The following is a 57,671-nucleotide window of genomic DNA, read 5'->3' as shown; positions in this document are numbered from 1 at the left end:
GTCGACATCAACCTTGATTACATCAACGACAACCTGGTGAAGTGAGAGAGTCTTTGCCACGCAGGCGCCCTGAGGAGGAAACGCCATGGGAGGAAATATTATGAAAAAGTTGAACCGGCGAGGTTTTATCGCAACCACGACGGCGATGGTTCTTCTGGCTTTGCAGCCATGGACGGCAGTCGCTAAAACACCGGAAAACCAACTGGTCGTCGGGTTTTCGATGGCTAACGTTCTGACGCTTGATCCGGCTGGCGCAGGTGGCAAAGAACGTGTCCAGATCATCACCAATCTTTATGACAATCTCATTGCTATTGACCCGGCCGACCGTACCGCACTCAAACCAGAACTTGCGGAGAGCTGGACTGTTGCGCAGGACGGAACATCCATACGTCTTAACTTACGACCCGGGGCCGCTTTCGCTTCTGGAAACCCTGTTACCAGCGAAGATGTCGTCTGGTCCTTCAAGCGCGTCCTGAAACTCAACCTTGCCCAAGCCACGAATTTCAAGATCAGGGGTTACACCGCGCAAAATGCTGACGAAAACTTCATAGCAATAGACCCGCAGACAGTTGAAATTCGCATTCCGCAAAAGACCGACCCGAAAATTATTCTCCTGACGATCGCAATGACCGGTCCAGGATCCATCCTGGATATGAAAACGGTGCTTGAAAACGAAAAGAACGGCGATCTCGGCAGCGCTTGGCTTGCAACACATGCAGCAGGGTCCGGTGCATTCGACCTGCAGGTCATGACGCCGAACGAGATGGTGGTCCTGAAGCGCAATGAGAACTACTGGGGAGCACCCGCGACTATGGACAGGGTGATAATGCGGCATCTGCCGGAATCTCAGTCTCAGAGATTGCTTCTTGGCAAAGGTGATCTGGACATCGCCTATTCACTGAGCGCTGGAGACCTCAGTGCACTGGAAAAGGACAAGGACGTCAAGATAATCAACGAGGTCGGGAACGGTCTCTATTATCTGGCCATGTCAGTAAAGGATAAGGCGCTGTCAGACCCCAAGGTCAGGCAAGCAATAATCAAGCTCATTGATTTCAAAGCGATCAATGATGCCGTTATGAAATATTACGGCGTCCTTCATGTCGACCCGATCCAGATTGGTCTGGGTGGTGAAAACAATGACACTCCGCCTGAGCGGGACGTCGAAGGCGCCAAGTTGCTCTTGAAAGAAGCAGGATATCCAGACGGACTGCAACTGTCCTTACACGCTCTGTCGGAGCCACCGTTTGACAATCTATCAGTCGCCATTCAGGGCGCGTTGTCAGATGGGGGCGTGGATGTAAAATTGATCACAGGCGGTGGAGAGACTGTTTATGGACCAATGCGCAAACGCGAATTCCAGCTGTTGGTAGGGCGAAGTGGCGGCCAGGTTTCTCATCCAGACGGTGACCTGCGCAGTATTGTCCATAATCCTGACAATAGTGACGAAGCGCAATTGTCAGGTCTGTTGAGCTGGCGGGTTTCTTACCGCGACGAAGAACTCAACAATAAGATTGATAAGGCGCTGTTCATGGCACCCGAGCAGCAAAAAGCCGAATATGCCAAAATCCAGCAAATCTATCGTGATCGAGTGCCCGCGATCCAGGCAATCTCACAGGTCACTGACTCCGTTGCCATACGCGGGGACATCACCGGACTGACCATAAGCCCTGTCTGGCAGACACGACTCTCGACTGTCGGGAAAGCAAGGTAAGGGTGACGGCGATCCCGGTGTATAATTGATATATTGGCACGGAGCGCTCAAAAACATTGACCCGGTTGGCAGGTACAAGTCCTGCAGCCGGGCAAAATCCCACCTCGTTACAACAGCTGTTTTCTTGGCTTGATATTCGACAAAGCGCATTTCTATCGATTTGTTGAAATCTTCGCAGCGCAACTCCGGTCCCGTCTGTCGGCGCGTTTCCCGATCAGTTCATATTTGCGTCGACCAGATATCCGCTTTTGCGGGTGAAAGCAGTGTTTGATTTTATCATTGAAGCGGTGCGCTCCGATGCGATGATGGGACCGTGACGGCTAAGCGTCCGCCTGGTCTCGGTGCAGGCTGCGGTAGCGCGCAGGAGACTGTCCAACAACGCGCCGGAATGTGGCGGCAAAGGCACTGTCTGAGCTGTAACCGAAGGATTGAGCGATCCGTGACAATGACTCATTGCCACGACGCAGCCTTGCTGCCGCAAGCCGCATCCGCCAGTTGGCAAGATAATCTATCGGTGAGGATCCAACAGTAGCGCGAAATCGCTCGGCGAAGGCCGAGCGTGACAGTCCTGCAAGTTCGGCCAGTGCATCTACTGTCCATCTGCGCGCCGGTTGCGAATGGATCGCCCGCATGGATGGCGCAAGGCGTGCGTCGGCAAGTCCAGCAAGCCAACCCGGATGCTGCGAGGTCTGGCGTGCCAGGTAGGCGCGCAGAACGTGGATGAATACCAACCGAAGCAGATCGTTGCAGGCTATGCGCGAGCCAGGCGCTGCACCGTTCCATTCGAGATCAAGCTGTTCGAGCAGGAAAGTGATGGGACCAGTCTCCTCGCGCTCGATCACGACGACCGGTGGAAGGGCATCAGTCAACAGGGAGCCGTCGACCGTGTCGAGACTGACACTGCCGCCAAGAAGCACGAAATCTCGACCATCTCCGACACAAACGTCCAAAGCACCACCCGCGAACACTTCGCTCGCGGGGATCGACTTCGCCTTCGGATCGCCACAGAGTGTAAAGGCCCTGCCGCTCACCACGAGACAATCTCCGGCTTTTACCCACATGGGTGCCTCACCGTCTGAGAGCAACCATGCGCCGCCCTGGCGGATAGCATTGAACTTGACATATCCGGGTGGTGGGAAGGCAACTGACCAGTTGCCACCTGCGGCAAATCGTACCGTAAACAGGGCTTGCGCATCGATCACGCTTAGCACATCGGACAAAGCATCCTGATTATATTGGACGATCACGACAAAAATCCGGCGTTTGCGAACTGGAGGCTCCGATATCTTATCCGATATAAAAATCAGCACAAACAAAAAAGGAGTGCCGATATGTCCGAGCAAAAACCGATTGGATCCCGTTTTAACGCGGCAAGCACAGCGCATGATGTGGTGGCGGAGATGGACCTGTCCGGCAAGACGGCGGTTGTCACGGGCGGTTATTCGGGTCTGGGAATCGAGACCACAAGAGCGCTTGCCGGTGCTGGTGCCACCGTCATTGTGCCGGCCCGAAACGGCGAGAAGGCGCAGCGCACGCTTGCTGGCATCGAGAGAGTGATCATCGAAACCATGGACCTCGCAGATCCGGCATCCGTCGCGGCATTCGCAAACAGAATGGTCGCGAACGACACGCCGATCTCGATCCTGGTTAACAGTGCGGGTGTCATGGCGACGCCGCTGGCCCGAGATGCGGATGGACATGAGAGCCAGTTCGCGACAAACCATCTCGGGCATTTCCGGCTAGTGGCAGGGTTATGGCCCGCACTCCTTAAGGCGAAAGGTGCTCGTGTGATTTCCGTATCTTCTAGAGGCCATCAGATTGCGCCTGTTGATTTCGACGATGTCGACTTCACAAAACGCGCCTACGATAAGTGGCAGGCTTACGGACAGGCGAAAACAGCCAATGCGCTCTTTGCTGTCGGACTCGACCGGCGCGGTGAACAACATGGTGTGCGGGCATTCTCTCTCCACCCCGGTGTCATTCTAACAGATCTTGCCCGGCATCTGAGCGAAGACGAGATTAACTCGTTCGATGTCTATGACGAGAACGGTAACCGTCGCGTTGACCCATCACGCGATCTCAAGAGCCCGGAACAAGGCGCTGCTACTAGTGTCTGGGCGGCAACCCGTCCTGAGCTTAATGGCATTGGCGGCGTTTATTGCGAGGATTGCGAGATTGCTTTGCCGCAGAGCCAAGCTGACGGGAACAAGGGCGTTGCGTCTTGGGCCATGGATGTTGAGGCGGCAGAGCGGCTTTGGACACTGTCGGAGCAACTGACGGGGCAGTTGCTAGACACGCGTAAGTGACGCGTGACCCTTGGCCCACAGTACGAAGCCCAGCTGCGCGCGTCGGACCCGACGAAATGCGCGGTAGAATTTCACTCGATGGGTCAAGATTGCGCATTATGGATTTTCACGCAGCGGCAAAGTCTTTTCGGATCAAGGCTGGTTTCGGTCGAGCGTTTTTTTGGCAGACATTAAGGATTTCAGACTAATCATCTCGACGGTTCCGGCACATGTCGTGCTTAAGGTAATTCCGGTCTCCAATATTGCGAGGTACGCCTTGTCCATAATTAACATTCCACTGCCCCTGGACAAGTCGAGCCGCGTTATGTTGATCGAGTTGCTTGACGAGGCAGAGGCATTCCTGTGTCAACTCGTTGTGTCCGGCGAGGATAGTCTGGGTGTGCGGTTATTCGCGTCCAACCTGTATGATGCTATGATCAATGCATGGCGTGGGGATCCAGCTGTCCCTGGTAGTAGCGCCCAAGAGAGATTTCGCGCCGCGCGCTTAAAGGTCGCATCTACGAGCGATGCGGCTTTAATCGCAGCCGGACTAAGTGGAATTCAGTTGCAAGCCGAGCTATTCGCGTTGATGAAACGCGCTGACGACTACAACGAGTTCGGGGGAAGACAGCATCTGGCAAAAGTCGTCCGTCATCTGGATGGATTGTTGAAATCGGCCGGGCTTGAGAATGTAATGGGTAAGGTGAGGGACTATCTATGGGCTTCGCTTTTTGACAGTAATCGTCCTAACCGACGAATGTATCACTAGCTCGTGCCATCTGCGTTGCTCTGTCATGAGTGAATGAGAACTGACAAAGCTTGATCTTGTCTTTTGTCAGTGGCTTTATGCAGGCAACCGCGTTTTAGCCAAAGCCATTTCGTTGAATGTTCTCAGTAGGTAACAGAAACCGTAGGACAAAATCCCGAAAGGCCGGTCCGCCGATTGACCCGATTCCGTCGGCCTGTTTCACTTCACCCAGATGGCCAAGGAAAGCGTCAAGGCCATTTGTTTTGAACGAGCGTGTGCACGTGCATTCGCTCCTCAGCATCAGGTGCTCGCTGTCAGCGCAGGACGTCCGCAGTCTTATATCAGTCGTGATAACAAATGTCGCAAATACGCTGAACACGTTCAGGCACGCACAATTTCCAGTCTCCGGGCATTCGGTGGATGCTGGGAATATGGCCGCGGCTCTAACGCACTAAACGCTGTACTAAAAAATGTGCCAGATGAGGCGGGAAATACCTGCTCAGTAGAGATCTCGCTTTAAGGTCTCTCGCGCTCTGTTTACGCGGCTTTTTATTGTACCGATCTTACAGCCACAAATCTCGGCTGCGGCGGCATAGCTTGTCCCTTCCGCAACGAGCATCAGGGCCTGTCGTTGTCTTACGTCCAGATCCCGGATCGCGAGCATTACCTGATCGTGTTCTAATTTCCATTCTTGTTCTGGTGTGGTTGTCATGCATTGATGAACCGATAGTGGGAGGCCCACGTGTTCCCGCTTTGCGACTTTGTAGCGACTGCAAAAGCTATTTCGTAGAATGGTAAAAAGCCAGGATTTGAGCGACGTACCGGGAGTAAAAAGATGCGCGGAACGAAGCGCCCTGAAAATTGCTTCCTGTACCAGATCTTCAGCGTCTTGATCCGTTCGCACAAACCGGCGGGCGAACACCAGAAGTGTAGTGGTGAATCCCGCGATCTGGTCCTTGAGTAAACTGATCTCGTTTTCGTTCGAAACCCGTAGCGTAGCGCCGATTATTTTAGGATTACTCATCTTGGCTTCCTCACATGGGATAGGAATGCCTTTACGTGTATCTGGTTGCCGTACGGCACCGTACGATGAGAAGTCTGGGGGGTTAGCCCAGTAAAGAGACTAGCTTCTCTGCGGGTGACTAAAAACCGCTAAACTTTTGCTTTCGTTTGCAGTTGGGGGCTGACGGCTCTCATACATGTTCATTCTGTTTCCGTCGTCCGTGGTCACTGAAAAGGTGGGTTACTTAGGATCTGCGCTTATTTCAGGCGTGTGCGAAGAAAATCAGGAACAACGTCAAACGATCAGAGTTAGGAGGCGAGTGGAGGAAGTACACATGACGAAAAAAGACAATATTGAGCAGATCCATCAGGACAGCAAACCGCAGTTTGCCCGGGGCAAAAAATCATCCAGAAACAACGGAGTGTCTAGTGCCAAGCCCCGCGTTATCACGGGGTCAGATGATGCGACTATAAATAAGGCGCCGCCTGGGGCCAAAAAGCCAAGCAAGGACTGGGATATAAATTACGATCCGTAACGCGGGTGGAAAACTTTTGGCTTGTTTACGTATAAACGCGGAATTCAATGTTCCCCAAGCCCCACAACGTCACGTCATGACCGGAAAATAACGGTACGTAAAGGACCATCAAGATACTGCGAGGCGGCAGTCGGGTGACCCTTGTACTCCCCTGCTAAATCTACGCTATTTTGAGATCCCAGAAAACCATGCGGCATAAGGTGTTTTTCTTACAAGCTGCCTATTGAAATCCGGTTCCTCGTCGTTCCACCACACAGGACCGCGCTCGCCCAGCGCCACCTTTGCAGTGTCGACGCGGCTGCGTGCAGCAGCCACACGGTCAGGATCACCCTCAGCCTGCCGAACCGCACGACGCGCTGACATTAACTGTTTGACCAAATGCCGTTTCGTCTGCTCATCGAGAAATGGATTGCTTGCTCGCCACAAACGTCCGCGCACGACAAAGTATCTTCCGTCCGGCGTGTGGGGATATTTTGATGAAGGCGACTGCTCGTTCATAACAAAGTTCGCTGCACTGGTTCCGACACCACGGTCGGCTGCAGTTCGCTTCTTCGTGTAAGCTCTGTCTGCGCACTGAAACGCACATCGACATCTCTGTCGTGGAGGAATTCAGCCAGCGTTTCGACACTGAGACGGTCCCAGCTCTTGCCTCGGTTACTACCGGTGGGCACCCGTGGCAAAAGGCCAGGTTCATTGCTCCACGCGAGCAACTGTTCGAGCGATGTGGCGTTCAACTGGTCTCGCAGGTGGTGAGCCGTGACATAGGCGTCCGGCATGGCCCGGTGCGCTGGAAGTCCAAGCTCGTGGATAAGGCCCTGAGGCATACGTTGGTAACGCAGCATCTGATTGGAAAATCGTGGAAGTTCCGGCCACATTCGGAGCGCGCATTTCCATGTGCAGATCCAGGGCAGGCCACCGGTCATGTGCGGCGTGCAATATCTCTGTTCGAAGGTCGCGCGATGCGCAGCTAAAGCATCAATGTTGCCGTCAGGACGCAGTATCGATCGCGCTATTTCTTTCCAGTAGGGCGCATCGGCAACCTCACAGTCGAGAATGTGATGAACAGCCATCGTATCAGGAGATATAGGCCTACCCGGATTAACCAACTGCGATCCCCGTTCGCTCGACACGACCCAGCCATCGGCGCTGTCGAAAACCACGTCCTGCCAGCCAATCTCGCACACGTCGCTTTGGCCGTTTCCTGCCGTCTCAAGGTCAATCACGCGAATTCGAAATGTTGACATCGCACTGTTCCTGCCGATCAGCCTGACCACTGAACCATCTTATGAAGCGTTTGGATTATTGAGGCGGCTGGCCATTGGAGGCCGACATGCCACCATCTACGGGTAAGTTCACTCCCGTCACAAATCTCGCGTCCTCGCTCGCAAGAAACGCGATGACCCCTGCCACATCCTCCGGCTTTCCTGGCCCATCTAATGCGAACCGCTCATTAAATCTGGCGAGAAGCTTTTCATCGCCCATTATATCCTCGGTCATTCCAGTGCTTGTGAGGCTTGGGCAAACCGCGTTTATCCCCACGCCGTCCTTGCCATGATCCATCGCCATTGCTCGCGTCAGGTTCGTGACACCGCCTTTGGCTGCGTTATAGGCAGCCATGCCCCAGTCACCACCTGTCCCGGAAACCGAACTGACATTCACTATCGAACCCTTTGACGATTTGAGATGTGGCATCGCCGAACGCGACGCGAAGAAGACGCCATCGAGATCAGTAGCCATCACCTTGCGCCAGTCATCAGTAGAGAGGGTCTCGACGTCGCCCTCGGCGACTACGCCTGCATTGTTCACAAGAATATCTATGCGGCCGAACTTCTCTTTGGTTCCCGCAACAAATGCGGCTACTTCAGCTTCATTCGATACGTCTGCTTCAACGATCAACACCTGATCGGGCGAATATCGCTTCGCCACCTCTTCCAGCTTTGACATGGTGCGGCCAACGAGTGTGACTTGGCCCCCCTCACTCAGAAATCTCTCTGCTGTTGCCTTGCCAATTCCGGATCCCGCTCCGGTGATGATGATAACCTTATCGTGGAAGCGCTGCATGAAATTTTCCTGACATGTGTGATGACTTCTTGTTCGATAACGATGGTCTAAATCGAATGTTCCGAACACCATCAGGCCTGCATCGTCGTGACAACTAAAATAAGCGATATGTAATCACGCAGTTGTTAGCGATGGTGACGGCTGAACAGGGGAACAAAGGCAAGTCAGACTGGTTTCGATAATTCCACTGGGCCCCTTATGATGTCATCACAACTCGCCGTATTCACCTTCGTCACTTGCATGATCTTTTCAGTCGTTTTCTTGGTGGTGGGTTCATCCAACGCAAGCGCGTTGGAGCGTCCCGGACGAGTTGCAGTCCAGGGTCAAGTTGCCCAGCCAACCGCTTTTCGAACCCATGAGCTGTTCACTGCACAGATCGCTCAAAGACCGGCCAACGCGCAGAAAAGCCGACACTTGGTTATCTTTTTCCACGGCATCAGAGGAGGGGGGACTCAGTTTACCACGATCGGAAAATCGTGGGAAAAGACCTTGGCGAATACGAGCTTCGTGTATCCCGATGCGCCTTTCGCTCACAGATCGGGTGGGAGGCAGTGGTTCGTAGTGGATGACCAAGTTATGCGTCCCGATCGCATCCAGGGAGCGCGACGTGCTTTTGACGAACTGGTATCTGAGATCGTGAGACGAGAAGGTTTCGAAGGTAACTTGCGTAACGTTGCTTTCGTGGGTGTGTCGCAAGGCGCAATCATGGCTTTGGACGCAGTCGCCAATGGGAGATGGAAAGTAGGCGCCGTCGTTAGTTTTGCCGGCATGCTGCCATTGGCGATCTCTGCCAGTAATGACGCACGCGTTCTGTTGATCCATGGTCGCGCAGACAAGACTATTCCGTCGGCTGCCTCGGTGGCTGCCGGCACGCAATTGAAGGCTGCTGGGTTTGATGTGACAGTGACATTGCTTCCAGATGTTGGTCACACGATCTCCTCATCCGGAGCGCAGAAGGCGTCTATATTTCTCCAGAACTATTTCAATCGCTAACCCGACAACAAAGCCGATGAACATCGGTTATGGCAATGAGTTGAGCTCAGTTGATCGGCCTTTCGTTCAGCGACTGAATTTGCAGGTTGACTGCTGCTCCCAACTCGATCGATCCTGAGATCATCACGTCGCAGTAGACACCGAGTGTCCTGCGATTTTTTCGGACGATATTTCGCAATATTTCTGGTTCTTCCTCAAGACCGGGCTGACCAATGAAGGTCATTCCACAACGTTTCGTGGGCTCTGAGACATTCAATGTGGTGGGACCAATACTCAACTTCGCGCCGAGCCAATCTGTCTCTGCAAAGCTTGCTTCACAATCCGTTTCTATCAAAATATTTGGCCGAAAGCGCCGCGGATCCTTAGCACTTTCTGGAGCTGTTTTTACAATCTCACAAAGCGAGGCAGTGGTCAGCAGGTGGAGGGGTGCCAGATCATATCGATTACTCACCTGTGGGAGCGAAACATTTTGGGCGGTTGGTTCACCATACTGGCCTACAGCCACGTCAAATCCGAAATGATCCCTCAGGTATGGCAGCAACCCTCGTTCATTGACGTCCATCCGACGCCCGTCGGGAAAGCAAATCTGCGTAATGTCATTATCACAGATGCGGCTGCTCAAGAACAAGGCAGGTCGCCACCGGCTGTCCTTCTCGGGCGCAGCCACTGCCCCTGAGAAAGCATCGAATAGAGCATACTGACGGTCGCCGCAAATCCCTGAGCCATTCACCTGCGCCCGACGACACCGCTCTCCGCCCAGTGAACTGACCGGGTAGCGCCAAATCTCTTTTACTATTCCGATTTTTTTCATTATCAGCCAACGCTTGACGAATTCAGCTGTTCCACAGCCTCTGTTATGCCATGCGAAGTACGGGCGGCTGATCCACCGCAATGTCCGCCAATATGGCGTTTGCTGCCGTCTTTCCCAGTTCAGCAGCACTTGTGATGCCCTGAACGAAGGGACGCTTGTGCAAGAGGAATGGGATTGCCACACAGTAAAGTCGGTTTGAAAGTGCCGTTGCTCCCCGTGGTCGGTACGCCTCGTCGATCTCGATGCCACCTGTCTTTTTAAAGTTGGCACTTTCGCCATCCATGAAACGACGTGCTGGCTCAGGCGTGTTTGCCGCCTGGATCCCGCGTTGCTTTAACAGGGTGGGGAAAGGCAGTTCACGAACAGACAAGCTGCTTTGTCCGGTCGCGTCGATGAAACTGCTGAACTGTTGTTCTCTATCGCCTGTCCGGATTCGTGCTCCGCGTTCGAGCCCCTCGGTCTCAATGTCATAGTCCGATCCGAGCTTAATAATGTCTAATCGGCCAGCGTTACGCAGTGCCAAAAGCCGACGAATAGAAAGATGTGGAACCGTCGCGTACTGATCGATAAAAATACCCTTGAATGACCGGTTAAAACGCGTGAGATCGGTTGTGTCGAGGTGTGGTATCGCTTTCTCTATAATCTCATGCGTAATGAGAATGGCGTATCGCCAAGGAATGGTGAACTGCAGCTCGAAATTGAGGTGCGCTTCCGCAAGGTTTGTCGCGGCCCATACGAATGGATCAGTGTCTGAACGCCGCCCATAGTAAGCGTCCGCGAATGTGTCTACCGACAGGTGACTGAGACCGATTTCAGCCGAATAGTCAGGATCAGCTGCCAACAACTCTCGCTGGAAAAGATCAAACACCCGATCCAGCAGGCCCTGAGAACCGATATTGACTTCGTTTTGGATGGCTTCATACGTACAAATTTGTGGTTCTATATAGGGAAGTGGGCAATAGAAGTCAGCTTCGGGCAATAAGCCCTTCCGGGACATCATTGTTGCGTGAAAGTCCTGGTGTCCTGCACTTGTTACGTACTGCAATGTTCCCCCGTCGTCACAAACGAATGAACCACAAGAGGTCGCAACTGTTAGAAGTGCATCGATGCCGCTGAGCGACGTGCCAAGAATGCCAAGTCTGCCATGGCCGATCTCTTGCAGTTCTGTAGCGGGCCACGGCGACGCAAAATATCCGGGTTTGACCTGAGTGTTTTCAGGCCAGTTGTGACCCGTGGCCATAACGACATGGTCGAACACGGCGTCAAAATCCCCGTCGAAGCTGGAGACTTTAACACGGATATCAGTTGTGCCGAGCTCGATGTCGGTAACCCTATGGCCGGGATAAACCTCAACGCGATGGCGGTTGATTTTTCCAACAGATAGGATCGCCTGAAATTGATCGTGAAAATAGTCTCCGATCACTAGGCGCGGATAAAATTCGCGATCGTTTATTGATGATCGGCTTATGCTGAATGTGCTCAGATAGTCGTCGGACTGACGGTTAAGCCAATCTACGAGCGTTTCCATCAACAGCGGTATCTCGATGCTGGGAATATTTGACAACATAACCGGATCATTTGCCCCCGGCAGGTAGGGTGTTCCCTTGCCCGCGACAAGTTCGGCATCAAACACGCTAATTATCAGCGGAACTGGAGAGGCAACCAGCGTCTTAAGTGTAAAAATGCCGGTTGGGCCTGAACCGATGATGCAAATTCTGGTATTCATGCAATTTACTCCACATCGCCCACTGCGGCGGCAGTGTGTAATGGTAACGGTCGCTATTGTGTTCCGCTAACAAGCTCTGTGTACGTTGACGGACTAAGCCATTCACTAGGTTAGACAGCACCATGTCGAAGCCCGCGGATTTCTCAAGTTAGTGCCCGTTCAGTCGCAGTAGTTACGCCGCGTGACTTTCGAGCCCTTATTGTGGTCGAAACGAAGAGGTTTCCACCCGTGTCACCCGTCACTCAGCTCTATTTTCTGATAGCCAAGGCGGATGTTTTGAGTGCCAGCTGTAGACTCGGCTCAGGGCGATCCATCCGGGGAAACTCAAGAATATTGAACGAGGTCGTTCAACCCCGCTATCCACCATCTGGATGCAGATAGGCAAATTTTTTAAATAAATTGCGTTTCCGCTACAGATTTGATTCTTATCACTATTCGCTTAAATTCCATCAAAAAGGATAATATTCCCAAATTTTGAGCCGCTTGACTCATGATTACGATTGGAACAAACAATGAACACATCAATTCTTGCGACATTATGTCGACCTGCAAACACATGTCCAAAGGGAGCTGTGAACGATGACTGTTGCCTGCCAGCATGTGATTTCAGATCTGCGCCAGCGTATCGCTTCTTTGGAAAGAAACTCGGCGCGCAACGCCGGAACCTTGCCGTTTGGCGTCGCCGACATTGACCGGGTTTTGCCGGGCGGTGGCCTTTCCTACGGCGCACTGCACGAATTTGCAGGCGGCGGGGCAGGGACGGTTGATGGTGCAGCGGCTGCGCTTTTTGCAGCCGGCATTGCGGCGCGAACCAAAGGACCGGTCGTCTGGTGCCTGACGCGGCCAGATCTGTTTTTTCCAGCTCTCGCGCAGGTGGGCCTTCATCCGGACCGGGTGATCTTTGTGGAATCCGACCGTGAAGAAGACGTGCTTGCCAACATGGAAGAGGGGTTGGCCTTTGGCGGATTGGGTGCCGTTGTCGGCGAGCTCGTACGCCTGCCAATGGTTGGCTCGCGTCGCCTCCAGCTTGCTGCAGAACGGACAGGCACCATGGCACTGGCGGTCAGGCGATGGCGACGACAGACGGAGGCCAATGATTTCGGGCAACCGACCGCTTCGACAACCAGATGGCGCGTCAGTGTAATGCCATCGGAACAACTTCCAGTACCGGGCGTGGGCAGTGCCCAGTGGTTTCTGGAATTGATGCGCGTGAAAGCGGGTGAGTGTGCTGAGTTTCTCGTGAGGGCGTGCGATGACACGGGTCGTATCGATCTACCTACCGGATCTGCCGACGGATCGCATTCGTCGCGCCGATCCCTCCATTTTGCCTGAACAGGCGATCGCAGTCATCAGCAGAAGCGGGTCCAAACGCTGGGTATCTGCCGCTGATCTGGCTGCCTGCAAGGCCGGTGTTCATGTCGGCATGCCAGCAGCTAAGGCACAGGCACTGTTTCGCGGTCTCATGCTTGTTGATGCTGACCTTGCTGCCGATGCCTCTGCCTTGGAGCGCATAGCCCTTTGGGCTCTGACCATCTATTCGCCGATCGTCGCGGTTGATGGTCGCGATGGCATTGTCATGGATACGGAAGGGGCAGATCACCTGCAGGGTGGTGAGATGCCGATGGTGACCAAGATTGCCAACCAGTTTCTGGCAAAAAAGCTGACCGCCCGCGTGGCGGTGGCCGATACCTGGGGTGCCGCCCATGCCTGCGCACGCACCATCAATCGCGATACGGTCATAGTGCCATCAGGGGAAACTGTGCGTGCGGTGGAAAAGCTCTCCATCGCCCTGTTACGTCTGCCGTCAGCTGTTATCACGGATCTGCGGACGCTCGGTTTCCAGACAATTGGTGAATTGGCCAATACACCTCGCGCACCACTGGCGTTGCGGTTCGGTCCCGAGATTGGCCGCCGGCTTGATCAGATGTTCGGTCGGGTTGCTGAACCGATTGATCCTATCCGCACAGCTGAACTGATCGAGGTCAGCAGATCCTTCGCTGAGCCGATCGGTGCGGCAGAAACCATCGACAAATATGTCGGCAGGCTGGTCATCCAACTAATTGAGGAACTGCAGAAAAAGGGGCTCGGCGTAAGACGAGCCGACCTCATCGTAGAAAAGGTCGACGGCACGCGACAGGCGATCCGTGCCGGCACTGCCAAACCTGCCCGCGATGTTGCCTGGCTGACCAAACTGTTTCGTGACCGCACGGAAAAGATCGAGCCGGGATTTGGTATCGAAAAGCTGAGCCTTATCGCCGTCATGGCCGAACCGCTGGAGGAGGCCCAGAAATCATCCGCCTTGGTCGAAGACGAGATGACGGATGTCACCCCGCTGATCGATATCTACGGCAATCGCGGCAACCGGGTTTATCGTGTAGCACCGGTTGCTTCTGACGTGCCGGAGCGCTCTGTCAAACGCATATCTGCGGCGGCTGATCCGGTCAGTACTGTCTGGGTGAGCCACTGGCTTCGGCCGGTAAGACTATTGCCGCGACCTGAACTGATCGAAGCGATTGCATTGCTGCCAGACCGTCCTCCAGTATCGATTGTCTGGCGTGGCAAACGCCGCAAGGTCAAACGGGCTGATGGGCCGGAGCGCATCTTCGGAGAGTGGTGGCAACGCAATGCGGAAATGGAAGCGGTCCGGGATTATTTCCTGATCGAGGATGAAGCTGGTGAGCGTCTTTGGGTGTTTCGCTCGGGCGACGGTGTTGATCCTCAAACCGGCTCCCATCGCTGGTTCGTGCATGGGATATTCGCATGAGCTATGCAGAGCTGCAGGTCACCACCCACTTTTCCTTCCTGCGCGGTGCGAGCTCGGCGCAGGAACTGTTCGAGACCGCAAAGCTCCTCGGCATCGAAGCGGTCGGTGTTGTGGATCGCAATTCGCTTGCCGGCATTGTCCGCGCGCTGGAAGCATCCCGATCCACCGGTGTGAGGCTGGTGGTCGGCTGTCGGCTTGACCTGCAAGACGGCATGTCGCTTTTGGTTTACCCCACAAACCGTGCCGCCTATTCGCGGCTGACGCGTCTGATTACGCTGGGCAAATCGCGTGGCGGCAAGAACAACTGCATTTTGACCTGGGATGACGTGATCACCTATTCCGCCGGCATGATTGGCATTCTGGTGCCTGATCTGCCGGATGATCGCTGTGCGGTGCAGATGAGAAAAATGGCAGAGGTCTTCGCAGATCGTGCCTATGTTTCGCTCTGTTTGCGGCGCCGGCCAAATGATCAAATGCGGTTGCACAAGCTTGTCGGCCTCGCGGCTCGTTCAGGTGTCAAAACCGTCGTTACCAATGATGTGCTGTTTCATGAACCTGGCCGTCGACAGTTGCAAGACATCGTCACTTGTATCCGCAACAATACTACCATTGATGAGATTGGCTTCGAGCGCGAGCGCCATGCAGATCGCTATATGAAACCGCCAGAGGAAATATCACGCCTGTTCCCGCGTTATCCCGAAGCGGTGGCACGCAGCATGGAAATTGTCCGGCGCTGCACCTTCTCGCTTGAGGAGCTCACCTATCAATACCCAGAGGAAGCGATCGTGCCGGGCAAGGATGCGCAGGCCTCGCTTGAACACTATGTCTGGGAGTGTGTGCCAGATCGATATCCCGAGGGCCTGCCGCCGGAGGTTCTCAAAACCATACGGCATGAGCTCAACCTCATCCGCACCATGAAATATGCCCCATACTTCCTGACGGTGTTTTCGATCGTCAGATTTGCGCGCGGGCAGGGCATTCTCTGTCAGGGGCGTGGGTCAGCCGCCAACAGTGCGGTCTGTTACGTTCTCGGCATCACCTCGATTGATCCTTCAACCAACGATCTGCTGTTCGAGCGTTTTGTGAGCCAGGAACGTGATGAGCCGCCTGACATCGATGTGGATTTCGAGCACGAGCGGCGTGAGGAAGTGATCCAGTGGATTTACAAAACTTATACCCGTGAGAAAGCGGCTCTCTGCGCAACCGTGACCAGATACCGGGCGAAGGGCGCGATCCGCGATGTCGGAAAGGCACTTGGCCTGCCCGAGGATGTTATCAAGGCGCTGTCGTCAGGCATGTGGTCCTGGTCGGAGGAGGTTTGTGATCGCAATGTACGGGAACTCAATCTCAATCCGGATGATCGCCGGCTGGTCCTGACACTGAAACTGGCGCAGGAGCTGATGGGCGCACCGCGGCATCTCGGCCAGCATCCTGGTGGTTTTGTGCTGACCCATGACCGCCTTGATGATCTGGTGCCGATTGAGCCAGCCACCATGAAGGACCGGCAGATCATCGAATGGGACAAGGATGATGTCGAGGCACTGAAGTTCATGAAAGTCGACGTGCTGGCGCTTGGCATGTTGACCTGCATGGCAAAGGCCTTCGATCTGATCCGCGAGCACAAGGACAACGACCTCGATCTTTCAAATATCACACAGGAGGACCCGGCAACCTACGCAATGATCCGCAAGGCCGACACGCTTGGCACTTTCCAGATCGAGAGCCGCGCTCAGATGGCAATGCTGCCGCGCCTGAAACCACGGACATTCTACGATCTCGTTGTGCAGGTTGCGATCGTTCGGCCCGGCCCGATCCAGGGCGACATGGTGCATCCATATTTGCGAAGGCGAGAGGGCAAGGAACCGGTTGAATATCCCACACCAGAGCTTGAAGCCGTGCTTGGCAAGACGCTGGGCGTGCCGTTGTTCCAGGAAAGTGCGATGCGGGTGGCGATGGTGTGCGCCGGGTTCACAGGCGGCGAAGCCGATCAGTTACGCAAGTCGATGGCAACCTTCAAGTTCACCGGCGGGGTGTCGCGGTTCAAGGAAAAGCTTGTGTCCGGTATGGTGGAGAACGGTTACACGCCGGAATTTGCCGAGAAGACGTTCTCCCAGCTCGAGGGCTTCGGCAGCTACGGCTTCCCGGAAAGTCATGCCGCGTCTTTTGCCCTTATTGCATATGCCTCAAACTACATCAAATGCCACTATCCGGATGCATTCTGTGCCGCCCTGTTAAATGCGCAGCCGATGGGCTTTTATGCGCCGGCCCAGATAGTTGGCGATGCGATAGCGCACGGTGTCGAGGTGCGGCCGGTCTGTATCAACCGGTCACGTTGGGATTGCACACTGGAGAAAGCAGGCAACAACGGCCGCCATGCGGTTCGGCTCGGTTTTCGGCAGGTCAAGGGGTTGGCAAGTGTCGATGCTGGGCGGATCGTTGCGGCGAGAATGAATGTGGCGTTTACATCCATCGACGACATGTGGCGCCGATCAGGCGTACCGTCGGAGGTATTGGTACAACTCGCCAAGGCTGACGCGTTCCTGCCGTCATTGAAACTCGAACGTCGTGATGCGCTCTGGGCCATCAAGGCGCTGCGCGATGAACCTCTGCCCCTATTCGCTGCGGCAGCAGAGAAACAGATGACAGCCATAGCGGAACAGCAGGAGCCTGAGGTGGCATTGCGGCAAATGACTGAGGGACACAATGTGGTGCAGGATTACAGCCACGTCGGACTGACCCTGCGGCAGCATCCGGTCAGTTTTTTGCGCAAGGACCTGTCTCATCGCAATATCATCACCTGCGCCGATGCGATGAATGCCAGGGACGGGCGCTGGGTCTACACGGCAGGACTTGTGCTTGTCCGGCAAAAACCCGGATCTGCCAAAGGTGTGATGTTCATCACTATTGAGGACGAGACCGGCCCCGCCAACCTCGTTGTCTGGCCGACACTGTTTGAAAAACGACGACGCGTTGTGCTGGGTTCTTCAATGATGGCTGTAAACGGTCGCATCCAGCGGGAAGGTGAGGTCGTGCATCTGGTGGCGCAGCAGCTGTTTGACCTGACAGCTGATCTGTCCGGATTGGCTGATCGCGATGGTGAATTCAGGCTACCAACCGGACGAGGCGATGAGTTTGCCCATGGTGGTGGACCGGACTCGCGAGACCGGCCAAAAGTCGTGCGGCCGAGAGACATGTTCGTGCCCGACCTGCATATCGATACGCTAAAGGTGAAAAGCCGGAATTTTCATTGACGTCAGCTTCAGTTTTCCCGCTCCGAGACGAATGGGACCTCCTCGGAGCTGACATCCATTGCGTCCTTTGTCCTTCCCCAAAACCACGCGGTGTCGTTCACCCTGATTGCTTAAGCTTCAAGCTTCGTTCAAGCAGCCAGGGTGATTGAGGAAAGGATCGTCGGAGGCGTTGCGCCTATCAACGTTTAGGCGTTCTTGGGCTCTGCTTCCGATGTTTTCAGATGCGGCACTGACAGGCATGCAGGCACGATCAGGACCGCGATGAGCATCATTACGATGAAGGTGGCGTGAAGGGCATGCTGCAGCGCCAGGCGGATTTCCTCACCGCCGCCAAGAGCCATACCCGTACCGTTCAGCAAGGCCCGCAATTGTTCAGGCGTGATCGCCTGCCCGTTGTTGGCATGTGCCAGAACGTAGGTCAGAACCGCGCCCAGCACCGCAGCGCCGAGCGTGCTGCCGAGATTGCGCGAAAATACGTTCGAGGCTGTCGCGCTGCCTCGGTCGGATGCACTCACGCTTTCCTGGGTCAGGATGAGAGCACTAATGTTCAGCAAACCCATGCCGAAGCCCATAATGAGCGAGCCAGTCGCCGCAAGCACGGGAGAACTGGAAGGTGTCAGCAGCACGAGCAGGCAGGTACCAACCGGGATGAACAGGCTGCCCACGATCATGATCGGGCGCAGTCCGAAGCGGGTAAACTGGCGCGAAGCGATTGTCGCACCGCAAGGCCAGCCGAACAACAGCATGGTCAATGCGAAGCCGGCGACGAGCGGCGATTGGTTAAGCACGGTCTGTACATACATGGGCAGGAAGGTAGTCAGGCCCATGATCGCCATGCTGGCGAAAAAGACTGCAAGATTGGCGAAGGCGATCGGTCGCCTAAGCCATAGGTCGGGAGCCACCATAGGCGCGTCAACCCGACGTTCCTGCCAGATGAAAGCAACCAGAGAAAACAGGAAAATGACGAAGGCCGCAACGGTGCTGTTGGAGAAGCCGGCTTCCACCTCGGTGAGCGCGATCATCAGGGCTGAAATTGAGACGGCAAAAAAAGCTGCACCAAGGACATCTATGGAGACGACGCGCGGCCGCTTTTCCTCATGCAAGAACAAAATGAAGCACAGCGCCGCCAGTAAACCCACAGGTACGTTGATCCAGAAAATCCAGGCCCATGGCAGATTATGAATGATGATACTGCCAAGAAGCGGCCCGACGACGGCGGACAGCGCCCACACACTTGCAAGATATCCCTGCACCTTGCCACGCTGGCTGCCTGGGAAAAGATCTGCAACCACGGTCATCGCGACAGGCTGGAGAGCGCCGGCGCCGATCCCTTGCAGCAAGCGAAACGCAATCATCGAAGGCATGGACCATGCAAAGCCGGCGAGAATGGAGGCCAGTAGAAACAGTGCGATGCCAAGCAGCAGTACTGGTTTACGGCCGTAAATATCCGCCAGCTTACCGAAAATTACAGTGGTAGCGGTCTGGGTTAGCAGAAAGGACGAGAAGACCCAGGAATAGAGATTGATTTGGCCGAGCTGGGCGGCGATCTGTGGCATTGCCGTGGAGACGATCGTCGCTTCGATGGCGATCATCGCCATCGTTGCCATGATCGCGACAACGACGAGCCCGCGATGCGAAGTTTTATGTGTCATAGGAAGCTTTCGAGACCTCATCGGCGTAGACGATGTAGTATGCGGCGCCGGCGGATATTGACTAGGGCATTTACGTGTCCTCGTAGCTGCCGCGTTGAGGAAATTTAGCGTTGAGCTTGTCCAGAGTGGGATCCGATTGGGAGTCGGTTGATTTCGTAGAAACTTAAAGCAACCGCAGTTGATCGCAAGAGTCTTCGAGACGTATTGTCTGAATTGCCTGACCCTTGGATCTTCTCCCGCATACGCTTCCGCGACCGTGTTCAACCTGCTGCACTAAAAGCATAAACGACAAGCGAACAGGTAAATAATAATAATATTTTCAATAATTTAAATCACAATCACGCCAGCACGATAAATCGATGAACGCACATATTTGATAATAATAGCTGCAGATCGAGCGCGATTTTTTGCAAAACAGATCCAGCCGAGCGGCCTCGCCGCTAATAGTTTTGGTAGTAGACCTCGTTTCAAGAGCGCTGCAAATCTCTCCACGTCACCAAAGTCAGGGGGATATCAGCAATGCGCGTTGTCGCCATAAAGAATGCGAAAACTGAAAGCGAAATCCGGATCGTTGAAGAGATGTATCGACTTCGCAGTCGCATTTTTCATGGTCGCCTGGCATGGGACGTGGACTGCACTGCAGGCCTCGAAATCGATCAATATGATGACTTAAATCCAACCTACATTCTCTGCCTGGCTGGTACTGGAGCGGTTGTCGGTTGCGCCCGGCTGTTGCCCGCAATGCAACGGAACATGCTCAAGGAAGTTTTCCCACAGCTTCTGGAGACCGGCCACCTGATTGCACATAACAGGATGATCGAAAGCTCTCGCTTCTGCGTCGATACAGTTGTTTCGGCAGCTCGAGAGCAGGGAGGGCTCCATTCAGCAACACTCGCGCTGTTTGCAGGGATTGTCGAGTGGAGCATCCTCCACGGTTATAGAGAGATAGTAACGGCGACGGACGTTCGTCTTGAAAGAATATTTCGTCGCACCGGATGGTCACTCACTCGGCTTGGCCCGCCAATTCAAATCAATGAGACGAAGAGTGTCGCTGGTGTGTTGCCGGCTGACTGGTCAAGCTTTGATCTACTGCGCCCAAGCAACTACTCATCGAACTTTATGACGCCGACTGAGGAGCTTTCTTGCCGATGATCAGCACTTCAAACCGATCACTACCCCGGCTTGTTAGCAAGCTGCAAAACGCTTTGGGGGACCACCTGTGCTCAGCCCTCGACGACCCCGATGTCGTCGAGATCATGCTCAACCCCAACGGAAAGCTGTTCATCGAACGGCTCGGCCATGGAATGACTGCAGCTGGCGAGATGACACGCTCCGCCGCCGAAACTGTTATCGGGAGCGTTGCCCACGTTCTGAACTCGGAGGTCGATGATGATCGGCCGATTGTCTCGGGAGAATTGCCGATCGGCGGGCACCGTTTCGAGGGACTACTACCACCAGTCGTCTCGGGCCCATCGTTCACGATCCGTCGGCGCGCTTCGCGCCTTATCCCGCTCGATGACTATGTGTCGAGCAAGGTGATGTCGGCAAAGCATGCCGAAGTCATTCGTAGCGCAATTGTTTCGAAGCTCAACATCTTGGTTGCCGGTGGCACAGGCTCGGGCAAGACAACCCTGACCAATGCGATCCTCGCGGAAATCGTATCATGCTCTCCCGACGATCGCCTCGTCATTCTGGAGGACACAGCCGAGATCCAGTGCACAGCAGACAATGCCGTCAGTCTGCATACCAGCGACGCTGTTGACATGTCGCGTCTCCTGAAGAGCACCATGCGCCTTCGTCCAGATCGCATCATCGTCGGAGAGGTCCGAGACGGCGCAGCGCTCACGATGCTGAAGGCCTGGAACACCGGGCATCCCGGAGGCGTCGCAACGATACATTCGAACAGCGCACGCTCCGCACTTCAGCGCCTCGAGCAGCTGACTGCCGAGGCCAGCCATCAGCCGATGCAAGCGGTCATCGGAGATGCAGTCGACCTGATTATCTCGATCGAGCGAACGGCCAAGGGCCGGCGCATCAGCGAAATCCTTCACGTCACCCGCTTTGCAGGCGGCCAGTACCAGACGGAGCCCTACGCAGAGGAGAGCCGCGATGCAGCATAAGAAATCCTTCCTGAGACTGGCCGTGATCGTCTTCTCTGCCACCGCCGCCGCGTCGCCCGTCTTCGCAAGTTCCGGCGGAAGTCTTCCTTGGGAAGGGCCACTCGAACAGATCCAGGAATCCATCACTGGTCCGGTCGCGGGCTACATCGCACTGGCCGCTGTGGCGATTGCCGGCGGCATGCTGATCTTCGGTGGTGAGCTCAACGATTTCGCTCGCAGGCTGATGTATGTCGTCCTGGTTGCCGGCATTCTGCTCGGCGCGACGACGATTGTCGGTCTTTTTGGTGCCACCGGCGCGTCTATCGGCCTGCCAAGGGATCAGGTCACGCAAGTTGTTTCGGACGGAGCGGTGGAGGGGGCGTCGTGAGCCTCCACCGCAATCGCATTCATCGCGCGCTGTCGCGTCCGAACCTCCTGATGGGTGCCGACCGCGAGCTGGTACTGATCACCGGGCTTGCGGCAGCCATTCTGATCTTCGTCGTGTTGACGATCTACTCGGCACTTTTTGGCGCGGCCGTCTGGATCGTCATCGTCGGCCTGCTTCGCATGATGGCGAAGTCCGATCCGCTGATGCGGCAGGTCTATATCAGGCACATTTCCTACAGACTCCACTATCGGCCAACGGCCGCGCCGTGGCGTAAATACTAGAGGTGTCCTGATGGCTGCCCTCAAACGTTTTCGCGCAACCGGTCCTTCGTTTGCTGACCTCGTTCCCTATGCTGGCTTGGTCGACAACGGCGTCCTGCTCCTGAAGGACGGAAGCTTGATGGCCGGCTGGTATTTCGCGGGTCCTGACTCTGAAAGCGCTACCGATCTCGAACGTAATGAGCTCTCTCGGCAGATCAATGCGATCCTGTCGCGTCTAGGGACGGGGTGGATGATCCAGGTTGAGGCCATCCGGGTACCGACGATCGACTACCCCACGCCGGGCCAGTGCCATTTCCCTGACCCTGTCACCCGTGCGATCGATGCCGAGCGCCGGACCCATTTCGGACGGGAGCAGGGGCATTTCGAGAGCAAACATGCGATCATTCTGACCTACCGACCGCTCGAGTCAAAGAAGGCGGCGCTCAGCAAATACATATATTCTGACGAGGAGAGCCGCAAAAAATCCTATGCGGACACGGTTCTGTTTGTGTTTCGCGACGCGATCCGGGAGATCGAACAGTATCTGGCCAACACCCTGTCGATTGCCCGCATGCAGACCCGCGAGGTCCGCGAGAGGGGAGGGGAACGGGTCGCACGCTATGACGAGCTCATGCAGTTCGTTCGATTTTGCATTACGGGAGAGAGCCATCCGGTCCGGCTGCAGGAAGTTCCCATGTATCTCGACTGGCTGGCGACGGCAGAGCTGGCGCATGGCCTGACGCCGAAGGTGGAGAACCGGTTCCTCGCGGTTGTCGCCATCGATGGCCTGCCGGCCGAGAGCTGGCCCGGCATCCTCAACAATCTCGACCTGATGCCGCTGACCTACCGCTGGTCTTCGCGTTTTATCTTCCTCGACGCGGAAGAGGCGCGCCAGAAGCTCGAACGCACGCGGAAGAAATGGCTGCAGAAGGTTCGGCCATTTTTCGATCAGCTTTTCAAGACGCAGAGCAGATCGGTTGATCAGGATGCCATGAAGATGGTCGCCGAGACCGAAGACGCCATCGCCCAGGCCTCGTCCCAGCTTGTCGCCTATGGCTACTATACGCCGGTGGTCATCCTGTTCGATGAGGACCGTGAAGCGTTGCAGGAGAAGGCGGAAGCCATCCGCCGACTCGTCCAGGCCGAGGGGTTCGGGGCTCGCGTCGAGACCCTGAACGCGACAGATGCGTTTCTCGGCAGCCTGCCGGGTAACTGGTACGCCAATATCCGCGAGCCGCTGATCAATACAAGCAATCTGGCGGACCTCGTCCCGCTGAACTCAGTGTGGTCGGGCAATCCGGTGGCGCCGTGCCCATTCTATCCGCCGAACTCACCGCCGCTGATGCAGGTTGCCTCGGGATCGACGCCGTTTCGGCTGAACCTGCATGTCGACGATGTCGGCCATACTCTGATTTTCGGGCCGACGGGATCGGGGAAATCGACCCTCCTGGCTCTGATCGCAGCTCAATTCCGTCGCTACGAGTTCGCACAGATCTTTGCCTTCGACAAAGGCAACTCACTTCTTCCCCTGACGCTTGCTGCCGGCGGCGATCACTACGAAATTGGCAACGATCAGCACGGGGAGGGGAGAGCGCTGGCATTTTGCCCGCTGTCCGATCTTTCGACAGATGGCGATCGAGCCTGGGCGACCGAATGGACCGAAATGCTCGTCGCCCTGCAGGGCGTCAACATCACGCCGGACCATCGCAATGCAATCTCACGCCAGATCGGGCTGATGGCGACGGCGCCCGGAAAATCGCTGTCCGACTTTGTTAGCGGCGTACAGATGCGTGAGATCAAGGATGCACTCCTCCATTATACTGTCGATGGGCCGATGGGTCAGCTTCTCGACGCGGAAGAAGACGGCCTGACGCTTCGGGCGTTCCAGTGCTTCGAGATTGAGCAGCTCATGAATTTGGGCGAGCGTAATCTGGTGCCCGTTCTGACCTACCTGTTCCATCGGATCGAGAAGCGGCTGGACGGCTCGCCTAGCCTGATTCTCCTCGACGAGGCCTGGCTGATGCTCGGGCATCCGGTGTTTCGCGACAAGATACGGGAGTGGCTGAAGGTTCTCCGCAAAGCCAACTGCGCCGTTGTTCTGGCGACCCAATCGATCTCCGACGCCGAGCGTTCCGGCATTATCGACGTGCTGAAAGAATCCTGCCCGACCAAGATCTGCTTGCCGAATGGCGCCGCACGCGAGCCGGGGACGCGCGAGTTCTATGAGCGGATCGGGTTTAACGACCGCCAGATCGAGATCGTCTCGAGTTCCATCCCGAAGCGCGAATATTATGTCGCCACAACAGACGGACGACGGCTCTTCGATATGTCGCTAGGGCCGGTAGCGCTGAGCTTTGTGGGCGCATCCGGAAAAGAAGATCTGAAGCGGATCCGTGCGCTGAAGGCGGAACACGGCCAGGAATGGCCTACCCATTGGCTTGAATCGAGAGGAGTTCACGATGCCACGTCGCACCTCAACGCCCAGTAACTGGATCGTCGCAACAATGACCGCGGCAATCGCGCTGTCGGCGATTGCTCCCGCACATGCGGGATCTGCAACGGGCGCTGCAACCGAATGGACACAGCTTGCCAACAATGCCCAGCTCATCGATCTTCTTAAAAGCTCCGGCTTGCAGGTCGATAACCAGCTGACCCAGATAGGGCAGCTCGCAGAACAGATTCAGAACCAGCTCAAGATCTACGAAAACATGCTGCAAAACACGGCACGGCTCCCTGACCACATCTGGGGCGAGGTCGAAAGCGATCTCAACCGTCTGCGCAGCATCGTAGACCAAGGGCAGAGCATTTCGTTTTCGATGGGCAATGCTGACGACGTCCTCCAGCAGCGCTTCAAGAGCTATGCGGACCTGAAAACTGACCTACCAAACGCTGAGACAGTCTCGAGCACCTACCAATCCTGGTCGGACACGAACCGAGACACGATCGGCAGCACGCTGAAGGCAGCGAGCCTGACAGCGGATCAGTTCGACACGGAAGAAGGTACGATGAGTTCGCTGCGATCAATGTCGGAATCGGCCGACGGTCAGATGAAGGCCCTCCAGGTCGGACACCAGATCGCAGCTCAGCAGGTTTCTCAGATGCAGAAGCTACGCGGCCTGGTTTCCCAGCACATGACTATGATGGGAACATGGTTGCAGACCGAGCAGACGGACAAGGATCTCGCGCAGGCCCGTCGAGAGAAGTTCTTTAACGCCGACGTTACCACGATCCCGAGCGGCCAGAAGATGGAGCCACGCTGGTGAAGCGAAATCTTGAGTGGGCTTTCGTACTCGGCGGCATAGCCTGCGTAATCCTCGCCACTCCCGCGTTCGCGCAGCAGGGACATGTCCTGACAGAACTCGAGAACCAGGTCTCCGCTGCCGCGAAGGAGTGGGAAACCACGATCATGGACGCGGCAAGGTCGCTGTTCTGGATCCTTGCCGGGATCGAGGTCGGCATCGCCGCCGTCTGGCTCGCCATACAGGCAGCATCAATTGAAAGCTGGTTCGCAGAACTCGTCCGTCGGATCATGTTTATAGGCTTCTTCGCATTCGTTCTCTCTCAGGGACCAACGCTTGCGCGGGACGTCGTCAACACTCTCTACCAGATCGGCGCGGGCGGCGGATCCGCCTCGCCGGCCGAGGTGTTCGATGCCGGTATCCGGGTGGCATCGCAGATGTCCGAGCAGGCCAAGTTCGGAGTGTTTGAGGACAATGCCCTTGCGATCGCGGCCGTCCTTGCGATGGGCGTAGTCGTCATCTGCTTCTCTTTGGTCGCGGCAATCTTCGTCGCGGTGATGGTAGAGATGTATGTCGGATTGCTCGCCGGCATGATCATGCTCGGGCTTGGCGGCTCGTCCTTCACCAAGGATTTTGCCGTCCGCTATCTGGTCTATGCCTTCGGCGTCGGCATGAAGCTCATGGCGCTAGTCATGATCGCGAAAATCGGCTCGGAGGTCCTCCTCGGCCTAGCGCAAGCGCCGACAGCCGAGTCTGACCAGTTCATCACCACATTGGCGATCGCAGGCATATCGGTGGTCGTATTTATTATCTCCATGTACGTGCCGACGATAATCCAAGGCGTCGTTCAAGGGGCGTCTGTCTCTGGCGGCATGGAAGCCATCCGGCATGGCGGACAGGCCGCTTCATTTGCGCTCGGCGCAACGTCGCTCGCAACGGGCGCCGTTGGAGCCGGAGCTGCGGCAGCACAATCCGCGCGAGCGGCCGGATCCTCTGTTGCCGGCGCAGCGCTTCGCGGCATGGGCGCCGGGATCGGGTCGGCTGGGAAGGCCGCCGGCTCGGCCGCCCGGGAAAAGGCGATCGGTTCGCCCGGAGCCTACGCCGCCTCGATCATGGGGCTCGCCAATGCCAAGCTCGAGCAGAGCCGCACCGGGCAGCCCGGCTCTAAGACGCCGCCAGAACGCAACGACGAATAATCATCAGGAAGGCAGAAAGCGATGGCATCAAACCGGCCCCCCGATAGCCCTTACCTTGCCGCGCGGCAGGAATGGACGGAACGATATGGATCTTATATCCAGGCTGCGCGCGCATGGCGGATCGTCGGCATTCTTGGACTATCAATGGCCGTGATCGGCTTCACCTACGCCATGTACCTCAGCACGCAGGTCAAGCTCGTGCCGTACATTGTCGAGGTCGACAAGCTCGGTACCTCGGTGACCGTCGGCTTCCCCCAGCAGATCGAATATGCAGATGCCCGCGTTGTCCGCGCGACACTCGGCAACTTCATCACCAGCTTGAAGTCCATTACGCCGGATGCGGTTGTGCAGAAGCAGTATATCGACCGAACCTATGCGCTTCTCAGGACATCCGATCCCTCGACCCAGAAAATCAACGCCTGGTTTCGTGGCAACTCGCCGTTCGAGAAGGCCAAGACGTCGACCGTCGCCATCGAGGTCAACAACATCGTCGCACTCTCCAATCAGACCTACCAGATCGACTGGACAGAATACGAACGCGACCGCAAGGGCAAAGAAACCGACACGCGCCGGTTTCGCGGCATCGCGACCGTCGCGCTGACCGCACCACAGGACGAGGCGATCATCCGCCTCAACCCGATTGGTCTTTATGTCCAGGACTTCGACTGGACCGCACAGCTTTAAGGGCAGGGGAATTCACATGCACAGAACAGGATTGATCGCGGCCGTCGGCTGCATGGCCGGACTTGTCCTTGGCGAATGCGCAATGGCGCAGAGCATGACAGCGAATGAGGTGAAGGGGACCAACATCTCGCGAAAGTGGCGCGGGACGCCCGGTCTCGTTACGACTGGGCCCGATGGAAAGGTTATCTTCCTGTTCGGCGAGACCCAGCCCTCGGTGGTGTGCTCGCCGCTTCAGGTCTGCGATATAGAGCTGCAAGGCGGCGAGATCGTCCGTGATGTGCTTGTCGGTGACACCGTCCGTTGGAAGGTCGAGCCGGCGACGTCAGGGGCGACTGGCGGGCAGGCGATCCACCTGATCGTCAAGCCATCCGAGCCCGGCCTTGTCACATCGATGGTCGTCACGACCTCGCGGCGAACCTACCATATCCAGCTTAAATCCCACCCTAGCCAATACATGGCCCGCATCGGCTTTGAATATCCAGAAGATGTCTCGACAACGCTGGCCGACATCAATGCCCGTTTGGAGACCGGCGGCATTCCGGGAACCGCCCCCGACAAGCTGAATTTCTCCTACGCGATCAGCGGTAGCGCCTCATGGCGGCCGAAGCGCGTCTATTCCGATGGTGCGAAGACCTACATTCAGTTTCCCCGGTCCATCTCAGGGCAGGACGCACCTGTGCTGTTCGTCGTCAGCGGTGGCCAGAACCGCATCGTCAATTATCGCATGAAGAACGACATGATGATCGTCGACTACGCTGTAGACAAGGGAGTATTGGTTTCCGGGGTCGGCTGGCGACAGCAGAAAATCACAATCCGGCGGGGAGGCTGACGAATGAGAAAGACCCTCGCCGCCATCACCTTCACGGCTATCCTCTCCGGTTGTCAGACTGCCGATGAAACGCTGACCATCAGTTCCACCCCGATTGCCGTCACTGGCGCCACCGCCAGCGCCATCGCCGACGACATGGCAAGCCGCCTCGCCGAACACGTTGGCCCGGCCGGCACCACGATCCTCAAGATGGATAAGGACACCTCAGAATACGCCGCCGCTCTCGAGGCCGCGGTGAAGGGATGGGGATACACCGTTGTCACCGACGGCAAGATCGGCAAGGACCAGAAGGCCGTCGAGGTTGCATGGTCGATCGACAGCTTCGACGGACAGGTCCTGGCGCGTGTTAGCACACCGGTCATCGCGCTCGGCCGTGCCTACACGACGACGTCAGCGGGTGCGACGCCCGCCAGTCCGCTTACCATCAAGCAGCCTAACTGAGGGGAGGGGAAACCATGGTTCAATCGCTCCAGCTCGGCACGGCGGGCAATTCCGACGACCAACAGAATATGCGACGCCTCAATCGCCTGCCGATCATCGTCGCGATCGTCATCATCGTTCTATTCTTCGGCGTCGTCATCGTCGGCCTGTCGTGGCGCGGTCTTTCCTTCAACCGTGGGAACGAGCTCGACACCACCTCCGCGTCGTCGGCGACCACATTCGGCGATCAACTGAAACGAGGCGTGACTGACGGGATCATAGGCGAACCGGAGCAACGCGAAGTGTTTCAGCCGACGCCCGTCGTTGTCGAACGCGAGCCTACGAGAGAGGCCGTCGTGGAGCGGCAGAACGAGGTCCGGGCTGGACGTCGATCGCAACTCGAGCCGGAAGCCGAGTGGAAGGCTCGGCTGCAGCGGGAGCAGGAGGAGCAGATCCTTCGCGAAGGGCAGCGTCAGAGGATGGCGAGACTTCAGGCACGGGCAACAGCGCTTGACTCCCCGCTCAAAGTTGATGTCTCCGAGTTACAGAAGAGCGCCTCCGAAACCAGGGCCGACGTCCGCCAACCGCTCAATGCCACGACGAACAGCACGTCTGATCTTTACAGCGCAGCGATGAAGTCCGGTTTGCTCGGACAGAACGCAGATCAAAACGGTCAGATCTCGAAGGAGGACTTTTTCAACCAGGACATCAAAGAACTTGGCTATTTGCCGAACCGGGTGGTGCCGCAGATCTCGCACAACGAGTTGAAGCGGGGATCGGTCATTCCCGCCACCATGATCACGGGTTTGAACTCCGACCTTCCGGGCAGGATTTCGGCGCAAGTCAGCCAGAACGTATATGACAGTGCCACCGGCTCCCGACTGCTCATCCCCCAGGGATCGAAGCTATTTGGCCGCTACGATTCCAAAGTATCCTTTGGCCAAGAGCGCGTGCTGGTCGTCTGGACTGATCTGGTATTCCCGAACGGCTCAACGCTTCATATAGGAGGGATGTCCGGCACGGATGCGGGGGGCTATGGCGGTTTCAGGGACAAGGTCGACCGCCATCTCTGGCGCACATTTGGCTCTGCGGCACTTGTCGCTATCATCGGCACAGGGATCGATATGTCGATGCCGGAGAGTTCGACCCTGACTACTCAGGACACGGCTTCTGATGCAGCGCGCCGGAATTTTGCCGAGAGCTTCGGAAGAGTGGCCGAGCAGACAATCTCAAAAAATCTGAACGTCCAACCAACCATCAGTATCCGCCCGGGCTACCAGTTCAACGTGCTCGTGGATCAGGACATAATCTTCCCTTCACGAAGCCGTTACTAGAATAAAAACGCCGCTTCAAATGGTTGCAATTACGGAAGTGAAGTGGTGCAATAAAACACAATCTTGCGTTGCTTATTTTATTATAGATACTGACATTCCGCGTAGACCAAGCTGCGTTGCGCGATTTTCTGGAGTTTCCGCGCCCTCAAAAAAGGGCATGCTGTCTGTGATTGCAACTTTGTTGCGCTCATACGCTCACTTATGGAGGCCGTGAATTGAACCAATGGTTTGAACGTTTGACCGACCAAGTCGCCCTGGTACACGATGAAGCCACGATGAAGGCTACCTTAGAAAAACTCAGTCGGGAACGGGGTTTTAAGGCGTACGCCTACCTCAATCTAAAAGCGGAATTGCAGTCGGCGATCTCCAATTATGACGTTGAATGGCAGCAAAGGTACTTCAACAAGTGCTACGCCTCGATTGACCCGGTTGTGCAACACGCCCGAGGGCGGCACGAGGCTTTCACTTGGTCAAATGTCACGTCTCTGAAAATGTCCAAAACGCGCCGGAAGTTTTATGGCGAGGCTGCCGAATTTGGGATCCGCTCCGGCATTACAATCCCGATTAAGATCGCATTCGGGCACACTGTCATGCTGACCCTAGCTTCTGACTGCGTAAATTTCCCCTGCGAGCCAGCAATCAATCCTGCCTTGGCAGCAGCGGCTGTTGCCCAACTTCACTCCCGTTTAGAACGACTCGGTGTTGAGCCGACACACCGGACGCCCATTCGAATGAAAGCAAACGAATTAACCTGCCTACGCTGGTCAGCCGAGGGGAAATCCATGAAGGCGATCGCGATCATTGAGAACACGAGCTATTCCAATGTTACTTTTTTTCTTCGTAACGCAAAGGCAGCTCTGGGCGCTACGACATTGCCTCAAGCAACCGCAATGGCGAAAGAACTACGTCTGATTTGATTTAGTGAATTTCACTCTTTGGTGTCGCGGGCAAGTAGCCCAGTATGTCCAGCAAAGTCGACACAACAGTTTGCTGCGCGTGAACAGCGATCATTGCCGTGATATATGCAGCGTCAGCCTGACCCCCATCATCCTCCGCGCTGGTTTCATCTGCATGGGCTTCCAGCACAACAGCTTCGTCGCGAAGGCGCCTGTGCTTTTCCATTTCCCTTACAAGATGCTGCTCGACTTGTTCCGGGGTCTGTCGGTCCATCAGACCGATGAGCGGTCGTAAAATGAGTTTTGTGTCAGTCACGGGTCCATCGGAATGGTTTGAGGCTGGGATCAATAATACCCTTTTACTCTAATATACGGCAGTTGTGGCTGCTGAAAGACAGTAAATGCATTGAGCACCTATTACATATTGATAAACGGGTGCAAATGGCGATCTTTCCGCGCATGGGTATGCGTAAACTGGTTTGCTGGAGTTGTGCCCGTTTCCGTCGGAAAAGGCGTGACTTAGAAATGGGCGGAAGCGCGTTCCGGCTACAGTCAACAGTACCTTAGTGGCCTCGAACGTGAACGCCGAAATCCTTCGAACATAACCCTTCACGGAATCGCGCAGGCGAGGAGATTGTTGAGGGGTATCCTTCGCGAACCGTACGTTTCGTCGAACTTGCCGAGATCTAGACTTCTGCTCAGCCAGCACGGGGTCGACCTCGCAAGCTTTCCGACCTTGGCGCCACCGTGAAATCGTCAACGCGGCTTTCGCTGCTAAAGGCTGACGACGGTTCGACCGGCAGCTGATATTGTGAAGTTAATCATCGACCAATGCCTGCACACGTCTCTCTTGGCCATTGCTCGGGACAATGGCCAAGACGGTTTTCATATAATTGGCTAGGCTTGTGCGGAGAAAAGGATTGGGATCTGATGGGGCGCAATGTTGCGTAGGACTACACTTTCGTCACCAACAACGCGCGTGACTTTAGGAAGCTCTACAGTAGCAAGGAAATCCACGCCGGATTGATCATATCGGACCTCAAGTCGTTCCTGCGTTGCAGCGTAACCTATTAACACCTATCGTCGAGGAGGTTGCCGGCGGTGACGAACTCCTGAATGAGGTGATTGAGATCAGCGTCGAAGGCGAGGCGGCGGTCCTCATCCGCTGTTCGCCGCCAGCCAGTTGAGAAAAAGGTGTAGATTCGCTCCACGCGCTGAGCGGGGTTCAGCCCTCTATTTCTGACTCCCCGATCCTTGGGAGATCAATCGGTATACCCGCGTTGTCGGGCTTGATCGGAGCTTCATCCGGTATGTCAGCAATTCCGTCCGTCTCAACCTCGTCAGCAGTATCACTTTCAACAACCGACCGCTGAACGACCATGCCACCCGCATTTTCGGCATGAAAAACGTTCTCGCCTTCAAACTCGCCCGTCTGCCAAGCGTGAAGCGCATCGCGGAAATGACTCCTCGCTGGTCGGATTTCCATACCAGCGCGTCACTATATGCAGGCTCTTCGCAAACATCGCCGTGCCCACACGAAGATTGTTACAAGGTTCCACTAGATCGGCTTTCAGTTCAGACGCAACCTTTACGCCTATCCCAGCCGGAAACTGTGTCAGACCTACACGAACAACAGAGGTTCCTGCATTGTCTCGGACTAACTCCACGGCCTCCTCAGCTGTACGAGGTTTGGTAACAGGTATAAGGCGACCTGCCGATTTCACCGTGATCGACAACGGATCGGTAGAGCCGACCGTTTGAATGAACTGCTCAATAATCGGTGGCTCCAATGACGGGTCGGCACATTCTCTGATGAAGGTAACTTCCAGCATACAATTCTCCCTCTCATATGTTGAACGACAAAACGAGTGGCAAGGTAAACAAGCGAGCCCAGGCAGCGGCGCTGGCGCGCTGCACCTCTGGGATAGAAGTGCCTTTGGTCCACCAACCATTGCCGACAGCGATGATGACATCAGGGCCGTGAAGAACCGACTGTAGAACGGGCCAGATAAGAAGCAGCTCGTAACAGATAAGCGGACCAATTTTCAGGCCATCGACATCGACGACTGGATTCGCGAAGAAATGCGCGCGTGCGCCATCAGATGAGTGGAGCCATGGCCGCCACATTGACACGGGGACCGGCATGCGTTCACGATAAACGATCTCACTGCTGTTCGAGGAAATATGAACAAGCACATTGTCGTAGCCGACTTCATTTATGATCGTCGCGCCAGCAATCACCTTGATTTCGGTGTCCGCTAGTTTTGATTGCCAGAAACGGGCGATTGTCGGCGTCCAGAATCCAAGCGTGCTCTCGGGAAGAACAACTGTTGTACCCGGTTGCTGATGGCGAGCGATTTCGATCAGGTCATGTTGCCGCGTTAAGCCAAAATCGCGTCCCAGAGATGCTCCCATTTCCAGATCGACACCAATCAAGGATGCAATTTGAATAGGAATCGTCCACTGAGCGGCGGACCATAGCCATAAGCCAATCATGACCACGGCCGCGGTAGGTCGATGGCGCGTTGTCATGACGCCAAGACCTGCTGCCATTGCTGCCAGCCCCCACCAACCCCAGCCTGGGAAGATAACGCCTGCGGCGGTAAGTGGGTGAGCCCATCCCGTAATGCCTAATGGTGGAACAGCAATGGCAACTGAAGCGATGAGGTAGTGTGCAGGCTTTCGCCAGCCGCGTTGGTCGGTCCAAGCCACCGTGTAAGAGATCACGAACGCCGACGACGCGATCAGCCATAAAAGAATGCCTTGCCAGATATCCTGACGATAGAAATTCGCAACGCCCAACGGCAATCCGCGCGACGCGGCAAGAAAGTAGGCAGCAGCGACAAGCCCTGCCTGCCAGCGTGTCTCGGCAAACGACCACAGAATGGGAAAAGCGACTGCGACTGGAACGAGAAAAATATGTCCACTCCAACCGATCCATCCGGTCATTACTGAAGCAACGACGAGTAGGACAACGTGCAGATGCTCAAGGCGCATAGGTCCAAACCTCGTGCGCATAACCAAGGACCCCCTCGACTGGGAGTGGACCAAAGTACCTAGAGTCGAACGAACTCGAAAACGCAGAATGCAGATAGATAGCACAGAGCGGCACAACGCCACCTTCGTAAGGTTTCATCGCACGACTTTGTCCGTCAATCTTCGCTACCCGCGAATGAGACAGCCGTTGCCCGTCTATGAACACTTCCTCACTGACCTTAACTGTCTGACCTGATACTGCGGCAACGGTCTTGATCAGCGGGGCAAAGCCACCAGCACAAAGACCACGCCGCAAATAGCCCCTGTCTCGTGCTTCGAGCATCGAGTCGGTTAGCGGCGGGCAAATGAAGACGAGATCACCGATCCGGAGTTTTCCGTCAAGCTCGACAATCCGCCAGAGGCCGAGGGGTTCACTGGGTGTAAAATTGACACGGAAACCGGCCATGCCTAATCCGACTGTTGTCGCGAATGCGATCAACGCGGGGATGCCGAACCAGAACAACGCCCAGTACCGCTTATGTGCAAGTGAGCAAACAGCAGGTACCCGTATTATCATCTTAGCACCATTCCCTGACTCTTTGTCTGCCGGAGTGTCTCTGCTTCCTTGAGTGCTGTGGCTGTCCGCTCATGGGCGGCTAGTTGCTGCGCGGTCCTCATGGTGTTCCAGGACTGGGCGACCTCTTTTTTCTGAGCGGTGTTCATGCCTAACGTCACACGCCGGTACGTCGCGCCATCGCTGTCTTTAGCTGCGAGCGGCAGGAACGTCCGATCACCGAAACGCTCCGAGACTGCTTTGGCAAAACCATCAAGCTCGGCTTTGATCATCTTGTTGGCCAGCGCATAGTCTAGACCTGCCGACAGATCGTTTCTCTCGATGGCCTCACGAACACGTTCAAGGACAGCTTTGGCATTCTCAGAAAGTGCAGGTATTGCAATCGCGACCCTGTCGCGGCGAGTGGTCTCGTTGGCAATATGACGCTGTTCCGCCTCACTACGCTGACGCAGGTAGTCACTGATGCTGGCTGCAAGTGCTGTGACATTGTTCAACGCCCGATCACGGTTGGCCTTGTCAGCTCGGCTGGCAAACCAGCCTGTCTTGCCCTTGAGTGCGCCGAACGTCTCAGGCCTACTGGCGATTTTGGCAAGCTTCTCTGTCGCTATCGCCTGATCGCGCACCATCGCATTGATGTCGATGGCTGCAAACGCTGCCTGTGGCTCGGCATAGACAAGATGGAAACGCATCGACACTTCCTCCCACAGTGTCTTCAGGCCAGTGTCGGCCGCAACCCTGTCATCAACCACCTGCTCGATCTTCCTGGGATAAAGGGTGATACCGGACACCATTGGCTTGACCTCTCTTTTCGGATTGATTGCAGTGTAGGGATGAGTGGTGTTGCTGGCGCCTTTCACGCCCATCGCAAGGTCGATCTCACGCCACATCCTTGCGCCAATGGTTGCAAGCCGATCTCCCAGATCCTGCAACCGATGTTTTTGCAGAATGGTCGATGCGTGCCGGTCTCTGGCGATCGTGCGGGCGACATTCATCAGGTTGAGGCCGCGCGTCTGCGCAAATCGCAGCGCGGCGCGATAGGAAGACGCCCGCTGATAATCGAGTGTGGTTTCCTTGGATCCGTCACGGGAAAGGCGCTGCTTCAACCGCCCCATGGCAATCTCATGCAGCGGTACAACATGCCAGCTGTTGCGCTCGGCTGTTGTACCATCTGGCAGTGTGACCGGCTGTGAACCCTTGTGCTCAAGTGCGATGTGGTCACCGATATTTGCCTTGGCATCCGTGATCGCACGGGCCAGATCAACACCCCATAGGGTGTGCTGCTGGCCATCACGCTGTTCGAGCGTCACGAAGTAGCTTTTGCGGTTGTCCGGTTGGTGCTCATAGGGTGCAGCACCATGGTCGACGAGAATGCCACCGCGTTTGCCGATGAACTCTTCCGTGCCGACGTAGAGCTCGGCTGTCTGACGGTGCCGCGTCATCGCGACATAGGTCAGATGACGGTCCAGCGTGTTTGAGGCTAGGACCTTTACACAATCAACCGTGGCACCCTGGGATTTATGGATTGTGGTCGCATAGCCATGGTCGATGTTGTTATAGAAACGCTGTTCGATAGTGACCTGGCTCCGGTTCGTACCGTCACCGATCTTTGCCACGACACGGCCCGGGCCTGCTTCCACGACCCTGGCCAGCATCCCGTTTTTGACCCCTAGGCTGCCCTCGTTTTTGAGGAAGACGATCCTGTCGCCGACATCAAAATGACGAACCCCATCCTCGGTACGGAACGCAAAACCTTCCCTGACAATGCCACGGTCGACCAATTTGGCACGGGCCAGTTCGTTCAATTCACGAACATCACGACGGCGATGGGCGAGGATCAGGGAGGATGACTGATCTTTAAACTCCTGGTTCCAGGTTTCGATCAGCGCCTCAATTGCATCCTGACGTGTCAAAGCAGTCTGGACCAGCCCGGCCTGGTCATAGGCTCGCAGTGCGGCCTCCACATTGCCACGCGCCAGATCAAGTGATGCATTGCGCATCCATTGTGTCTGCTGGCGATAGATCGTCTCAAGTTCTGCATATCCAATACGATCGGCAATGGCGCGGAATGCAGCACCTGCTTCGATCGGCTGAAGCTGATCGGGATCACCAACCAGCACGAGTTTGGCGCCAGCCTTCGTTACCGCCTCGACGAACATCGCCATCTGCCGTGACGACACCATGCCAGCCTCGTCGAGAACAAAGATCGTTTTGTCATCAAGCTGATCACGACCCTCATTCCAGCGAAGTTCCCAGGAGGAAAGCGTGCGCGAGACAATGCCGGCTTCCTTCTCCAGACCATCGGCAGCCTTGCCAGCCAGTGCGCCACCGACCACGCGGTAACCGGCTGCCTGCCATGCCTGACGAGCGGCCTTCATCATGGTTGTCTTTCCCGCACCTGCGCGCCCGACAACGGCTGCGATCCGTTCCCGCCCGGCAATATGGGCAATGGCGGTCTTCTGCTCCTGGGAGAGTCTGGTGTGTTGGGTAAAGGCAGTGTCGAGCACTGACTGACGAACGCCGTGCGATGATCGTCGTGACAGCCAGAGCGCCTGGGCTGCCATGCCCGCTTCCAACCGGATCAGCTCTTGCGTCGTGTACTTCTCGAGCGACCGCGCACCACTCTCAAAGTCGATCCTCTCGCGATCAAGCCGTAGGATCTGCGGGCTTTGCAGAATGCGTGCCATCAGGCTCTGGAAGAGGGCGGCATCATCGATATAGCGATGCAGGATTTTTGCAATGTCGTGACTATCGAAGACGCTTTTCTCGCGACTGATCAGGTCAAGCACAAGATCGGGATGACGCTCGATACGGCGGGCATTCTCCGCACGACGCTCCTGCTGCAGCTCGAGCCGCTCAAGCTCGGCTGCCTTTCCATCCCCGTTCGCTTTGCGCTCGATGGCCCTGGCGCCGACGCCCAGATGAATGGTCGGGGGGAGATCGATGCCTTGCTTTCCAAATGAGCGGCCATCAACGGTGATATCAAGACCGGCACGTGCAAGGTGACGGTTCTGGCAGGCGAACCAGCCATCGCGTAGCGCATTGAAGTGGTCGATGCCACCGGCCCAGAGGTCATAGACAATCCTGCCGGCATCATTGCGAAGCGGCTTGCCATCCGGACCTGTCACCGCAATCTTTTTTGGCCCGAACCCGTCTTCGGTCAGCGGTCGCAATGTGGTCATCAGATGGATATGCGGATTATCAGGTGCATCATGATAGACCCAGTCAGCGACCATGCCACGCGTCGTGATGTGATCTGCCACGAAGTCCCTTGTCAGTTCGATGTTCTGTTCCCGTGACAACTCGATCGGCAGGGCGATCGTTATGTCCTTGGCAAGCTGTGCGTCGGAACGCTTCTCAAAATCCTCGACCCTGTTCCAGAAGACTTCAGCCGCAGTTGAGACGGAGTGATCGGCGATCATCTCGCGCAGCCATTCAGGGGCATCGGCGGGAATGGCGAACTCCTCATGCAGGAGGTCCTGCTTGCGGGTGTAGTCGATTGTTCGGGCTTCGCGCCCATATTCCATCTTTGCACAGTGGCGATAGGCCGCCGACAACACGGCACTGCGGCCGGAGCCACGTGCAACGATGCTGACTGAGAAGTGCGGGACGGCCATAACGACAAAAGATCCTTTGCTCGAACATCATCAGAGGTGTTCGACAGGATCGGATGGCCCCGCCAGGGTCTAAAGCAACACGTCGCATAGCGACGTATAATTGCGCCCTTCGGATCCGTCCTTCGAACGGTCGGGATGGTGCGCAAAAGCGTAGGCTGCGCCTACTCGCATTTCTGTCAGTGGATCGGCGCGCCGATCTGACGGAGCATGATGGCATAAATTACGATCAATGCCGTCAAGGGACAATCGGAAATGAAGAAACCATCATCAAGGATCCGGCAGGAAATCGCCAAGCTGCAGGACCAGCTAAAGGCAGCCGAGACGAGAGAGGCCGAGCGCATTGGGCGCATTGCACTAAAGGCTGGGATTGGCGACATCGAGATTGACGAGACACACCTGCAGGAGGCCTTCGAGGAATTGGGCAGACGCTTTCGCGCGGGAAAGCCCGTTACGAGCGGACGGAAACGAGAAGGGACAGACGGTAAGGGCAGCGAGTATCCCGAAGCGGACACGCCTGGCGCGTCTGAGGGCAGCACTGGTGAGGTTTGAGCGGATGAGGAGAAACGCGATCTCGCATGCGCGCAAGAAAGACACCCGTGACAAGATCGAGCTTGGCGGCCTGATCGTCAAAGCCGGTCTGCGTTTTGAGAAACGGGCTCTGCTGCTTGGCGCTCTGATCGAGTTGCGGCAGAGATTGGCGGTCGATGAAGGTGAGCGTACTCGCCTGACGGTAGTCGGTGCAAAGGCGTTTGGTCATGAAAGCGACTAAGATGTTGCTCGCTGGACTTCCCGTCACAATGATGATCGTCACAGTGTTGTTCCTGACGGGGATCGAGGTGTGGCTTGTCGGCTTTGGCAAAACCGAAGCGGCGAGGCTTACTCTGGGGCGGATCGGTATCGCAGCACCCTATGTGGTGGCAGCAGCAACCGGCGTGATCCTCCTGTTTGCAACAGCCGGTTCATCAAGCATTCGCGCTGCCGCCTGGGGAGTGATCATCGCAAACATCGGGACCATTGTGATTGCGGCCGCGCGAGAGACCATGCGGCTTGCGAGCATCTCAACGCAGCTCTATCCAGGGACATCGGCGATAACGTATCTCGACCCGGCCACGGTGATCGGTGCGGTCGCGGCAATGATGTCCGGCTGTTTTGCCATCCGCGTCGCAATGCTTGGCAATGCTGCCTTTGCGCGGGCAACACCAAGACGGATCATCGGCAGACGTGCCCTGCACGGGGAGGCCGATTGGATGACGCTTACTCAAGCTGCAACGCTGTTGCCTGATACCGGCGGTATTGTGGTTGGCGAACAATACAGGGTCGATCTTGACAGTGTTGCGGCGGTGCCATTCCGGAACGATAACAAAGAAACCTGGGGGGCAGGGGGGAGATCACCACTGCTTTGTTTTGATGGCTCCTTCGGTTCATCTCACGGCATCGTGTTTGCCGGATCAGGCGGGTTCAAGACGAGCTCGGTAACGGTTCCAACCGCACTCAAATGGGGAGGCTCACTCGTCATCCTGGATCCATCGAACGAGGTCGCACCGATGGTGTCAAAACACCGTGAACGCGCCGGTCGGCGGATCAGGATACTCGATCCGCGCAATCCCACGACCGGATTTAACGCGCTCGATTGGGTCGGCCAGTACGGAGGAACCAGAGAGGAGGATATTGCATCGGTTGCATCATGGATCATGAGTGACAGCGCAAGAGCTACCGGTTTACGGGACGACTTTTTCCGAGCGTCCGCCCAGCAGCTTCTGACGGCAATCATCGCCGACGTTTGCTTGTCGGGCCACACACCAAGAGAGCAACAGACGCTTCGTCAGGTGCGCACAAATCTCTCAGAACCTGAGCCAAAACTTCGCCAGCGGCTGCAAGACATTCACGCGAGTTCCGGTTCGGAGTTCGTGAAGGAAAACGTCGCAGCCTTCGTCAACATGACTGCGGAAACCTTCTCCGGGGTCTATGCCAACGCCATCAAGGAAACACACTGGCTTTCCTACAAGAACTACGCGGCACTTGTGTCAGGTGCGACATTTCGCACGCACGACATTGCGGAGGGAAAGACCGATATATTCGTCAATATAGACCTGAAGACACTGGAAACCCATTCCGGTCTTGCGCGCGTTGTGATCGGATCATTGCTCAACGCCATTTACAATAGAGACGGCCACATGGATGGCCGCGCCCTGTTCCTTCTCGATGAGGTCGCCCGGCTTGGTTACATGCGCATTCTGGAGACGGCACGTGACGCAGGTCGCAAATACGGCATAGTGCTGACGATGATTTATCAATCGATAGGGCAGTTGCGCGAAACCTATGGCGGGCGTGATGCATCAAGCAAGTGGTTCGAAAGCGCCAGCTGGATCTCGTTTGCAGCGATCAATGATCCAGAAACCGCCGAGTATATTTCCAGGCGTTGCGGTATGACCACGGTGGAGATCGACCAGCTCAGTCGCAGCTTCCAATCCCGCGGATCATCTCGCACCCGCTCGAAGCAACTTGCCGCCCGGTCACTTATCCAGCCGCACGAAGTCCTGCGCATGCGTGCCGACGAACAGATAGTGTTTACCGCCGGCAACCCGCCGCTTAGATGCGGTCGCGCGATCTGGTTCAGGCGCAAGGATATGATGGCATGTGTTTCGCAAAGAGGGTTGAGCCGTGAGACCAGAGCGATCGGATTGCCTACGAAGGTGCGGAGTGATGATGAGGAGAGATCGTAACCCAAATGAGCGAGAACCAATACGGCCCTTGCTCATATTGCGCATGGATCTGTCTACCCAAGGTGGAACAACGGACTAGTGACTTCAATAAACGGGCGGATTGTTCACATAGAACTCTCTTTGGACGAATATCCACGACGACAACTATCGTTTCGCCCTGTCCACCGAGCCGGACTGGTTTGGCAAATGTCTCTAATACGGAGTTTGGACCTATCGGAACCAGCGGCACTTAAAGGTTCATCACATCGCAGTCGAAAGCGATGCGGTCAGCCCGTTTGCCCACCAGCTCTCACGAAAGCGTCGTCACGGCTGTTCATTCGTCTTGCCTGCCACAGGAGAGGCAGTTCAAAACAACTGTTGAATGGTGACATGGGATTACAACACCGAGGTAATAGTCTTAGTTGGTCTTTTACCAACTTGCGGTCCAAAGCGGTGCCGGTGACGGTGATGACTGCATTAGCTGTCATTAGCTTGATCGTTAACAATGCAGCAGCGCACACGACCAAGGTCAAACCTTCCCAGCTCATCCGAAACTGCGAGACCGGCAACCGTGCAACATGTGTCGTCGATGGTGATACGATCCGGCTGGAGGGCCAGAAGATCCGTATCGCCGACATAGATACGCCTGAGGTAAGAGGACCAAAATGTGCCTCCGAACTTTCACTCGGTATCAAGGCCACGGGACGATTGATGGAACTCATCAACGATGGTCCGTTCGAGCTTCAGGCGTGGCCCGGTAGAGATAAGGATCGATACGGTCGCAATCTTCGCGTGCTGGTTCGGGATGGCCGCAGCCTCGGTGACATCCTTTTCTCCGAAGGCCTTGCGAGAACCTGGAGTGGCACGCGTGAACCTTGGTGCTAAACTGCGACATGTGCCCGGCGGGTGATGTAGCGATAGACCCAATCTTCTTATTGTATGGAAGGCATAAACTCACGATGGGAAGGGTCACGTCCGACTGCAATGCTTTTGTCGTCACGATAAAGACCGAAAGCGACCTCAGTTTCGGTTAAGCGTAAGTATGCCGACGTGTTTTCGGTTTTCGACCAAAAGCTGACATGAGGCTCCGCCATTGACGGAGCCCCTTGATCTCGTCAGTCGCGTCCCGGACGGGACCAAATGAGCTGGAGGTCATCCTCACCTTCGACCTCGGCCAGTGTTGCGTAGATCGGAGCCGGGAAGCTAGGATCATCGAGCTTGACCGACAGGTAATCGCGGCCTTCGCCGGAGGTCTTCTGCCAAGCGGCACCTAGTTCAGCGCTACCTACGTAAACCCGGAACTGAGGGCCCTTATCGGAGGGGTTCTCGACGCGGGTGATGCGTGCCTTGACATTGACGGCCAGAGTATGGATGGAGCCGGTGAAGCCGTTCTCGGTGGAGGCGAATTTACCGATGGTTGCCATGTTCATATTCCTTCTGGTTATTCGGGCCGCGCCCATCGCGGCCTCGATGGCTGTCGCTAAGACCGGTGACGATCGGACCGCACCCAGCCGGGGCCCCATCGCGTGCGATGGGGTGGCAATTGGGCCGTAATATAATGGAGGACGGCAAGTCGCAGATTTGTTAGTGGGAGAGGAGGAGACCGGAGGTCTCTGGGGTAAGAAATCTGAGCTGCCGTTGCGGGAAGACGATCGAGGCGAGGCCGGTCTCCGGTCAGACATGCCTCATCGAGCCCGCAGACGGGCTGCCGGAAATGAAGAGCAAGGGATATGAAAACCAGCCTATCGGAATGTTAGCGGCTTGAGCAAACCGCACCTATCCTGTCACGTCTCTGTGAAGGTTCACTGTGATATGCATCAATCACTGACAGAGGTGTAACTCAGCAGTAGTGGGATCGCGAGCCATCCGCAAAGCTCTGTCCGACGGTAAGATGGCGTTGAACTGGGACGGCTCGATGCTGATAGTTCGCTGCAACTTAATGGTAAGCGGTAAGAGGATTATGCGACTGTAACCCGTCTCGACAACTGCGCCTGGAAGCGAGCCTGTGATGGGCGCATCGGGGTTTTCAACCGCCCGAACGAACGGCCTCCAGGGTTTGCCAACGACTTGATCATAGGCGGCCCGCACCCTCTGCTGCCATGCGAAGTGCGTGGGACTGGACGCCTATATCGGCCGCGAACTCGCTCTTTCCCCGTGCGGTGCTGTCATAGCCGACAGGACCGCCAAGATATTCGTCGCGCGCGCAGTTCGACGGGTTGGCCGTTGCGTCACGCGAGACGGTGACGGCGCAAGAGTGGAACAGACCGGAGTCGTGCGCCGATCCAACGGAGGCACCTACGATGCGCTGCAGATGGATCTGCATTGCCTTCGCGCCGAGGTTTTCGGCGGTTTTGACGAGTAATCGCTCATGGAGATGGCCGATGCCATCACTGTCGACAACTGGCGTGCTGAAGCTTTCTGCGATCTTGTTGGCTTGGGTGGAGGCCAACCACTTCGAGGATGGTGCCGCGGCGAGATTTCACTGGGCCCGTGTTAAAGCGGTTGCCTTGACCATCTCTGTTCCTTCCTTAGCTGCCAAAGCCGTTAAACCCATGCTGGTCTGCGCTTCGTTGCCGACGACGAGAACCGGCAAATGACGAGCGCTGCACAGGTTCGATCCGTCTGAACCGGCAGGGCAGGTTTGCGTGCTTGCGGGTTTGGAACTGTTCGGGAGTGCGGACCTGCCTTGCGCAGGCAGGCTAAGTCGGCCTCACCGCGGCCTTGAAACGATCGGCCGACCGTTCCCAACGCTGCGAACAAGAAGGGCAGTGCGGCACAGATCGCGCCCACGAGAAGGCAGACTGGTCAAGCCCCCCATGCAGTTAACACCAAAACCAGACAAGTCCAGCACGCGCTTGGCTACAGCTTGGAAACACTTGACGACGGCGGGCTATTGAGTTCATCACCTTGACCCTTTCAAGGGCTGGAAGTTTGGGCTAAAATGTCATTTAAACGTGACTATCGATCGCAGCCTAGCACCCCTCGCGCGTTGCCGACGTGGTGTCGGGACGGGTCAATGATGGGCATCTGCCGGAGGAAGCCTGTCCTGATGCGGCAGGCCCCAGCTTTTTATTTGCCTTACTATCTTTCATGTTCTGGAGAACGTCGTTCCAGTCGTCCGCAGGTGGGCGGAGCCGTTGCCAGTCGCTTCCCGTACTTTGAGCAATGAGACGCAGACGTTCCGCATAGACATCCCCCTGTGGATCGGAATCGGTCGCGGCGATAATTTGACAGCCCGGCCTCGAGGCGATTACGTTAAGTGCGGCTTCTGTTGCCGGAGACCAGCCGCCGCCTGTGCTGACGTAAAGCGTTTGATCCCGCAGACCTTCAAGTGCGGCCAAGCTCAGCGCGTCGACTGCAGCCTCCGTTACGCAGAGACGGGAAGCGCGGCTTGAGCCAATGCGAAAAAGGACCTTCGAGCCCCCTTTGGAAAAACCTCGCCACTCTGGACCACGCTCTTCCCAGCCGACGGTGCGGCATTCGTTGTCGAGATGTGCTGCCCAGATACTGCCGCACGGTCCTTCCCGAAGGACGCCCGCCTGTATGGCCGTGAGGGCGATGGCTGTTGGGATTTTGCGCACCGAGCATAGATAGTGCCATGCGCTGGAGCCCCTCGATGGCGCGCGACGACTTTGCCAGCGCTCCACGATGCCTTTGATTTGCTGCTTCGGGTGCGATGCCTTCCATTGCAGCCGTGAAGGTTCAAACCCGACCAATGACGCAATCATGTCCACGGCAGTCGGGAACGGGATCCTTTCGAGAAACATTACAAGTTCGAAGACATCACCCTTGTTGTCACTAAGCGGATCGAACCATCCTCGTCCATCATGGGTTACGATGGCGATGTTGCTGCCATGCCGGTACTTTACAGCCCGTCGCGTGCTCTGTTTATGGTCTATCTCGTATCCGGCATTCTCGAGCGCAGCTTCGCAACTGACCTTGGCGCGCAGCGCCTCTAAGTCTTCTCTTTTCATGCTATCTCCGGCCGTGTCGCGGCCGCCCCTTTTTCCTTTTCGTCAATTTGCAGAACGTTTTGCAATCAGCCGCGAAGAGCGGAGGGTAGAAGAGCGCTGCTTGCAACTGGTAAAAGTTGCAGGGCGGTGCTGCGGCGAAGTTGCCTTGAGGCCAACTGCTTGCCAGCGGCACGGATAAGTGGGTTTCATTGAGACCAGTGCGGAAAATATTCACGGCTTCTAGCAAGTCTTCGCCATCGAGTTCGTTGGACCAAGGACGCCAAATTTGAAAGGCGTGATGGGCACCATCAGATCGCGAGAAAGCTGGAAAGCATGGGACTGTGCGAGAGAAAGTTTGTGCAGGCCAGTTCCCGCTCGATCATTCCACTGTAGACTTAGGAACGGGCGAGATCACCGCCCGATGGTCTCGACTCCGAGCGCAACTGAGGCGATTATGAGGGTGGTAGTCAAACTCCTAACCCAAAGTGACAGATATTTCGATCAGCACCTCGGGAAGCATTTAAGTGCGCGAAGGTAGGTGGTTGCGCAAATTCAAGACTGTCCAAGCCCTATTTTAAGGATCCGGTTTAATGGGGAAATATGAACAATCTAAGCTTTCCCGGTCTCTCAGAAAGCTACAGTCAGCAAAAAGCTGGAACGGGCTCGAACAAGCGTTCTCCGGCATCAGGGATATCTACGAGTTTAATCATTTGACATTCCTTTCTGTACGTAATCCAGGCACTGGAAATTCTTCGCCCGTGTACTGCACTACCTATCCCGAAGAGTGGACTGCACACTATGTCGTAAACGACTACTTTTCCGTGGATCCCGTTGTTCAAGTCCACAAAACTGATCTACTGCCAGTCGACTGGTCTTCACTTGACCGGACATCCAAGCCGATAAAAAACCTGTTTCGCGAGGCGAATAGTCTGGGCGTCGGACGCCACGGCCTTACTGTCCCAGTGAGGGGGCCGTCAGGTGAGCGAAGTTTGTTTTCAGCGACATCAGACAGATCACGGCGAGAGTGGACATATCTCAAAACGCGATCCAAACCCGACCTTATCCTCATTTCGCACTATATGCATGAACGTTTTGTAGATGTACTGGAAGCGCGAAATCATGATTTTCGCCACCTCTCCAGACGCGAACGCCAATGCCTACAGATGTTGGCTCAAGGCGTTGTTCCCAAGCGGATCGCGTCGAGTTTACACCTATCAGAAAGCGCGGTACGCCTCTATATCAGCACCGCCAGAAGGAAACTGCGGGCAGCGACGGTGTATCAGGCGATCGCGCGAGCGACCTGTTGCGACATGATCGATATCTAGTATCCAAGCTTTGGCTGGGACCGGCAGGTGTCCAATAAGGCTTGGCGTTCATTAATGCATCGCCAGTACAGCTGTCATTATCGGAATTTCCGATACTCCCTCAATCGTACAGTTTAACGCTTTTATTACCGCCTCGGGTGCCGGGTGCACTTAACTGGATGATGCCCGCCTATGCCCGCGGCAAGACCCAAACGTCATCCCGCTCGTCATTTAAGGGGGCAAATTATGGTCCAACGCTAGGTTTCTGCAGTGCGAAAGTGTGAACTCTGTCGACGTCATCCACGCCAACGGCGACAGATCCTGTAGTACAGGTTCGTGACAGTGGCCGCGCTTGACATTGCATCGGCAGCCAGTTGTCGATTAGATCATGATCTCGCCACCGGTAACTGGAACCACGGCCCCCGTCATGTAACTGCCCAGCGCAGAGGCAAGCAGGACGTAAGCGCCGACCAGTTCTGCTGGTTGCCCGGCTCGACCGATAAGGGTGTTCTCACCAAATCTGGCTGCTTTTTCAGCCGACATTGTCGAGGGAATAAGCGGAGTCCAAATTGGCCCGGGCGCAACCGCATTTACACGTATGCCTTTGTCTGCAAGCATTTGGGCCAGACCCGCGGTGAAGTTAGAGATGGCGCCTTTGGTGGACGCATAGGCCAAAAGCTGCGGCGATGGCTGCCTTGACTGGATCGAGGTCGTGTTAATGATTGAACTGCCCGGCTTCATGTGAGGAGTAGCAGCCTTCGAGAGAAAGAATGGCGCGTAGATGTTGGTTCGGAAGGTTTCATCCCACTCATCACCCGTAATATCGGCGATGTCATCATAGGTTCGTTGGAAAGCGGCGTTGTTTACAAGGATGTCGATGCCACCGAGCTCGTCGACGGTGCGTTGTATAATGTCGGTGCAGTGTTCCTCGGATTTGATGTCGCCAGGAATGACAAGGACCTTCCGGCCGGCGTCCTCCACCCATTTTGCGGTGTCGCGGGCATCATCGTCCTCGTTGAGGTAGGAAATAACGATGTCGGCACCTTCCCGGGCGAAAGCGATGGCGACGGCCTTGCCAATCCCCGAGTCGGCTCCGGTAATGAGCGCGACTTTCCTTGTGAGTTTGCCATCCCCTTTATAGGAATGCTCGCCATGGTCTGGGACAGGTTGCATCAAGGCAGTTTTGCCCGGCGGCTCCTGCTGCTGGTTAGCATATGGTGGATTAGGGCGTCGTGTTTCGTCGATCATTACTTTCTCCTTTGGGCTCAACTATTCAACCCTGGAGTATGGTGTGGGTTCCATAAAGATGATGTGCTGCCAGGGAAGCGCAATCGCTGGCCCATATTTTCTTATGTAAGTGCGATGACGCAGAAGCTCACCCATGAAATTGCACGGGTCCCCAACATATGCGCCTGCGGACACAGCGTCGTTGTGTCCTGTCCTCTTTACTCTGACGCATCCTGCTCGGCCTTGAAGGCGGGGATTGTGCACGTCAACGGCAAGCCGTGAACGGTGGCCAGTATGTTTGAAATCCTTCAAGCCGAACCATCCGCAGGTGCAGCGCAGTGAAAAGCTGTGGGCTAATAAGCCGCCTGTTATCGAAATCAAATTTTTCAAATTCTGCTTTGTGGTGAAACTTGCGACCCTCTTACTTCTGGCATCTTGAATTAGCCTTGGATTTCTCTTGCAATCCTCGGCGCTGGTCGCCCACTCGAAATATCCATCTGCAGGAAGTGCAGGGCGTTACGATTTGAACGGCTCACAAAACGCGCCCGACGTATCGACGGTTTCAATACTGGCATTGAACATCGCCGCTTTCGGCGGTACTTTTTTGTGAAGAACGGCACCAGCCAACAGCGATCATAATCGACTATCAAATGACCTGTCCCGTCCTTGGACGCGGTGCTTCAAGTGAACGCGGTGTTATAACGCGGCGGTATGTCTAAGAAAGCCTTTCTATGCGATAGCAAGAGGAGGCCGCGCCAAGTCGGTTCACGGGTACAGCCACGGCAAATGGTGCCTCCTGACCTCGACTTACGCGCAATTGATATCTGTTTTGGAGATGTGACCACCATAGAATGCGAGGAGACTGCCCCCTTATTGTCCTCGTTCGTCAGGATCGAAGCCGTGGCTGGAGCATCATCACGCTACATGTTGCAGACTTCATCAGAGATATTCTTCAAATCGATAGGTTTCGGGGTTGGTCCACGTTTCGCAGTGACGGCTTCTTGAAGCTTGCGCATACCCTCTCGCAAAGGCACGGTTTCCCGTGCGCGTTGCGACTGACGAACAACCTCCGTTTTGTTATTGTCGCCGGTAGCCTTCATCACAGCCATAGCCAATTCACGTATATATTTGTTCCTGATACAGAGTTGGCCCATCTAAGCATCTCAAAAACTGGATACCGTCCTGCATACCGGGATGTTTAAAAACTTGCCAGAGCTTTCGTGCATGACGATCGCGGTGACGACTCAAGGCAAACTTGCCACATCCGAAAGGATGTTACTGAGGCCTTCAATTGAAAACATCTACCCAAGGTGCGCCAACGCATCATGCTCCCTCTTCCACGCTACTCCAGAAATTTACGGTATGTAGAGATAGGGATTTCAGAATGGAAATTTTGGATCGTTCCAATAATATCGGGGGTTTTTGTTCGTCTCGAGCACAGCGTCGCAGAGATTAGATTGATTTAAAGCAATGTGATGTGGGGGCGCTTGTGGTTTTTAAGATAAGACCAATGATATTTAAGTTGATTTATTGGAACGTTCCAATTAATGATCGCTTGCGGCTGAAGATTTTGGGAGGGTCTGATGGCAAAGTCACGTGTTACCGTCATCGATATCGCGAGGGCTGCGGGCGTTTCGAAGTCGACAGTGTCGCTTGTGCTGCAGGGCTCTTCGCTTGTTGGTGATGCCACTCGCGCCAAGGTTAGTACGGTTATGCGCGAGCTTGGTTATGTCTATAACCGTGGCGCCGCGAACCTTAGGCAGTCAGGTTCGAAATCGATGATCGTTGGCGTCGTTGTCAACGACCTGACAAACAGCTTCTTTGCTGAGCTTGCAGTCGGCGTCGATGTGGTTGTCCAATCCGCCGGGTTTGTTCAGTTTCTTTCGAATACGAGCGAAAGCCTTGATCGCCAACGCGAGGTCATCGCCTCCATGCGAGAGCATGGGATCTCAGGTCTCATTCTGTCTCCATCGCGCGGAACGGAAGCTGCAGATTTGAAGCCACTGGTTGCTGCAGGCATTCCTGTTGTGGTCGCTGTACGAAACGTGCCGGGTGCAAAGGTCTCGTCTGTCGCCTCCGACAACCGCGAAGGTATATTTGCCGCCGTAAAGCACCTTGTGTCGCTTGGTCATCGCCGGATTGCTTTTCTCGGAGGGTTTCGCGACACGGCGGTGTTCAGTGAACGTCTGGAGGGATATCGCGCTGCTGCTGTTGCCTGTGGCCTCAATCTGGATGACGAACTAATCGTCGATTCTGCGCCGTCCAGGGCAGGGGGGGCGGAAGCCATAAATCGCGCGCTTGCAATTTCAAATGGGCCGACCGGTGCTGTGTGTTTCAACGACGCCGTTGCCTTTGGTGCATGTGATGGTCTTCGCGCCAAAGGTCTGGAGCCTGGGCGCGACTTTGCCGTGGTTGGTTTCGATGATGTGATTGAGGCAAAAACCGCTGTACCAGCCCTCACGACAATATCAGTGGATCCGCAGGGCATGGGACGCAGGGCCGCGCAATTACTGTTGAAGCAGATAAGTGCCGGCAAGGCAGAAGCCGAGACGATTGTTTCATCGGTCAGACTGGTGGTGCGTGAAAGCTGCGGCGCTTCAAAGGACGCGAATGCAGGGGAGGGCCGGGTATGACAATTCGCTGGGGATTGGTCGGCGCAAGTACGATCGCAAAGGAATGGGTTATCGGTGCGATCCGCGCAGCTGATGGCGTCATCGTGTCTGTCATGAGTTCTGATGAGGATCGTGCACGCAGTTACGCAGCAGCCAACGGTATTGAGGGTTATACCACGAGCCTCGAGCAACTTTTGTCGAATGCCAATATCGACGCCGTCTATATATCAACAACAAATGAACTGCACCGCGATCAGGCCATTGCGGCGGCAGGTGCTGGGAAGCACGTCCTGTGCGAGAAGCCTCTGGCTCTTTCCGTCGAGGATGCCCGAGCGATGGCTGACGCCGCCAAAAAGGCAGGTGTTGTTTTTGCGACAAATCATCATCTGCGCAATTCTGCGACCCATAAGGCAATCCGTGACGCAATTGCAGCTGGCAAGATTGGTCGCCCGCTTTCAGCGCGCGTGTTTCACGCAGGATATCTGCCCAAACACCTGCAAGGCTGGCGTCTCGACAAGCCAACAGCCGGCGGTGGCGCCATTCTCGATCTCACCGTTCATGATGTTGATGCCTTGCGGTTCGTCCTCGGGCGCAACCCAATAGAAGTCGTGGCATTCGCGCAGTCTGCGGGGATGACGAGTTCCGGTCTCGAGGATGCGGTGATGTCAGTCGTTCGGTTCGATGACGATATCATTGCCCAGTTGCACGATGGCTTTACAACAAGCTTTGCCGAGACCGGCCTTGAAGTGCACGGGACTGAAGGTTCGCTTATCGGGCGCAATGTCATGACCCAGCGTCCCGTCGGTAGCGTTGTGCTGCGCACAGCGGCCGGAGACCAGGAACTCTCTACCGTCGGCGGCAATCTTTACGAGGGCGTGATCCGCACATTCCATGCAGCAATCAAGAACGGCTCTCCCACGGCAACTGCCGAGGACGGGATCTGGTCGTTGGCCACTGCGCTCTCCGTGAAAAAGGCGGTGGAAACGCGAATGGCTGTAAAAGTTGAAACAGGGCTTTAATCGCACATGAGCAAGCACATTACTCCGGCCGAGGCCGCAGCTCTTATACCGGACGGCGCAGTCGTTTCCGTCTCATCTTCGAGTGGCCTTGGCTGCCCCGATTTGATGTTGAAGGCAATTGGTGAACGTTTCGATGCGACCGGTCATCCGCGCGAGTTGACGACCCTGCATCCGATCGCTGCTGGCGATATGAGCGGTATCAAGGGCATCGACCACATCGCCAAGAAGGGGCTGCTGAAGAAGATTATCGGCGGATCGTATCCTTCGGGACCATCGAGTGCAGAGCCGCCACTTATCTGGCAGATGATCACAAACAACGAAATTCCTGCCTACAATATTCCGTCCGGCATCATGTTCGACATTCATCGTGAGGCCGCTGCAAAACGGCCGGGTGTCCTCACCAAAGTCGGACTCGATACCTTCGTGGATCCAAGCCGGCAGGGTTGCGCAATGAACGCGCTCGGCTCCGCAGAGCCGGTCGTGAAGCATGTTTCATTCGAGGGTGAAAACTATCTCTATTTCGCAGCCATGGCGCCACAGGTGACGATTATTCGCGCCACGACCGCTGATGAGCGTGGCAATCTCACCTACGAGCACGAAGGTGCATATCTCGGTGGTCTGGATCAGGCGCTCGCCGCGCGCAACAATGGCGGGATCGTCATTGCCCAGGTCAAACGCATAACCAAAGAAGGGTCGTTGAAACCCCATGACGTTCGTGTCCCCGGCATGCTCGTCGATTACATCATTGTCGATCCGGACCAGAAGCAGACAACGCAAACAATTTATGACCCTGCCATCTCCGGCGAAATCATGAGGCCGTTGGACACCTTCACGGTGCCTGAATTCAATATTCAGAAGGTTATTGCCCGTCGCGTCGCACAGGAATTGCAGGCAAACAGCTGTGTGAACCTTGGCTTCGGCATCTCGGCGAATGTTCCGCGTATTCTCATGGAAGAAGGTTTGCACGGCGCTGTGACCTGGGTCATCGAACAAGGCGCGGTCGGCGGCGTTCCGCTACTTGATTTTGCATTCGGCTGCGCGTCGAACGCCGATGCATATATGCCCTCGCCGTATCAGTTCACCTATTTTCAGGGCGCCGGGTTTGACGCCTCGCTTCTCTCATTCCTTGAGATCGGCAGAGATGGGTCGGTAAATGTGTCGAAGCTGTCATTTCGCCCGCACGTGACCGCAGGGGCAGGCGGCTTCGTCGACATTACGGCTCGCGCCAGAAAGATTGTTTTCTCAGGCATGTTCAATGCCGGTGCCAAACTTGCAATGACAGATGGAAAGCTGGTCATCGAAAAGGAAGGCAAGCTCAAGAAACTTGTCGAGGAGGTCGAACACGTGACGTTCTCCGGCAAACGCGCTGTCGAGCAGGGCCAGGACATCACCTATGTCACTGAACGCTGCGTCATGAAGCTGACGCCGAAAGGTATCGTACTGACCGAGATTGCTCCGGGTGTTGATCTCCAGGAGCACATTCTGAACCAGTCCGAGTTTCCATTGATCGTCTCCGAAAACCTCAAGACGATGGATGCGAACCTCTTCGCCGAGACAAATATCGGTCTTACGCTTTCAACGAAACCCGTCCGGATTCTGGAGGGCGTGTTTAATGGCTAGCGGCACTGTAAAAGTCGATGTCGAGGGGCACGTCGCGATTGTGACACTCTCACGACCTGAAAAGTTGAATGCACTTGATCTGGACATGCTGAAAGCGCTGGTCACTGCTTTCGATGAGGTTGAAGCCAATACCCATGTGCGGGTCGCGATTTTGACCGGCGAAGGCAAAGGATTTTCAGCCGGCGGCGATATCAAGGCATGGGGAGGTATGCGGCCGGAAGAATTTGGTCACGCATGGGTTCGTCACGGCCACCGGGTTTTCGAGAGATTGGCCACTTTGCGAGTTCCCCTTGTTGCTGCGCTGAATGGCCACGCCTTGGGCGGCGGTCTTGAACTCGCTGGTGTTGCCGACATTCGAATTGCGGAAGAGCAGATCAAGATCGGTTTGCCTGAAACGGGACTTGGCATGGTGCCGGGCTGGTCAGGCTCGCAGCGTCTGGTCAAGCGTTTTGGCGCACAGGTTGTGCGCCGCATGGCGCTCGGCGGCGAGATTTTCACAGCTCACGAAGCGACCAACCTTGGCCTGGTCGATGCCGTGACCTCAACAGGCAATGCTGTGAATGCGGCCATGGAATATGCGCAAAGAATTTCGGCGCGGGGCCCGGCAGCACTCGAAGTCGTGAAACTGATGATCGCTTCCGCGAACGGCGAGGATAACGGTACGGCCGTCGAGGCACTGGGCTCAATTCTTGTCGCGAAAACAGGTGATCTCAAGGAGGGCGTCTCATCCTTCTCGGAGAAGCGCCCAGCACAATTCAAAGGAGAATGGTAATGACGGTTCTGGTTACTCCCAAGGCTCTTGCCGATCACAAAACCCGCGACTTCAAAATGTTGATCGATGGGAAGTGGGAAGCCGGTGGCGCACAGCCGATTGAGCGCGTGGCACCGAGCCACGGCGTCGTTGTCAGCCGTTATCCCAAAGGCAAAAAGGCCGACGCGGAGCGCGCCATTGCAGCAGCACGCAAGGCTTTCGATCACGGCCCATGGCCACGGATGACGGCGTCGGAGCGCTCAACTGTTCTGTTGAAGGCGGCTGATTTGATCTCCGCTCGCGCCGAGGAGCTCGCTTATCTCGACGCGATTGAGGCCGGCAAGCCAATTTCGCAGGTTCGCGGAGAAATCGCAGGCTCCATCGATATCTGGCGTTATGCTGCCGCACTCGCCCGTGATCTCCACGGCGAAAGCTACAACACGCTTGGTGAAGGAACGCTTGGTGTCGTTCTTCGTGAAGCCATTGGTGTTGTTTCCATTATCACGCCGTGGAATTTCCCGTTCCTGATCGTCGGACAGAAGTTGCCATTTGCAATCGCTGCTGGTTGCACCACAGTCGTAAAGCCTTCCGAGCTGACGTCCGGATCGACGCTCTTGCTCGGCGAAATTCTCCAGGAGGCTGGCGTTCCGGATGGTGTCGTTAACATCGTCACCGGTACTGGTCCGGAGGTCGGTGCAATCATGACGACGCATCCGGATGTCGATATGGTGTCTTTCACGGGCTCGACAGGCGTTGGCAAGCTGACCATGACCAATGCTGCGCAGACCTTGAAAAAAGTTTCGCTGGAACTCGGCGGAAAAAACCCGCAGATTGTCTTTCCAGACGCGGATCTCGATGCCTTCATCGATGCGGCCGTGTTTGGAGCCTATTTCAACGCAGGTGAATGCTGCAATGCAGGCTCACGACTGATCCTTCACAAGAGCATTGCTTCGGATGTTGTAAAACGCGTCGCTGAACTCGCCAAAAACGTCAAGGTCGGTGATCCGCTTGACCCAATGACGCAGGTCGGCGCGATTATCACGCCCCAGCATCTCGAAAAGATCAATGCTTATGTCGCCGGTGCGACCAGCAATGGCGCCAACGTTGCCCATGGCGGTGAAACGCTCGATTTCGGCATGGGCCAATTTATGGCACCGACGATCCTCGACGCGGTCACACCGGAGATGGCGGTCGCTCGTGAAGAGGTTTTTGGCCCTGTCCTTTCCGTTTTGACTTTCGAGACGACTGCACAGGCCATCGAGATTGCCAACTCCATCGACTACGGCCTGTCGGCGGGCGTCTGGAGCCGCGATTTCGATACGTGCCTAACCATCGGCAGGAAAGTTCGTGCAGGCACGGTGTGGATGAATACCTTTATGGACGGCGCCTCCGAGCTTCCGTTCGGTGGCTACAAACAATCCGGCCTTGGTCGTGAGCTGGGTCGTCATGCGGTCGAAGATTACACCGAGACCAAAACACTCAACATGCACATTGGAGCACGTACGGGCTGGTGGATGCCGCAGAAATAAGCCGGTCCATCCGGTAATGAGACTGCCCGAGGAGGGCGGGTAATCGGTGCGGGAATGGTCCTGCATCTGGCAAGTCGAACTGGGAGGTTCTCATGCGCAAGTTTTTGACAATGACTGCAATTGCCGCAGTGATGGTGGGTACAGGTGGCATGGCCGCCAAGGCCGCAGAGAATGTGGAAGTTCTGCACTGGTGGACATCTGGTGGTGAAGCGAGCGCACTGGATGTTTTGAAAAAAGACCTGGAAACCAAAGGCATATCCTGGACCGACATGCCGGTAGCAGGTGGCGGCGGTACCGAAGCGATGACGGTTCTTCGTGCACGCGTTACCGGTGGTAACGCACCGACGGCTGTTCAAATGCTTGGTTTCGATATTGTCGACTGGGCAAAAGAAGGCGCATTGGGCAATCTGGACGAGGTTGCCGCCAAGGAAGGTTGGGATAAGGTCATCCCATCTGCGCTGCAGAAATTCTCCAAATATGACGGCCACTGGATTGCTGCGCCTGTCAACGTACACTCCACCAACTGGGTCTGGATCAACAAAGCTGCCCTCGACAAGGCAGGCGGCAAGCAGCCGGAAAGCTGGGAGGAACTGATTGCGCTGCTCGACAAGTTCAAGGAGCAGGGCATTACCCCTATCGCCCATGGTGGTCAGCCTTGGCAGGACGCGACCATCTTTGACGCCGTCGTGTTGTCGCTCGGCAATGATTTCTACAATCAGGCTTTTATCGAGCTCAATCCGGATGCGCTTGGCGGTGCCAAGATGAAGGAAGCCTTCGATCGTATGACGAAGCTTCGCTCATATGTGGACGATAACTTCTCCGGCCGCGACTGGAACCTTGCCTCGGCAATGGTCATCGAAGGCAAGGCCGGCGTACAGTTCATGGGAGACTGGGCAAAGGGTGAGTTCGTAAAGGCGGGCAAAAAGCCAGGCACCGATTTTGTCTGCATGCGTTTCCCTGGCACTCAGGGCACTGTCACCTTCAACTCCGACCAGTTCGCGATGTTCAAGGTTTCCGCAGAAAAGACCGCCGCCCAGCTTGTGATGGCATCAGCCATCGAAAACCCGGCCTTCCAGTCTGCCTTCAACGTGGTCAAGGGCTCGGCTCCAGCCCGCACCGACGTGTCTGATGCGGCTTTTGACGATTGCGGCAAGAAGGCCATCAAGGATCTCGCGGAAGCCGATAAAAATGGCACGCTGTTCGGTTCCATGGCGCATGGCCATGCCAATCCTGCATCCGTGAAGAACGCGATTTATGACGTTGTGACACGTCAGTTCAACGGCGAGCTTTCCTCAGACGAAGCTGTCGAGGAACTGAAGGCTGCCGTTGAAGCGGCAAAATAACGACTGCACAACCGGCTCTCTCCTTGCGGGGAGAGAGCCTCTGGGGGCAGCGGATGCGTCTCTTTCACAGGAAAGAGAGCGATCAGGCCAGAGTAGGGGGTGACGCGCCCTCAACCAAGATTCAACGGTGGTATCGACCATGGATAGCCGAAGCCGGCTGCAAGAGCTTCTGCCGAAGCTTGTGTTAGCTCCAAGTTTTCTCATTGTACTCGTTTTCGTTTATGGCTTCATCGCCTACACGGGTATTTTGTCGCTGACGGACAGCAAGATGCTGCCGTCCTATAATTTCGTCGGCCTCAGTAATTATTCCAAGCTGTGGGCTCTCCCGCACTGGTGGCGGTCGATCAGCAACCTTGCAATATTTGCAACGCTTTACATCATCATCTCTTCGGTGCTTGGTCTTGGCCTTGCTATTTTGCTGGACCAGAAAATTCGGGCAGAAGGGTTGCTGCGGCCGATTTACCTCTACCCAATGGCACTGTCGTTCATCGTGACAGGTACGGCTTGGAAATGGTTCCTCGATCCGGGCATCGGACTTGAGAACACCATGCATCTGTGGGGTTGGGAAAGCTTCAGCTTCACCTGGATCAAGGATCGAAACTACGCCATTTATTGCGTTGTAATTGCTGCAGTGTGGCAATCGTCTGGATTTGTCATGGCGATGTTCCTTGCAGGTCTCCGCGGTGTCGATAACGAGATCATCAAAGCGGCCCAGATTGACGGCGCATCGACCCCGACGATTTATCGCCGCATCATCATTCCTCTGATGCGCCCCGTGTTCCTGTCAGCCTTCGTGGTTCTCGCCCACCTCGCTATCAAGGCGTACGACCTTATCGTCGCGTTGACCGGTGGCGGCCCTGGTCAGGCGACCGAAGTTCCCGCCACCTTCATGTACTCCTACACCTTCACCCGCAATCAGATGGGAATAGGTGCGTCGTCAGCAATCATCATGCTGATCATGATCTTCTCGATCATCGTTCCCTATCTCTATTCTGAAGTTCGCGGAGGCAAAAGCCGATGAGCGTATCCAGCCCCGACAATGCCATATCGCATAACCGACTGACACGCGCACTGATCTACTCGGCGCTTCTGCTGTTTGCGATCTACTACCTGCTGCCACTCTACGTGATGCTGGTGAACTCACTGAAGCCACTGGATGAAATCCGCCAGGGCGGCATGCTTAACCTGCCACAACAGTGGACGATCGAACCGTGGATTACCGCCTGGTCGTCCGCCCAGATCGGTGTGCAACCAACCGGTTTACGTCCGTTTTTCATCAATTCGATCATGATGGTGGTTCCAGCCGTTGCCATCTCGACGATCATGGGCGCTTTGAACGGTTATGTACTCACGAAATGGCAATTCAGGGGATCGAATATCTTTTTCGGCCTGTTGTTGCTGTCGTGCTTTATTCCGTTCCAGATCGTTCTCATTCCGATGGCACGCATCTTGGGCATGATGGGACTGGCTGGCTCGATTTGGGGGCTGACCTTCGTCCATATCATTTACGGTATCGGCTTCACGACGCTCTATTTCCGGAATTACTACGAGTCTTTTCCGAC

The 57,671-nt window shown here is 55.8% G+C and carries 49 protein-coding genes and 3 pseudogenes (2 of these 52 running past the window's edge); 35 read left to right on the top strand and 17 right to left on the bottom strand.

Annotation, left to right across the window (positions count from 1 at the left end):
- A protein-coding gene (locus HGO37_RS20015; RefSeq protein ID WP_250984865.1) for an enolase C-terminal domain-like protein crosses the window boundary here: on the top strand, window positions 1-45 show its final stretch. Its footprint begins 1,104 nt before the window's first position; 45 of the gene's 1,149 nt are visible here — the last part of the coding sequence; its start codon lies beyond the left edge, outside the window; its stop codon occupies window positions 43-45.
- A gap of 55 nt (window positions 46-100) precedes the next feature.
- Entirely contained in the window at window positions 101-1,711 is a 1,611-nt protein-coding gene (locus HGO37_RS20010; RefSeq protein ID WP_250984864.1) for an ABC transporter substrate-binding protein, read from the top strand.
- Between the two features lie 320 nt (window positions 1,712-2,031).
- On the opposite strand, the gene HGO37_RS20005 is transcribed toward HGO37_RS20010, so the two are convergent.
- Complete coding sequence (locus HGO37_RS20005; protein ID WP_250984863.1) at window positions 2,032-2,958, bottom strand: AraC family transcriptional regulator; 927 nt, start codon at window positions 2,956-2,958, stop codon at window positions 2,032-2,034.
- Window positions 2,959-3,042: 84 nt separating this feature from the next.
- Here HGO37_RS20005 and HGO37_RS20000 point away from each other — a divergent pair, with 84 nt between their 5' ends.
- Both HGO37_RS20000 and HGO37_RS19995 read left to right on the top strand, forming a co-directional pair.
- Window positions 3,043-4,017, top strand: a complete 975-nt coding sequence (locus HGO37_RS20000) for an oxidoreductase (RefSeq protein WP_250984862.1) — start codon at window positions 3,043-3,045, stop codon at window positions 4,015-4,017.
- Between the two features lie 160 nt (window positions 4,018-4,177).
- Window positions 4,178-4,765, top strand: a complete 588-nt coding sequence (locus HGO37_RS19995; RefSeq protein ID WP_192490048.1) for a hypothetical protein — start codon at window positions 4,178-4,180, stop codon at window positions 4,763-4,765.
- 478 nt (window positions 4,766-5,243) lie between these two features.
- Here the strand turns inward: HGO37_RS19995 and HGO37_RS19990 are convergent, their stop codons facing one another.
- Complete coding sequence (locus HGO37_RS19990; protein WP_192490049.1) at window positions 5,244-5,768, bottom strand: sigma-70 family RNA polymerase sigma factor; 525 nt, start codon at window positions 5,766-5,768, stop codon at window positions 5,244-5,246.
- Between the two features lie 313 nt (window positions 5,769-6,081).
- Here HGO37_RS19990 and HGO37_RS19985 point away from each other — a divergent pair, with 313 nt between their 5' ends.
- Complete coding sequence (locus tag HGO37_RS19985) at window positions 6,082-6,282, top strand: hypothetical protein (protein WP_192490050.1); 201 nt, start codon at window positions 6,082-6,084, stop codon at window positions 6,280-6,282.
- 165 nt (window positions 6,283-6,447) lie between these two features.
- Here the strand turns inward: HGO37_RS19985 and HGO37_RS19980 are convergent, their stop codons facing one another.
- Genes HGO37_RS19980 through budC form a run of 3 tightly spaced genes read right to left on the bottom strand, consistent with a single transcriptional unit; the run spans window position 6,448 to window position 8,343 of the window.
- Window positions 6,448-6,780: a hypothetical protein gene (locus HGO37_RS19980; RefSeq protein WP_250984861.1), complete on the bottom strand. Its 333-nt coding sequence runs from the start codon at window positions 6,778-6,780 to the stop codon at window positions 6,448-6,450.
- Window positions 6,777-7,526, bottom strand: a complete 750-nt coding sequence (locus HGO37_RS19975; protein WP_250984860.1) for an exonuclease domain-containing protein — start codon at window positions 7,524-7,526, stop codon at window positions 6,777-6,779. The genes HGO37_RS19980 and HGO37_RS19975 overlap by 4 nt, the downstream gene beginning before the upstream one ends.
- 55 nt (window positions 7,527-7,581) lie before the next feature.
- Window positions 7,582-8,343 (bottom strand): meso-2,3-butanediol dehydrogenase, encoded by a 762-nt coding sequence (budC, locus tag HGO37_RS19970; protein ID WP_250984859.1) that lies wholly within the window; start codon window positions 8,341-8,343, stop codon window positions 7,582-7,584.
- Between the two features lie 198 nt (window positions 8,344-8,541).
- Between budC and HGO37_RS19965 the strand changes: the two genes are divergently transcribed.
- Entirely contained in the window at window positions 8,542-9,336 is a 795-nt protein-coding gene (locus tag HGO37_RS19965) for an alpha/beta hydrolase (protein ID WP_352230587.1), read from the top strand.
- 46 nt (window positions 9,337-9,382) lie between these two features.
- On the opposite strand, the gene HGO37_RS19960 is transcribed toward HGO37_RS19965, so the two are convergent.
- Window positions 9,383-10,147 (bottom strand): MOSC domain-containing protein, encoded by a 765-nt coding sequence (locus HGO37_RS19960; RefSeq protein WP_250984858.1) that lies wholly within the window; start codon window positions 10,145-10,147, stop codon window positions 9,383-9,385.
- 43 nt (window positions 10,148-10,190) lie between these two features.
- Entirely contained in the window at window positions 10,191-11,873 is a 1,683-nt protein-coding gene (locus tag HGO37_RS19955; protein WP_250984857.1) for an FAD/NAD(P)-binding protein, read from the bottom strand.
- A 579-nt stretch (window positions 11,874-12,452) separates the two neighbouring features.
- On the opposite strand from HGO37_RS19955, the gene HGO37_RS19950 reads away from it, so the two are divergent.
- Genes HGO37_RS19950 through HGO37_RS19940 form a run of 3 tightly spaced genes read left to right on the top strand, consistent with a single transcriptional unit; the run spans window position 12,453 to window position 17,888 of the window.
- On the top strand, window positions 12,453-13,205 hold the full coding sequence (locus HGO37_RS19950; protein WP_250984856.1) for an ImuA family protein: 753 nt from the start codon (window positions 12,453-12,455) through the stop codon (window positions 13,203-13,205).
- Window positions 13,126-14,637, top strand: coding sequence for a Y-family DNA polymerase (locus tag HGO37_RS19945; RefSeq protein WP_250984855.1), 1,512 nt, complete (start codon window positions 13,126-13,128; stop codon window positions 14,635-14,637). The genes HGO37_RS19950 and HGO37_RS19945 overlap by 80 nt, the downstream gene beginning before the upstream one ends.
- Complete coding sequence (locus tag HGO37_RS19940) at window positions 14,634-17,888, top strand: error-prone DNA polymerase (RefSeq protein WP_250984854.1); 3,255 nt, start codon at window positions 14,634-14,636, stop codon at window positions 17,886-17,888. The genes HGO37_RS19945 and HGO37_RS19940 overlap by 4 nt, the downstream gene beginning before the upstream one ends.
- A 185-nt stretch (window positions 17,889-18,073) precedes the next feature.
- On the opposite strand, the gene HGO37_RS19935 is transcribed toward HGO37_RS19940, so the two are convergent.
- Window positions 18,074-19,540 carry an MDR family MFS transporter gene (locus HGO37_RS19935; RefSeq protein ID WP_250984853.1) on the bottom strand — a complete coding sequence of 489 codons (1,467 nt, stop codon included), beginning with the start codon at window positions 19,538-19,540 and terminating at the stop codon, window positions 18,074-18,076.
- 519 nt (window positions 19,541-20,059) lie between these two features.
- Here HGO37_RS19935 and traI point away from each other — a divergent pair.
- The 12 genes from traI to HGO37_RS19875 all read left to right on the top strand — a co-directional run bounded on the left by traI (window position 20,060) and on the right by HGO37_RS19875 (window position 30,906).
- On the top strand, window positions 20,060-20,692 hold the full coding sequence (traI, locus tag HGO37_RS19930; protein WP_250984852.1) for an acyl-homoserine-lactone synthase: 633 nt from the start codon (window positions 20,060-20,062) through the stop codon (window positions 20,690-20,692).
- Entirely contained in the window at window positions 20,689-21,660 is a 972-nt protein-coding gene (gene trbB / locus HGO37_RS19925) for a P-type conjugative transfer ATPase TrbB (protein ID WP_250984851.1), read from the top strand. The genes traI and trbB overlap by 4 nt, the downstream gene beginning before the upstream one ends.
- Window positions 21,650-22,027, top strand: coding sequence for a TrbC/VirB2 family protein (locus HGO37_RS19920; RefSeq protein ID WP_250984850.1), 378 nt, complete (start codon window positions 21,650-21,652; stop codon window positions 22,025-22,027). Before trbB ends, HGO37_RS19920 begins: the two co-directional genes overlap by 11 nt.
- Window positions 22,024-22,308: a conjugal transfer protein TrbD gene (locus tag HGO37_RS19915; protein ID WP_250984849.1), complete on the top strand. Its 285-nt coding sequence runs from the start codon at window positions 22,024-22,026 to the stop codon at window positions 22,306-22,308. The genes HGO37_RS19920 and HGO37_RS19915 overlap by 4 nt, the downstream gene beginning before the upstream one ends.
- Before the next feature lie 10 nt (window positions 22,309-22,318).
- The gene (locus HGO37_RS19910; RefSeq protein WP_250984848.1) at window positions 22,319-24,775 is read left to right on the top strand and encodes a conjugal transfer protein TrbE; all 2,457 of its coding nucleotides are present in this window, start codon (window positions 22,319-22,321) and stop codon (window positions 24,773-24,775) included.
- A gap of 16 nt (window positions 24,776-24,791) precedes the next feature.
- Window positions 24,792-25,550: a P-type conjugative transfer protein TrbJ gene (trbJ, locus tag HGO37_RS19905; RefSeq protein ID WP_502941439.1), complete on the top strand. Its 759-nt coding sequence runs from the start codon at window positions 24,792-24,794 to the stop codon at window positions 25,548-25,550.
- Entirely contained in the window at window positions 25,544-26,722 is a 1,179-nt protein-coding gene (gene trbL, locus HGO37_RS19900) for a P-type conjugative transfer protein TrbL (RefSeq protein ID WP_250984885.1), read from the top strand. The genes trbJ and trbL overlap by 7 nt, the downstream gene beginning before the upstream one ends.
- Before the next feature lie 21 nt (window positions 26,723-26,743).
- Window positions 26,744-27,406 (top strand): conjugal transfer protein TrbF, encoded by a 663-nt coding sequence (locus HGO37_RS19895; protein WP_250984846.1) that lies wholly within the window; start codon window positions 26,744-26,746, stop codon window positions 27,404-27,406.
- 16 nt (window positions 27,407-27,422) lie between these two features.
- Window positions 27,423-28,235: a P-type conjugative transfer protein TrbG gene (gene trbG / locus HGO37_RS19890; protein WP_250984845.1), complete on the top strand. Its 813-nt coding sequence runs from the start codon at window positions 27,423-27,425 to the stop codon at window positions 28,233-28,235.
- Window positions 28,236-28,238: 3 nt separating this feature from the next.
- Entirely contained in the window at window positions 28,239-28,676 is a 438-nt protein-coding gene (gene trbH, locus HGO37_RS19885) for a conjugal transfer protein TrbH (protein WP_250984844.1), read from the top strand.
- A 14-nt stretch (window positions 28,677-28,690) separates the two neighbouring features.
- Window positions 28,691-29,989, top strand: a complete 1,299-nt coding sequence (gene trbI, locus HGO37_RS19880) for an IncP-type conjugal transfer protein TrbI (protein WP_250984843.1) — start codon at window positions 28,691-28,693, stop codon at window positions 29,987-29,989.
- Between the two features lie 215 nt (window positions 29,990-30,204).
- Window positions 30,205-30,906: an autoinducer binding domain-containing protein gene (locus HGO37_RS19875; protein ID WP_250984842.1), complete on the top strand. Its 702-nt coding sequence runs from the start codon at window positions 30,205-30,207 to the stop codon at window positions 30,904-30,906.
- A gap of 1 nt (window position 30,907) precedes the next feature.
- On the opposite strand, the gene HGO37_RS19870 is transcribed toward HGO37_RS19875, so the two are convergent.
- Entirely contained in the window at window positions 30,908-31,201 is a 294-nt protein-coding gene (locus HGO37_RS19870; RefSeq protein ID WP_250984841.1) for a transcriptional repressor TraM, read from the bottom strand.
- Between the two features lie 311 nt (window positions 31,202-31,512).
- On the opposite strand from HGO37_RS19870, the pseudogene HGO37_RS19860 reads away from it, so the two are divergent.
- Window positions 31,513-31,692, top strand: a pseudogene (locus HGO37_RS19860) (DUF433 domain-containing protein); the annotation flags it as partial.
- A gap of 418 nt (window positions 31,693-32,110) precedes the next feature.
- On the opposite strand, the pseudogene HGO37_RS19855 reads toward HGO37_RS19860, so the two are convergent.
- The 4 genes and pseudogenes from HGO37_RS19855 to traA all read right to left on the bottom strand — a co-directional run bounded on the left by HGO37_RS19855 (window position 32,111) and on the right by traA (window position 38,049).
- Window positions 32,111-32,717, bottom strand: a pseudogene (locus HGO37_RS19855) (lysozyme family protein).
- A gap of 13 nt (window positions 32,718-32,730) precedes the next feature.
- A complete protein-coding gene (locus tag HGO37_RS19850) occupies window positions 32,731-33,882 on the bottom strand; it encodes a conjugal transfer protein TraB (protein ID WP_250984840.1) in 1,152 nt (383 codons plus the stop codon).
- Window positions 33,872-34,327, bottom strand: a complete 456-nt coding sequence (gene traF / locus HGO37_RS19845) for a conjugative transfer signal peptidase TraF (protein WP_250984839.1) — start codon at window positions 34,325-34,327, stop codon at window positions 33,872-33,874. Before traF ends, HGO37_RS19850 begins: the two co-directional genes overlap by 11 nt.
- A 107-nt stretch (window positions 34,328-34,434) precedes the next feature.
- Window positions 34,435-38,049: a Ti-type conjugative transfer relaxase TraA gene (gene traA / locus HGO37_RS19840; RefSeq protein ID WP_250984838.1), complete on the bottom strand. Its 3,615-nt coding sequence runs from the start codon at window positions 38,047-38,049 to the stop codon at window positions 34,435-34,437.
- Between the two features lie 252 nt (window positions 38,050-38,301).
- Here traA and traC point away from each other — a divergent pair, with 252 nt between their 5' ends.
- The 4 genes from traC to HGO37_RS19820 all read left to right on the top strand — a co-directional run bounded on the left by traC (window position 38,302) and on the right by HGO37_RS19820 (window position 41,636).
- A complete protein-coding gene (traC, locus tag HGO37_RS19835) occupies window positions 38,302-38,598 on the top strand; it encodes a conjugal transfer protein TraC (protein WP_250984837.1) in 297 nt (98 codons plus the stop codon).
- A gap of 4 nt (window positions 38,599-38,602) precedes the next feature.
- On the top strand, window positions 38,603-38,818 hold the full coding sequence (traD, locus tag HGO37_RS19830; protein WP_250984836.1) for a conjugal transfer protein TraD: 216 nt from the start codon (window positions 38,603-38,605) through the stop codon (window positions 38,816-38,818).
- 1 nt (window position 38,819) lies between these two features.
- Window positions 38,820-40,772, top strand: coding sequence for a Ti-type conjugative transfer system protein TraG (gene traG / locus HGO37_RS19825; RefSeq protein WP_502941438.1), 1,953 nt, complete (start codon window positions 38,820-38,822; stop codon window positions 40,770-40,772).
- 447 nt (window positions 40,773-41,219) lie between these two features.
- Window positions 41,220-41,636 (top strand): thermonuclease family protein, encoded by a 417-nt coding sequence (locus tag HGO37_RS19820; protein ID WP_250984834.1) that lies wholly within the window; start codon window positions 41,220-41,222, stop codon window positions 41,634-41,636.
- Window positions 41,637-41,866: 230 nt separating this feature from the next.
- On the opposite strand, the gene HGO37_RS19815 is transcribed toward HGO37_RS19820, so the two are convergent.
- The 3 genes and pseudogenes from HGO37_RS19815 to HGO37_RS19805 all read right to left on the bottom strand — a co-directional run bounded on the left by HGO37_RS19815 (window position 41,867) and on the right by HGO37_RS19805 (window position 44,725).
- Entirely contained in the window at window positions 41,867-42,175 is a 309-nt protein-coding gene (locus tag HGO37_RS19815) for a DUF736 domain-containing protein (protein WP_250984833.1), read from the bottom strand.
- Window positions 42,176-42,770: 595 nt separating this feature from the next.
- Window positions 42,771-43,234, bottom strand: a pseudogene (locus HGO37_RS19810) (hypothetical protein); the annotation flags it as partial.
- A gap of 489 nt (window positions 43,235-43,723) precedes the next feature.
- Window positions 43,724-44,725, bottom strand: a complete 1,002-nt coding sequence (locus tag HGO37_RS19805) for a DUF3991 and toprim domain-containing protein (RefSeq protein WP_250984832.1) — start codon at window positions 44,723-44,725, stop codon at window positions 43,724-43,726.
- Between the two features lie 569 nt (window positions 44,726-45,294).
- Here HGO37_RS19805 and HGO37_RS19800 point away from each other — a divergent pair.
- Window positions 45,295-46,029, top strand: coding sequence for a helix-turn-helix transcriptional regulator (locus HGO37_RS19800; protein ID WP_250984831.1), 735 nt, complete (start codon window positions 45,295-45,297; stop codon window positions 46,027-46,029).
- A gap of 360 nt (window positions 46,030-46,389) precedes the next feature.
- On the opposite strand, the gene HGO37_RS19795 is transcribed toward HGO37_RS19800, so the two are convergent.
- Window positions 46,390-47,256 carry an SDR family oxidoreductase gene (locus HGO37_RS19795; protein ID WP_250984830.1) on the bottom strand — a complete coding sequence of 289 codons (867 nt, stop codon included), beginning with the start codon at window positions 47,254-47,256 and terminating at the stop codon, window positions 46,390-46,392.
- Between the two features lie 1,562 nt (window positions 47,257-48,818).
- Here HGO37_RS19795 and HGO37_RS19790 point away from each other — a divergent pair.
- The 8 genes from HGO37_RS19790 to HGO37_RS19755 all read left to right on the top strand — a co-directional run.
- Window positions 48,819-49,868, top strand: coding sequence for a LacI family DNA-binding transcriptional regulator (locus tag HGO37_RS19790; protein ID WP_250984829.1), 1,050 nt, complete (start codon window positions 48,819-48,821; stop codon window positions 49,866-49,868).
- Window positions 49,865-50,866: a Gfo/Idh/MocA family protein gene (locus HGO37_RS19785; protein ID WP_250984828.1), complete on the top strand. Its 1,002-nt coding sequence runs from the start codon at window positions 49,865-49,867 to the stop codon at window positions 50,864-50,866. The genes HGO37_RS19790 and HGO37_RS19785 overlap by 4 nt, the downstream gene beginning before the upstream one ends.
- Before the next feature lie 6 nt (window positions 50,867-50,872).
- Window positions 50,873-52,486, top strand: a complete 1,614-nt coding sequence (locus tag HGO37_RS19780; protein ID WP_250984827.1) for an acyl CoA:acetate/3-ketoacid CoA transferase — start codon at window positions 50,873-50,875, stop codon at window positions 52,484-52,486.
- Window positions 52,479-53,258, top strand: a complete 780-nt coding sequence (locus HGO37_RS19775) for an enoyl-CoA hydratase/isomerase family protein (protein ID WP_250984826.1) — start codon at window positions 52,479-52,481, stop codon at window positions 53,256-53,258. Before HGO37_RS19780 ends, HGO37_RS19775 begins: the two co-directional genes overlap by 8 nt.
- Complete coding sequence (locus HGO37_RS19770) at window positions 53,252-54,766, top strand: aldehyde dehydrogenase family protein (RefSeq protein ID WP_250984825.1); 1,515 nt, start codon at window positions 53,252-53,254, stop codon at window positions 54,764-54,766. Before HGO37_RS19775 ends, HGO37_RS19770 begins: the two co-directional genes overlap by 7 nt.
- A 92-nt stretch (window positions 54,767-54,858) precedes the next feature.
- The gene (locus HGO37_RS19765) at window positions 54,859-56,109 is read left to right on the top strand and encodes an ABC transporter substrate-binding protein (RefSeq protein ID WP_464041396.1); all 1,251 of its coding nucleotides are present in this window, start codon (window positions 54,859-54,861) and stop codon (window positions 56,107-56,109) included.
- 139 nt (window positions 56,110-56,248) lie between these two features.
- Window positions 56,249-57,130 carry a carbohydrate ABC transporter permease gene (locus HGO37_RS19760; protein WP_250984824.1) on the top strand — a complete coding sequence of 294 codons (882 nt, stop codon included), beginning with the start codon at window positions 56,249-56,251 and terminating at the stop codon, window positions 57,128-57,130.
- Window positions 57,127-57,671, top strand: partial view of a carbohydrate ABC transporter permease gene (locus HGO37_RS19755; RefSeq protein WP_250984823.1) — the 5' portion only. The gene runs 337 nt beyond the window's last position; 545 of the gene's 882 nt are visible here — the first part of the coding sequence; it begins with the start codon at window positions 57,127-57,129; its stop codon lies off the right edge, out of view. The genes HGO37_RS19760 and HGO37_RS19755 overlap by 4 nt, the downstream gene beginning before the upstream one ends.

This window comes from Rhizobium sp. CG4, assembly GCF_023701965.1.
Lineage (GTDB): Bacteria > Pseudomonadota > Alphaproteobacteria > Rhizobiales > Rhizobiaceae > Agrobacterium.
This window is presented reverse-complemented; position numbering and strand designations above follow the sequence as displayed.

What these genes read in the sequence shown, in the direction of transcription:
- HGO37_RS19770 (WP_250984825.1), top strand. Translation starts at nt 53,252, where the DNA reads ATGGTAATGACGGTTCTGGTTACTCCCAAGGCTCTTGCCGATCACAAA.
- trbH (WP_250984844.1), top strand. Translation starts at nt 28,239, where the DNA reads ATGAGAAAGACCCTCGCCGCCATCACCTTCACGGCTATCCTCTCCGGT.
- HGO37_RS19990 (WP_192490049.1), bottom strand. Translation starts at nt 5,768, where the DNA reads ATGAGTAATCCTAAAATAATCGGCGCTACGCTACGGGTTTCGAACGAA.
- HGO37_RS19955 (WP_250984857.1), bottom strand. Translation starts at nt 11,873, where the DNA reads ATGAATACCAGAATTTGCATCATCGGTTCAGGCCCAACCGGCATTTTT.
- HGO37_RS19945 (WP_250984855.1), top strand. Translation starts at nt 13,126, where the DNA reads ATGACACGGGTCGTATCGATCTACCTACCGGATCTGCCGACGGATCGC.
- HGO37_RS19780 (WP_250984827.1), top strand. Translation starts at nt 50,873, where the DNA reads ATGAGCAAGCACATTACTCCGGCCGAGGCCGCAGCTCTTATACCGGAC.
- HGO37_RS19940 (WP_250984854.1), top strand. Translation starts at nt 14,634, where the DNA reads ATGAGCTATGCAGAGCTGCAGGTCACCACCCACTTTTCCTTCCTGCGC.
- HGO37_RS19920 (WP_250984850.1), top strand. Translation starts at nt 21,650, where the DNA reads ATGCAGCATAAGAAATCCTTCCTGAGACTGGCCGTGATCGTCTTCTCT.
- HGO37_RS19800 (WP_250984831.1), top strand. Translation starts at nt 45,295, where the DNA reads ATGGGGAAATATGAACAATCTAAGCTTTCCCGGTCTCTCAGAAAGCTA.
- HGO37_RS19765 (WP_464041396.1), top strand. Translation starts at nt 54,859, where the DNA reads ATGCGCAAGTTTTTGACAATGACTGCAATTGCCGCAGTGATGGTGGGT.
- HGO37_RS19850 (WP_250984840.1), bottom strand. Translation starts at nt 33,882, where the DNA reads ATGCGCCTTGAGCATCTGCACGTTGTCCTACTCGTCGTTGCTTCAGTA.
- HGO37_RS19895 (WP_250984846.1), top strand. Translation starts at nt 26,744, where the DNA reads ATGGCATCAAACCGGCCCCCCGATAGCCCTTACCTTGCCGCGCGGCAG.
- HGO37_RS19965 (WP_352230587.1), top strand. Translation starts at nt 8,542, where the DNA reads ATGATGTCATCACAACTCGCCGTATTCACCTTCGTCACTTGCATGATC.
- HGO37_RS19980 (WP_250984861.1), bottom strand. Translation starts at nt 6,780, where the DNA reads ATGAACGAGCAGTCGCCTTCATCAAAATATCCCCACACGCCGGACGGA.
- HGO37_RS19760 (WP_250984824.1), top strand. Translation starts at nt 56,249, where the DNA reads ATGGATAGCCGAAGCCGGCTGCAAGAGCTTCTGCCGAAGCTTGTGTTA.
- HGO37_RS20000 (WP_250984862.1), top strand. Translation starts at nt 3,043, where the DNA reads ATGTCCGAGCAAAAACCGATTGGATCCCGTTTTAACGCGGCAAGCACA.
- trbI (WP_250984843.1), top strand. Translation starts at nt 28,691, where the DNA reads ATGGTTCAATCGCTCCAGCTCGGCACGGCGGGCAATTCCGACGACCAA.
- traI (WP_250984852.1), top strand. Translation starts at nt 20,060, where the DNA reads ATGCGCGTTGTCGCCATAAAGAATGCGAAAACTGAAAGCGAAATCCGG.
- HGO37_RS19805 (WP_250984832.1), bottom strand. Translation starts at nt 44,725, where the DNA reads ATGAAAAGAGAAGACTTAGAGGCGCTGCGCGCCAAGGTCAGTTGCGAA.
- HGO37_RS19785 (WP_250984828.1), top strand. Translation starts at nt 49,865, where the DNA reads ATGACAATTCGCTGGGGATTGGTCGGCGCAAGTACGATCGCAAAGGAA.
- HGO37_RS19775 (WP_250984826.1), top strand. Translation starts at nt 52,479, where the DNA reads ATGGCTAGCGGCACTGTAAAAGTCGATGTCGAGGGGCACGTCGCGATT.
- HGO37_RS19975 (WP_250984860.1), bottom strand. Translation starts at nt 7,526, where the DNA reads ATGTCAACATTTCGAATTCGCGTGATTGACCTTGAGACGGCAGGAAAC.
- HGO37_RS19985 (WP_192490050.1), top strand. Translation starts at nt 6,082, where the DNA reads ATGACGAAAAAAGACAATATTGAGCAGATCCATCAGGACAGCAAACCG.
- HGO37_RS19815 (WP_250984833.1), bottom strand. Translation starts at nt 42,175, where the DNA reads ATGGCAACCATCGGTAAATTCGCCTCCACCGAGAACGGCTTCACCGGC.
- HGO37_RS19935 (WP_250984853.1), bottom strand. Translation starts at nt 19,540, where the DNA reads ATGACACATAAAACTTCGCATCGCGGGCTCGTCGTTGTCGCGATCATG.
- HGO37_RS19910 (WP_250984848.1), top strand. Translation starts at nt 22,319, where the DNA reads ATGGCTGCCCTCAAACGTTTTCGCGCAACCGGTCCTTCGTTTGCTGAC.
- traD (WP_250984836.1), top strand. Translation starts at nt 38,603, where the DNA reads ATGAGGAGAAACGCGATCTCGCATGCGCGCAAGAAAGACACCCGTGAC.
- HGO37_RS19820 (WP_250984834.1), top strand. Translation starts at nt 41,220, where the DNA reads ATGACTGCATTAGCTGTCATTAGCTTGATCGTTAACAATGCAGCAGCG.
- traC (WP_250984837.1), top strand. Translation starts at nt 38,302, where the DNA reads ATGAAGAAACCATCATCAAGGATCCGGCAGGAAATCGCCAAGCTGCAG.
- HGO37_RS19795 (WP_250984830.1), bottom strand. Translation starts at nt 47,256, where the DNA reads ATGATCGACGAAACACGACGCCCTAATCCACCATATGCTAACCAGCAG.
- traF (WP_250984839.1), bottom strand. Translation starts at nt 34,327, where the DNA reads ATGGCCGGTTTCCGTGTCAATTTTACACCCAGTGAACCCCTCGGCCTC.
- HGO37_RS19960 (WP_250984858.1), bottom strand. Translation starts at nt 10,147, where the DNA reads ATGAAAAAAATCGGAATAGTAAAAGAGATTTGGCGCTACCCGGTCAGT.
- trbJ (WP_502941439.1), top strand. Translation starts at nt 24,792, where the DNA reads ATGACCGCGGCAATCGCGCTGTCGGCGATTGCTCCCGCACATGCGGGA.
- trbG (WP_250984845.1), top strand. Translation starts at nt 27,423, where the DNA reads ATGCACAGAACAGGATTGATCGCGGCCGTCGGCTGCATGGCCGGACTT.
- traG (WP_502941438.1), top strand. Translation starts at nt 38,820, where the DNA reads ATGTTGCTCGCTGGACTTCCCGTCACAATGATGATCGTCACAGTGTTG.
- HGO37_RS19790 (WP_250984829.1), top strand. Translation starts at nt 48,819, where the DNA reads ATGGCAAAGTCACGTGTTACCGTCATCGATATCGCGAGGGCTGCGGGC.
- trbB (WP_250984851.1), top strand. Translation starts at nt 20,689, where the DNA reads ATGATCAGCACTTCAAACCGATCACTACCCCGGCTTGTTAGCAAGCTG.
- budC (WP_250984859.1), bottom strand. Translation starts at nt 8,343, where the DNA reads ATGCAGCGCTTCCACGATAAGGTTATCATCATCACCGGAGCGGGATCC.
- HGO37_RS20010 (WP_250984864.1), top strand. Translation starts at nt 101, where the DNA reads ATGAAAAAGTTGAACCGGCGAGGTTTTATCGCAACCACGACGGCGATG.
- HGO37_RS19950 (WP_250984856.1), top strand. Translation starts at nt 12,453, where the DNA reads ATGACTGTTGCCTGCCAGCATGTGATTTCAGATCTGCGCCAGCGTATC.
- traA (WP_250984838.1), bottom strand. Translation starts at nt 38,049, where the DNA reads ATGGCCGTCCCGCACTTCTCAGTCAGCATCGTTGCACGTGGCTCCGGC.